Origin of the sequence: Breznakia pachnodae, from assembly GCF_030814225.1 — a bacterium.
In the GTDB taxonomy this organism is placed as follows: domain Bacteria; phylum Bacillota_I; class Bacilli_A; order Erysipelotrichales; family Erysipelotrichaceae; genus Breznakia; species Breznakia pachnodae.
The window spans coordinates 634,387-692,057 of record NZ_JAUSUR010000001.1; the positions used below are offsets into that span (position 1 = coordinate 634,387).

Consider the following 57,671-nt stretch of genomic DNA (forward strand, 5'->3'; position numbering starts at 1 on the left):
CTCCAGCGAAACTTAATCCACTAGTAAGTGCCCATACAGCCCAGTGAGTTGTTGTTTCACCACTGTATAATGCTGCTAGGTTAGCACTTTGAGCCATTACTTTATCGTCTAATAAACCATTTGCTACAGCTACACCAGTAACGATAACAAAGAAGATTACCATTGTAAGACCGATTGCAACTGTTGTATCTCTAAGGAAAGAAATACGTTGAGGAAAATTAACTTTTTCCGTTGATTTACTTCCTTTGAATAGTTTTCCAACTTGTGCCGCAAACCAATAACCAGCTCCACCAAAGTGTCCAAAAGCCAGTTCATCAGTTTTAACGATTTTACGCATTGTTGGCTGACAGATTGCCGGTGAGATAACCATGATCAATCCAAGCATTAGTCCACCTGAAATAATAAGTTCAATACCATCTAATCCACCAACATTTAAAATAACTGCTAACATACATGCCATATATAATGTGTGGTGACCTGTCAAGAAGATGTAATTCATTCTTGAGAATCTCGCCATTATGATATTAGCCACCATTCCAAAACACATAATATATGCAGTTTGACTAGCGAATTGTTCTAATCCTAATGAAACGATTGCTTCATTGTTTGGAACTACTCCTTGCATATTGAATGCATAGTTGAATAATTCACCGAATGCGTTTAGCGAGCCTGACTGCAAGAATGCAGCTCCAGCACTTAATACTAAGAATCCAACAATTGTTTTAACGGTACCTTTTACTACATCTTCAATCTTTTTACCTTGTAAGATAAGACCTAGTAAAGCCATAAGACCAACAAGTATTGCCGGAGTAGATAAAATATTAATAATAAATTCCATACTGTTTATTCCTCCCTTACATTAACCTATGTTCTATTCATTTACTGCAGAGATGAATTGTTCATAAATATCTTCAGCAGTTGGTGCATTTACAAGTGCGTCAATTCTCTTTTGATCAGAAAAGATATTTGAGATTGCTTGCATAGCTTCTAAATGTGATTCAGGATCACTTGCTGCCAGAGTAACCAATAAGCGGACATCGTACCCTTCTGGTTTAAATTTAACTGGGTTACGCAATGATGTAATCGCTAATTGTTTTTTTATGACTCCTTGTTCTGCACTCGCATGAAGTAAAGCTAAGTTCTCGCACAAAACGTAATATGGTCCAAATTTTTCAGTGTTCTTGATAATTTCATCGATATAGCGCGGTTCAACGAAACCAGTGTCCACAAGTGGTTGTACACCCACATGAATTGCTTCCACCCAATCTTTAACACCATCAATAATTTGAACGTTTTCTAGTTTAAGCATGTCTTTCATTCTTTATTCCCCCTAACATTACTTCGTACACCCATAGTGTAAGCGCTTTTACATTTTTAAAGAAGTCCAACTTGTTTCATTAGTTTGTGCAATGATTGTATGCACGTAAATAACAGTATGAATTTATTATTTATAAATATAGATTAGCACAAAGAAAAAAAACTCTCTACCTTAGTAGAAAGTTATGAAGATTTGTATTCTAAGTATTTTAGGAACATCATATTCGCAATCACAAAGAAATGTCCAGTGCTTGAATAAAAGGAATCATGATATCCAGTTTTAAAGGAAGATACTTTAAACTGAATACAAGTGTCACTATTACGAGATAAAAAATTATCGCCTTCCTTACATATTGAAATAACTGGGATTGATAATCGATTCAGAAACTTTACCAGATTGGTTGATGTTTCATTCTCACCTGATAACGAAATAATAATAAATACATCATCTTTACTTACTGAACGCAGTAGTGTATCAATCTCTACTCTACCATTAATGACATATAGAATCTTCTGACGATACGCAAACTCTCGTTTCATCTCAAATGCAGCGTTCTGTTGGACCACTCCAGTTCCATAGACAAATACTCGCTTTGCCTCGTCAATCTGCTTCATTGCCTTGCTTAAGTCCATATGACGCACACGATGCAATGTATCATCCAACTCTACAATTGTTTTATCTAACATCTGTTCATCAAACTTTGCTTCATCATCCAGTTCCCATTTCAGATGTACCTTTAATTCACTATATCCATCCATTCCCAATTTTTTAGTAAAATCTAAGATTCTGGTATGAGATAAATTACATACCTGTGATAATTCAAGAATTGTCATTTTCTGACATTGACGTTTATGATGCAGAATATACTGCCAGATATACAAATCAGTATCATTTAACTTATCGTGATTTTTATAAACTAGTTCTTCAAGTTTCATAATTCACCTCGATCTTCACAGTACTGCATATAACTTACGCTTAGATAATCAATTAATATATAGTAGCTTACTAAAGATTCAAATCGAGCACCCAGTGGATTATCTACATTTCCAACATCTACATACAAGCATTCATCTGCAACATGTGATAATGAATTATTCTTATTCGCAGTAATAGATACAATGGAAATATTATTGATTTTTAACTGACGTGCAAATTCAATCATACTTTGACTTTCACCCGAATAAGAAATAATAAATACTAGATCTTCTGGCGTAATAATATCCAGAAAGGCATCCTTCTCACTTACGGATGAAATATTAAAGAATAACTTGTTGACCATAAGAAAGGAACGTTTTAACTCCTCGGCTACACTGTCCTGTACTACACCAGTACTATGAACATATAGATTCTTTGCTTTATGGAGCTTATCTAATACAGAAGTAAAATCTACCGATTTTAAATAGTCCATATAAGAGCGATAGACATCAAAAATCAAATCTTGTCGGGTTTCTGGAGTTGGAAGTACTTTTCTTTCCATGGATAAAATTACTTTTAACTCGCTATATCCTTTAAGTCCAAGTTTCTTAGAAAACCGTAAAATCGTAGTTCTAGAAACATTACATCTTTTTGCCAATTCTTCAATTGATAAATTGGAGCACTCCTTCATATGGTTAGAAATGTACTCCCAGATATATAAATCATTATCATTTAGTTGTTTATAATTCTCATTCACCAGTTCATAAATTCGCATATATTACCTCTAATTTAACTGTATAATATTTCCCAGTCTTTGTCTATTTGAAAATAAAGCCTATGCGAACATAGACTTTACTTATAATCAATTAATACATCTTCCTGTGCTGTTACCAATCCAGTATGATAACCTTCAATCTTATAACCATTCAAATCAACAACTACAAGCATCGTAATATCATTAAGGTTATGGTCTTTGAAATACGCTTTATCATAACTGACCAGTGGCTGACCAACTGTTATCTGATCCTGTATCTTTACATGATGCTTAAATGCATCTGTCGACTCCATCGTATCCAGACCAATATGAATCAACATTTCTAATCCATCCTCATTCACAATACCAATCGCATGCTTTGTATTATCATTCAATAAAGTAATACGTCCATTGCATGGACTTACGATTGTCCCCTCAGATGGATAAATGGCAATTCCTTCACCCATCATCTTTTTAGAAAACACTTCATCAGGAACTTGTTCGATGGAAATAGCTTCTCCATCTGCAAATGCATGGATTGCACGTTTCTTTTTTTGAGAACAACATTATTTCAACTCAGGCCAGTATCCTTTGTTTGCTTCAATCATATCATCAAGAATTGATTTCGCAACACTAGCACTTGGTACTACTTTTGATAATGTCATTGCCTGCCATAACTTGTAGTAACTTCCTTCGATCCATGCCTCTACTGTTAGTTTTTCTACTGCAACTTGTTGTTCCATCAAACCTTTTTGGAAACGAGGAATTTCACCTTGAACGATTCTTTCATAACCATTGCTTCCAACAATACAAGGAATCTCTACCATTGCAGTTGAGTCAAAGTTCACAATCGCACCATCGTTAGGAACGATTAATAACATCTTTTCTTTTGTATTCTTCGCAATTGCACACGCCAAGTCTACGATATAAGATGCATGTGCATCTGCTTCAAACGGTGCACCTTCTGCCGTTCCTTTTTCAATAATTTCATTACACACCTTAAAGATATTCTTTTCACGGTGTTCCATTACTTCATTCGCTCTTGTATACTCTGGATTAGAATGTTCCACTACATAATCAGGGAAGAAGTAATATTTCAAATAGGTATTTGGAATTGTTGTTGGGTCTACTGCAAATACATCTTTTGCTTTTCTGAATGTATCTACCCAACTTGCTTCCACATGTTGATTTGTTTCACTAATTGCACCAGCAAATCCATTTTCAGCTACATGTTTCTTAATTTCTGGCATTAAGTCATTACCTTCTTTATCATAAATCTTATGCCACCATCCAAAGTGGTTTAACCCATAATATTGAACATCCATTTCTTTTCTTGATTTCAGTCCAACCATGTTTGCCATTTTCTCTTCAATATCAACTGGCATATCACAGATATTTAAAATCTTAGAATCTGGACGTAAGCGTTGTGTTGCTTCCGCTACGATTGCTGCTGGATTTGAATAATTCAACATCCATGCATTTGGTGAATACTCTTCCATATAATCAATTAGTTCAATAATTCCACCAATCGAACGCATTCCATACGCAATTCCACCAGGACCACATGTTTCCTGTCCAACTACTCCATACTTCAAAGGAATCTTTTCATCCTTTTCTCTCATCTCATATTTTCCAACACGAATATGTGCCATCACAAAGTCGATATCAGTAAACGCTTCTTTTGGATCAGTTGTATATGAGAACTCCACTTCTGGTGCATTCTCTTTAAAATAAATCTCACAAGCTTTTGCGATTACTTCCTGACGTTTTTCATCATTGTCATAAAACTTAATCTTACGAATTGGAAAACGATGTGATTGTTCTAATAACATTAATGCGATTCCTGGAGTGAAGGTACTTCCTCCACCTGCTACTACGATTGAATATTTTTTCATGTCTCTTTTCCTCCTTGATTTACATGATTTGTAAATTTGCAAATAAACATAAACCTGATAATGCAATTACTGCGAAACTACCAACGCCATATTTCATACCAGTTAGGAATGGTAAGTTTCCTAATGTATCTTTTAATGACACTTGATGAATACGAACTGTTTTAAATACTAAGAATACTAAGATTCCAGCAAAGAACAGATTTTCAAGCAGCAATTGTGCCATAATCAGTAACAATAAATTTATATATACATATCCATATTCATTACTATTCAAATGTTTCTTTATAATACGAATCTGATAAGCAATCATCGGATTGATCATTGCAATTAGAAAGGTAATGGCAATAGATGGGTTTTCACTCATCAAAGTCTGTAACGTATATGCACTATCACTCAATTGTAATGTGAGATATGCATAACAGATAACTGGTGTCGCTAAGAAGAATCCTTGCGCTACTGTATACCATTTATTTAGTCGTTGTAGTTTCTTTTCCATGTTTATGTTCCTCTCTTACAGCAAACTTTCAAAATCATCTCTTACATGTGCTACCTGTAATCCAATAATTACCTGCATTGCTTTTCCATTTGCAGATAATCCATGTGCTCCTATCGATTTAAAATATGGATCATCTTGTACTAAACTTTCATCTTTAACATTTACTCTTAAACGTGTCGCACAATTGGTCACATCTAAGATATTATCTTTACCACCTAATCCATCTAAGATAAGTACTGCGAAATCAGGTACTTCGCCTTCAATTCCTTTATTCTCATTTCTTTCTCTAAATTCTTTCTTTGAATAGAATTTCACTTCATCACTGTCAACTTCTCGTCCTGGTGTTTTAAAATCAAACTTTAGAATAAGTGTTCTAAACACAATGAAGTAAATTCCAGTAAAGGCAATACCGATTGCAAACTGAATCAGATAAGTACTCCAGTGACTTCCAAATAATGGAATCCAGTTTAATGCTGCTGATTCAATTGCACCTCCTGAGAAGATTCCTACAACTCCTGCCATATAAGATATGGTAGCTAATGTTGCAGCCAATACACAGTGCACAACATATAATGCAGGTGCAATAAATAAGAATGTAAACTCAATTGGTTCGGTTACCCCACAGACAATAGCTGTTAGCGTAATTGGAATTAACAGACCTGCAACTTGTTTCTTCTTTTCACTCTTTGCCGTTGCATAGAATGCTAAGGCAATACCTGGACAACCAAACATCTTTGATAAACCAGTTAGGGTAAATCCTGCTTCAGGAACTAATGATTTTAATGACTGTGTTGTGTTAGCTAATGTAGGTAACATATTTGCCCAGTGTGAATATAATCCACCAGCAACAACTGCTGAATCATAATAGAATGGTGAGTATAATAAGTGATGTAATCCAAATGGAATTAATAATCTTTCTAACAGAATGAATACCCATACTCCAAATGCTCCTGTTGTTACTATGAATCCTTGGAATGCTGATAAACCATTTTGAACTTGTGGCCAAAGAACTGCGGATAATATAGCAACTGGAATCATAACGAAGAATCCAATAATCACGACAAAACTTGATCCACTAAATGTTCCTAACCATTCAGGTAACTTTGTATCAAAGTAACGATTATGAATCATGATTACAATACCTGAGATTAGTAGTGCTCCAATCATTCCCATATCTAAGGTTTTGATATTGGCAACCATTGTTAATCCACTTGTTCCACCAACTTCTTGCGCGAAGTCTACCCCAAAGTTTGCTCCCCATTGAGATAGTATTGTACTTAAGAAGTAATGGAAAGTTAAGAATAAAACAATTGCTTCCATACAACATCTTGCATTTTGTTTCTTAGCTAATCCAATTGGTAGCCCTACTACAAACAGTAATGGTAATTGGTTGAATACGGTCCATCCACCTTGTAGGATGACATTCCAACATTGATACCAGAAACTATCTGTTGAAGCAAGGTTTCCCATGATTGCTTCAGTTGTGAATAATGTACCAACTCCGATACATATTCCTGCAAATGCGAATAATAGAACTGGAGGAAACATCGCTCCACCAAATCTTTGAATTTTTTGCATCATATCTAAGTACCCCCTTTTGTGTCTTATGCGATATCTTGCAATCACATCTTAACACCCTCAAAATTCTAGACAATACTTTGACCTGTTTTAGGAATGAATACGATGTTCTTATTATTTTTCATTTATGCTGTGAAATTTCACAAACGAAAAAAACGACCCATTTCTAGGCCGTTTCACTAACTATACACGAAATAAATCTTCATAAACCTTTTTCGCAAATCCATCGGTCATACCACAAATATAATCGATCGCGATTTTAATTTTATAATATACTTTTTCTTCTTCACTTAATCCTTTTGTTTCCATCTCATAACGCTGCAAAGCATTCTTAGGAATATATCCCCATAACTTCTTTTCATACTCATTCATTGATGATGGATACTTCAGTGACAATGGCACAAAGGTATCCAACAATGAATTAAGAATGTTGTATCCTATTATTTCTTGTTTGATGATGACATCATCTTCAAATATAAATTTGAAACAAAAATCTTTTAATTTAGAAAATAATATCAGTATATTTTCATCACCACTAAACAAATCAGTAGTAAATGTTCCTTCCATAATTTCATCATAATGATCTACAAAGTTCTGACTTACATATTTAAATGTTTGTTGTTGGGTCTTACGAATAAAGTCCTGCATCTGTTCTTCTTCACTCTTATCACCAGTAAACATTTCATCAATCAAACAATCTTTAAGATACTCTTTTAAATCCGCAATACTAAACATTCCAAATTTATAACCATCTTCTAAATCAGAAAATGTATAAGAAATATCATCTGAAGCTTCTAGCAGATAAACCATAGGATGACGTTTCCCTTGCGTACCTGTAGTTTCTTTTATCGATGCAAATACTTCATTCTCTGAATAGAAGTATCCAACTTTCTTATGCGTTAATACGCGTTTCTTTTTATCCTCATTTTTATCTAATTTATTTGATGCTGCTGTATATTTGATAACTGAGTCCAGTACTGAAGCAGTTAATCTCATTCCAACAGTTGAACTGCCATTATAGTCATGAAGCTTCGTTAATACTCGAATCGTTTGCGCATTCCCTTCAAACTCCAGATAATCATATCGTTGTTGTTCATTTAATGAATTCATTTCATTATAGTTATTCATATTATTTTCAAACCAGATACGAATTGCACTTTCACCAAAGTGTCCAAATGGAGGATTTCCAATATCATGAATCAATGCTGCACACTCTAATAAACGATGATAATCTTTTAATTCATCAACCGACATTGAACGCTTCTGCATTTCACGAATTACTTCATTTAAGATATCACGAGAAATCATTGCAACTTCTAAACTGTGCGTCAACCGTGTTCTCACAAAGTCATTTCTATCCAAAGGAAATACTTGTGTTTTATCTTGTAAGCGACGAAAAGATGAACTCTTAACAATACGACGATAATCACTCTCAAAAGCAAAGACTACATTACCATTTGTATCTTTATCCCAAGTTGGGATTCTGATTGAACTAACTAATTTATTCCACTCCATATTACTTCCTCCAAATCAATACCATTATTATAGCATAATCAATAAGAAAGTAATCTATCTCGACTTTATGATAAAAAAAACTCTACACCCTATATAAGTATATGATAGTAGAGTTTTAGAATATCTAATTTTTACTATAATTCTTTTTTCTTACATAATAACTTATGCACATTATGGATAATCCCATCATGAATACAAAAGTCATCACATTAGTTGAATCCCCTGTTTTTACAGTTTCCTTCTTTTCCGATTTCGCTGTTTTATCATTTTTAGGATTAATTGTTTTATTCGCAGAATCCTTACCATGATTACTATTTTCAGAATCCTGCTTTACATTACTTTGTGTATTTTTATTATCATCTGGTTTATTAGAAGTAGTATTGTCAGTAGTATTATCAGTTGTTGTATTATGATCATCAGGTTTATCATTGTTTAAATATATGATATCACTTGCTGTTGGAAGTACTGCTTCATATCCTGCAGCATGTCCTAATATGTTCAAATCATTTTCAAACTGTTCAAATGATTCAGCACTCGCATAACTTCCTTCTAAATTAGCATTCCAAGATTTTTCTGCCATAACACTCATTGGCTCATAAATACCATTCGCTACACTTTCTCTTGTTTCTTTGTCTGGATCATTACTCCACACTGAGAATGAAACACCTTTGTATTGATTATAATTTTCATCTTCAATCGTAAAGTATTGTAATTGTCGTTTTGGTGAAAATACACTTAAGTTCCATTCATTGAAAATAGCTGATGCGTTTGGATATTTATAATTATGTTGGTTTAAAACATAATAGAAGTAATTATCATTGAAATTAATAACATCATGTTGTTTATCTAAGATTGTATCTAGTGATGCCATCTTATCACTCCATCTTGTCCAATAATCAACTTGAACACTAGACTTTAAATCAAGTGTCTGTCCAGTATCACTTCGATAAACTCCATCACTCCATACTCTTGTTACAAATCCTTTTTCTTCTAATGATGATGCAATATCATTTAGATATGCAATATATACATCAATTGGTTTCTTAATTTCATTTGCTGGATCAGCATTCAGAGATGCATTATAAATATCTGGATAATTTGATTTTGTTATACTTCCAAAATCAATAAATTCATCTCCACCAATTTGAAAGTATTTACTATCCTTAAATAATTCTGCATATTCACCATAGATTTCTTTTATAAACGTAACAGCTTCTGGATTTGTAATATCAAGTGCTGCTTCTTCATATAAGCTGTTTGTCTTTTTCAATCGATATTCTGGATGTACATCTAAAATATGTGTCAAATGACCTGGTGCATCAAATGAAGGTATTACATCAATTCCATATAAGTTGGCAGTTGCAATAATTTCTTTTACTTCATCTTGAGTTAAATAACCTTTATTGTCACTATTTTGTTCATCGCTAGAACCTACCACATTATTTGTATCTGTAGATACTATTTCAGGATGAGTTTTAGATTCTATACGGAATCCTTCATTTTCTGAAAAATGCAACTGTAACGTATTTAACTTCATTGCAGACATTTCTTTAATTTCATTAATAATCCAATCTTTTGGATAATATTTTCTAGCAATATCTAAATGAAGAGATCGCTCTTCCATATCAGGATAATCAGTAATTGTACCATAAGGCATTTCACCTTTAATTTCCATATAGTTCATAATTGTGCGAAGTCCATACAATACTCCATCACCACTATTTGCTGTTAACTTAATCGTCTTACCTACATTAATTGTATATGCTTCATCACTAGCGAATCCACTTACTTCTCCTAATGTTATTACAATGTCACTATCTTTGATTTGATCTTCTTCACCACAAACAATTGACATCACTTTAGAAGATGGCACTTCTTTCGCCGCAAACTCAGAATCCATCAACTTCACAACATCATTAAAATGTTCGTCATTTTTATTATTATCATTTTTCAGAATGAATAATCTGGATGTGTTATCTACTTTCCAAGTATCATTTTGGGAAGTCACTTCATATTGTTGTACATTTGGATAAGTTTCATTTTCTATTAACGCAGTATTTTCTTCTGCATTAATTGAACTAGAAACTCCATGAAAAGCTAAGCCTGTAACAAAACAAGCTGTTAAAATTTTTAGAAATTTCATTTTTACCTCTTTTCTAATCTTTTTATAAATAGTCATTCCTTAATTTTACTTTTAACTATTTTGCTTTTCTCCCTACTACTACCTCCTCAAGAGTCGTCTTGATACTATTTATTCTGTCAGTAAAAATAAATTATATCATATTTATAAAATATAACAATATGTTTTTTTATTCTTGGTTTTAAAAAGAAATGAAGTCAAACTTTAGATGTCTGACTTCATTTCTTAGGTCCTTTTTTTCTCTGCAATGGATCTTTATACTCATCCACATAAATGTATGCATTTTCATGTAATGCATGTGACTTTATTTCTTTGAATATCTCTTTGAATTTCTTTTTTCGAAATTGAAATCCATCAATCATGATTGCATACATAGCTACATTACCATTGCTTACAAGGTTCTTTCTTACTGATGTAGACATCTCATCTTGATCTTGCAACACGACTGTAGATAAAATACCAATCTGTAAACTTGTGTTGTTGGATATAAGTTCAATACGACTGACATCTTTCCAGTGCAAAGTAAATCCATTTGTCTCTTTGGTATAATCACTAATTCCTTTATTATCAATTATGAATAAAGGATCACGTTCTCTCATCTTCTTTATCTTAGAGAAAATATTTGCACAAAGCAAAATTGTCACAACACCAATAAAGATACTTACTGCAATATGTGGTTGCCTGTCAATTACAATCCATAATAAGCCTGCTATAAATACTAGATTGGCTATTACTTCAACTATTTGCTTTATTTTATCTGTATATACGCTGTATTCTGCTTTCATGCACATACCTCTCTAATCTTCTAAATATTGTTTTACTTCAAATAAACTTTTAAACTCTTTAGTTGGAGTCTCTTCTTCCAATACAATTGGATTACGAATTTTAATCTTACCTTCATATATAGGTAAATCATAAATGTCATCACGAATCAGAAATACATTAATTCCTGCATTCTTTGATGCCTTTACACCTACAACTGAATCTTCCAACACAACTGCATCCTCTGAGGATACATTTAGTTCTTCACATGCTTTTAAGAATACCTCGGGAGCTGGTTTTCCTTGGGTTACCATATCTCCTGATATAATTGCATCAAACAAGCCTTCTAGTAATTCCAATTTTAAATAACGTTCAATCACTGCTTTATCCGAAGATGATGCAACAGCTATCAGAATATTATTTTCTTTTAAGTATTGAATCAATTCTACTAGACCAGGTTTCTTTCCCACCGTAGTCGCATGTGTCGTTACATAATTTCTCTCTTTGACGATTGCCTCTCTCCAGGCAATAACGTCATTCTCTTCTCCATACATCTCTTTCATACCTTCAATAATTGAGGCATTGGTTCTTCCTGTAAGAGCATAATACACATCATGAATCATTTCGAAATCATACTTCTTCGCATTCTTCAAATATGCATTATATGCAATTCTTCCAGTATCAAACATCAGCCCATCCATATCAAAGATCACTAACTTTAATTGCTTATGGTTTATGCTACTCTGCATATTACTTCTTTTCCTTGCACAACATTCTCAACATCTTCCACACACTTCTCCCCCATACCTTCTAAACATTCATCCGTATAAGCTGATGTATGTGGTGTAATTAAGACATTATCGTATTTGAAATAAGGGTGCGTGTTGTCTGCCGGTTCATGAACCATTACATCAGTTGCAAATCCTTTTACGATTCCATCATCCAAAGCTTTACACATCGCTCCCTCATCGATGAGAGCACCACGTGCTGTGTTGGTAATATAGACTCCTTTTTTCATTTTATTGAATTGTGGTGTAGACAATATTTTGTTTGATGTCTCATTCAAAGAAGCATGTAAACAGAAGATATCCGATTTGCTTATTAATGTTTCCAAATCTGTTTCCTTCATATTATGTTTCTTCATCCACTCTTTATCTACATCTGGATCATATACAAGAACTTCACATTGAAATCCATATTTCATAATTTCTGCTGTTCTAGTTCCAATATTTCCACATCCAATTAATCCAACTACTTTTCCTGATATATTGTTTCCTAAAAACTGAGCACGATCGGTCCAGCGATTCTCATCTGCTGCTTTCTTTGCACCTGGTAACTTACGCATAACTGCCATTAAGTTTGTAACTGCATTTTCCGCTACTGCATCTCGTTCAACTAATGGTGATACAATTGATACAATAGTACCTGCTGCTTTCGCTGCATCTGTATCCACATTGTTGTAACCAATTCCATGTCTTGATATTAGAATTACATCTTGTTTATGTTCGAAAAATTCCTGATCAAAGAATGGTGTAACACTGGAAATAATAATATTAAAGTCTTTTAGTTTATCTGCTAATGCTTTTCCATGAGCATCGCCAGCAACCTTTAAAAAGGTTACTGGTCCGATTGCTTCTAAACGTTTTAAATGTGATGAGTAATGTTTACCAAAACTACTGGAGTTAATAACTGCTATCCTATATTTTTGTGTACTCATTTCTTCCTCCAATTTATAGTTTCTTTATTGCATCTGCTAAGGATACTTTTGGTGTATCTGGAACAATTTGGAAATATACTTCAATTCCTTTATCTTCCACTTCTTTCAACAAGTCTGCATCATCTTTTGTAAGACCAACTGTTGAAATCACAAATGTTGAATTTGGTTTCTTTGCAATTCCACCAATATTTAATACTTCTATTGGTAATCCTGCATCAATCACTGCCTTTGCATTTTTGATGGTTTTAAATAATAGAATTGCTTTATCATTTCCAAACTGTGTTTTATTATATTCTTCAATTACTTCTGCTACACTATATACTTTGATGGCAAGGTTTGCAGATGAGTTGGTAGAAATATAGATTTCTTTCATAAAGTCATCAGCTGCTGTATCATCATCAATTACATATAATGCATTTGTTCCCATTCCTTTTGACCATTTTGTCATAACTTGTCCATGAATCAAACGATCATCTACTCTTAATAAATTAATTTTACCCATACGTTACTCCTCTCTTATGATTTCTTTTTCATAAAATCAATATCTAGAATATGTACTCCATCAATTGCTGTTTGTTTTACACTACTTAATAGTGATTCAATATCTTCTTCTAATTTATAAAATTGAAGCATTTCAATAAGCATTGGAAGACTTAGTCCAGTAAAGATGTGTTTCACTCCTCTAGATAACAGGTAAAGACCTACATTAGAAGGACTCCCTCCTAATAGATCACATAAGACAATTGTTTCCATTCCTTTTTCAGTATTTGCTTCTACCACTTTCACTGCTTCACCTCTTAAATCATCTACTGATTCACCTGGTTTTAATGCTAAAGCAGTTACGTCTTCTTGTGGTCCCATGATCATTTCAGCACTCTTTACGATTTCTATACCAAAATTTCCATGGGTAATTACTAATAACGCTCTGTTTATCATACATACTCCTTATATCTATAGTATACCAACTAATGCTAATACCACTAGTACAACTGTTAAATAAATCATTCCTCTGGTAATCTTTAATCCTTTTTTATCAAAATATAAGTATAATGCCAGTACGGTCGCTAATGGTAACAATCCTGGTAGAATCTTATCTAAGATTTCTTGGATAATAAATTCTTTCTGGTTAATTGTAAATGCCAATGAACTTGATACCTTAACATATTGACCTGCCATGATACCCATCATAAACAAACCAAGTACTCCCAGTGCATTGATGATTGACTTCATCTTTTCACCAGTCATAATTTCTTTTGCTGCGCTTCTACCTAAATTATATCCCATCTTCGTAAAGAAGAATCCATATATAAAGGTAACAGTTGAGAAGAATAAGAATGGTGCTACTGCCCCCAATCCACTTCCTGATTGTGCCCATGGCAAGAAGATTGCGATAAAGATGTATTGTACTGTTCCTGAGTCAATTGCATCTCCAATCCCTGCAAGAGGTCCCATCAGACCAACTTTGGTATTATTGATCATTGTTACATCTACTGCTTCTTCTACTCTGCCTTCATGTAATGCTTTTGCTCTTTCTTCTTCCAGAGATGAAGCAATACCAGTTAAAGTACCTCCACCCCAGACAGCTTGTGTATTAAAGAACATTAAGTGTCTTTGATATGCCTCTGCACGCATAACATCATCTTTATATAACTTCTTAAGAATTGGCATCATTCCAAACAAGAATGAAGGAGCCAACATACGGTCGTAAGTATGAGGGACTTCATTTGCCCACCACCAACGGAACCATGACTTCATTAAATCTTTATTCGTAATTTTATCTGGAGCATTTTCTGGTTTGGTCATTACTGATACATCAGCAGTAATCATTCCATCTTCGTCCATGTATTTTTTAAAATCTGTACTCATTTTGATTTCTCCTCCCTATTCCTATGAGCCTTCCTGTTTATTGGTAAACAGTAGGTAAAGTGCTGCAAAGATAATACCAAACGCTGCATAAGTAACCGTGTTGATTTCTAGTGGAGCGAATGACACACTCATAAAGTAAGCCAAGAAGAAGAATACAAGTAAACTCTTCTTACCAATAACATGCATAATAACCGCAATTCCAAGTGCTGCTAATCCTCCACCAACAACTTGTAATACGTGAATTAATGGTCCACCTTCTAAACTCTTAACTGCATCTGCAATTTGTGGTGCTCCATAATATAATGCGATAAATGTTAATGGAATAAATAATGCAAATGAAATAATTACTGGAATCCCCATGATCGCAAAGTTCAATCCGCGATCATCAGCTTTTGCTGCTGCGTTATCCATCCATTTTGTAAAGAATGTATTCAAGAAAAATCTAAACTGATATAAATAACTTCCTAATAATCCAACTGGTACCGCAATTGCTACTGCTGCTTCTGGAGTTAAATCTCCCAGCAATGCAACCGGTACGGCAATCGCTGCTGCAATTGCAGGTTCTGCAGGAAGCGTTCCTCCTGGTGCAACTACTCCCATATAAATTAACTGAATAGCAGCTGTTACGATCATTGCATTCTCAACATCTCCCATAACAACCCCTACTACAAACCCAGTCATAAGTGGGCTAAAGCGAAGCGTCAATGTTGCATATCCCAATGCTCTTGACTCTACCATCGCTACCCAAACGGCAATAATAAGTGCCTGTGTCACTGTAAGTGTACTCATTTGTTCTCTCCTTTTAATAAATAATTATTCTGATTCTACAAAACTGTGTCCGCCAAATCCATTTCTTAATGCGGCAACTACTTTTGCTGAGAAACTGTCATCCTCTTGTGAGCGATTTCTCATCATTAATGATAAAGCAATAACTGGTACTGCAACTTCCATATTAAGCGCTGTTTCCACTGTCCACTTTGCTTCACCAGATGCAGCAACAATTCCACGATAGTTTGCTAGTTTGGGACTTTGTTCAAATTGTGATTGTGCTAACTCCATTAACCAACCACGAATGACTGATCCATGATTCCAAATACTTGCAACATCTGGAAGATTAAAATCAAAGTCACTTTCTTCAACTAACTGAAATCCTTCTCCAATTGCTTGCATCATTCCATATTCAATCCCGTTATGAACCATTTTCAAGAAATGACCACTTCCATTTTCTCCTGCGTGCAGATAACCCTTTTCAATTGATATATCTTTGAAAACTGGTTCAAGAAACGCATAAGCTTCTTTATCTCCACCAATCATCAGACATGCACCATTACGTGCCCCTGAAGTCCCCCCAGATGTTCCCACATCTAAATACTTGATATCCTTTTCTTTTGCTTTTTGTGCTCTGCGTATAGAATCATTGAAATTTGAATTTCCTGCTTCTATTAGAATATCTCCAGCCTCTAACTTGTCGAGTAAGATATTTACTGTTTCTTCTGTAGGCTCCCCACTAGGAACCATTACCCATAACACTTTTCTCCCATCTAATTTGTTTATTAATGCATCCATTGAATCAACTGTATTAATTTTTTCTTCATCTGCTTTTGCTCGAGCTTCTTTCGATAAATCAAAACCAATTACATCATGATTATGGTCTTTTAAATTTAGTCCAAGATTTAAACCCATCTTGCCTAAACCCACCAATCCGATTTGCATTAAAACACCTCCGTTCTTGTTTACAATCACATTCTATCAACAAAATATTTTTTTGTAAATGTGTTTTAAATAAAAAATATTTTGTTGATATTTTCGATAATTTATTTTCTTGTAAGCGTTATCATAAAAATATTATAAAAATCCTTTATTTAAAGTGTTTATCGTATATACGGAGTGATTATGATTTTATTTCCATTATAAAAACATCAAAATGAAAGAATTTTACATTTTATATTTTTTACTATTTTCCGAATTTTTATAGTTATTATTTGTAATTATCGTGTTTACACCTTATTCTTTTTATGTTACTCTTTGCTTGTCAAATGATGATTTATTGAGTGGAGGTATTTTATGCAAACACAATCAATACGACTAAAGATTAAATCAATATATCGTGATCTAAGTAAAACGGAAAAATTAATTGCTGACTATGTCCTGGAGGATCCAGGTAAAACAGCTCGTTCTACCATCAATCAGATATCTAATGATTTGAATATTGCCGATTCTACTTTTTTTCAGTTTACCAGAACTCTTGGTTATTCTGGATTTAAAGACTTTAAGCTTGCATTGTTAATGGAAGAACATGATCCTGCAATATCAATTCATGAACACATTCAGAAAAGTGATGATGAAATGACAATGGCAGATAAGGTATTTGATTCTACAGTACAATCGATACTAGATACTAAAAAATTGCTTGATTCTGCATCTTTAAAGAAAGCAGCCACTTTCCTATCAAATGCAAATACAGTAAGTTTCTTTGGTATTGCTGGTTCTGGATTAGTTGCAGGTGATGCATATCATAAATTCTTACGTTCACCAATCAAAGGTCAACATAACTTTGATTATCATATTCAGTTAATGATGGCTTCTCTGCTAACAAAAGAAGACTGTGCATTACTAATATCTCATACGGGACTTACGAAAGAAGCAATTGAGATTGCAAAGATTGTAAAAGAACGTGGTGCCAAACTAATACTAATCACTAGTTACTCAAAATCGCCATTAGCCAAAATGGCAGATGTATTATTTATTTCCGCAGCAGAAGAAACAGAATATCGTTCTGAAGCACTAGCATCTAGAATCTCACAGATGGCAATTATCGATGCATTACTTGTTATTCTAATGTTTCAAAATGAAGATAAAGCAAACGCTTCATTAGATAAAGTTCGAAGTGTAATCAAAAAAGCAAAAGGAGCTTAACAAAAGCACCAACATCCTTCAATTTCTAGGATATTGGTGCTTTTCTTTATCTGCCAAATAATGATCTCTTCTTTTTATAAAAGGGATTTCGATTCTGCGTTGCATTTTTTCCAAAATCATCACTTAATGGAGCCATATCTAATAGTTCTCCCTTATCCAAATATTGTGGTGCAAGACTTCCAATCTTAGGAAAGTCAATATCAGGAGTATCTGTATCAACAATCATTAGATAACTTCCTTCCTCTCCCCTTACCATGTATAGTATATATGCACTTCTTACTGACTTCATTTTAGGAAAGAGTTCTTTTAATGCATCTACTAGTCTTGTAGGATACTTTGCTGGTTCTCCAATCTGTACTTCTGTTGCTTTCTCAATTTTAATCTTGTGTCCTAGCAATGTATTTAATTGCTGAGAGGAGAACATAATATTTTCACTATATGGATTAATCACTACACCACTATAGATTTCATTATTACTTACCATTTCTTTATAATCATTCATCCTTAGCATTAGTGTTTGAATCCCTTTTTCTTTACTCCATTTTCCAATTTCACTCCAATCTGTGAATAATGGTAAGAACGCTCTTCCATCATTATCAGTAAAATGAATAAATTGAATCTTTGTATCTTTCTCTAATGTTATTTTGTTTCCTTCGTTTTCTATTATATTATCTATTTTCACAGGTGATAAAAATACGGCATCTACTACTAGAGCCATAAAATCATTTTCATTTTGTTGATTTGGTTCTTTTAATAACCTTTGCATACTCTCCACCAGTTTTGGATTCTCAACTGGTTTATTTACATCGATTGTTTTATTGTCCATACGTCCCTCCAAGTTATATTTCATTGGTTTAATTATACCAAATTATCATACAACTTGTTTTCCTTAAAACAAAAAATCGAAGTTATTGAACTTCGACCTTGTTTATTTACGATTACGTATTTCAATCAACCCTAGAGCATCTTTTAAAATCTTTTTATTGGTAACATCAATAATCATCCATTTACCACCATTGAAGTAATCATATACCTTATAAACTTCTTTTACTTCATCTGTACAAAACTCTAAAAACAGTTCTGCTTCATCTTTTCTTATTTCAGGAATAACAACCAACAGTTTAAAGTAATCTTTATATGGATATATTGTACATAGATTTCTTCCACTCTTTTTATATTTAATATTCCACCCTTTTAATGAACATCCACTATATTCAAGCTTACGTTTTGTTTTAAACTCTTCTACCAAAGCCTTATCTACCTGATTCCACAAATCAGTATTTATATATTCTGATATTTGGCCCAGTGTTGGTTCATCACCTGGTGGATATGCTTCATACCATTCCATTGCATCACTCCTCATCTTTTACTGTAATCAAATGCTCTAAATATGCGACTTCTCCATCACGAGGACCATAAATACCTGCCGCAAATGGTCCTGTGGTAATTAACTTATGTTTCTTCTGCCATCTAGCTGTAAAATCATCTGCTTTGTATACAGCTGTATTTACCAGTTCATCAAAACTTTCAGCTTCAAATTCTGTAACCAGATATTCTTGTGCTGGTAATACAAAGGTTGTGAATCCAACTACTTCAATATTATCTTCCACCTCAATACCTGCCATATACATGCAGTTCCCTTCTCTTGCAGTTCCTAAGTAGATCGCATTGAATTCTTTTTTTCCCTCTGCTATATGAGGAATATCCTTCATTCTACTTCTTAACTCTTCCCATATGTAGTTAATAGAAGCAACCCCAGTTGCTTCAGAACTCATTAACTCTTCTATTGAAATTTCTTTTTCAATACCAACAAAGTATCGCTCTTCTTCAAACCTTCTTGTAATCTCAATAACAATACCATCAGTGATTAATGGTACGCCTTCATCCATCATTACATAATTTAATAGTAATTCAGGTTTCACAAAATGATTCAAAGGAATCTTATTTTTTCTACATTCATCAGGAGTAACTCCATAAACATCTTTGAACGCTCTTGAGTAATTTGCATGATTAGAAAATTGATATTTTAATGCAATATCAAGAATTCTCTGATTACTCTCCAGTACTTCTTTAGAAGATTGTGCCAGCCTTCTAAGTTTAATATAGTCATTTACTGAAGTCTTGACCAAACGCTTAAACAATCTTTGATAATAGAATGGTGATAGGGCTGCTAAACGAGCCAGTTCTTCTATCTTTATTGTCTCTTGTGTATGTTCTTCAATATAATCTACTGTTGTCTGTATCGCTTCCCATGCATGCATAGTATCACCATCCTTTCATATTTTGTATTGTATACTTATTGAATTGCAATTACCATTTCTGTTAGTAATTCTTCTGCTGGTCGATCTGGATCATTTAAATAATAATAGTAGATTGGTCCAGTTTCTTCATATTCACTTTTATTGACCCAATCCAATAATTCCATTAGGGTTGGATCTTGTTTCATGTAATCACCCTGATCAATTGTCATTACCATCTTTTGAGATGGAAGTTTATTTATCTTGATTGTATCACAATCATCTAATTTCGTCGCAATCTCATATCCCATTTCTATATCTAATGTTTCTAAATCTCGATTATGGAAACAAGTAAATGGTGGACTGCTAATAAACTCACCTTGTTCTTTAAGATACGCTTCAATTTTTTGTAAGGCATCAAGAAATTCGTCATTATACTCTTTCATAAAATCAATTGTTTTTCTAACTGATATTGTGTAATACTCAGCTTTTTGTATTACTGTAATCTTTGCTATTCTCATTGTTACTACCTCCTAACTACACATTACCATATATAAATTATGGAGGCTTATCACTGAATGCTCTATTTTGATAATAATTTTAATTCACCTATTTCTTTTGGCAAATGATCAATTCCTTTAAACTCTGCAACAGCAATTGCAACAATCTTTTCTTTTAGTTTTGGTTCAACTTTTGTGATACACATTTGCCATGCACCACCAATACTCTTACAGTCATCTTCAATCAAAATATTTGGTTGCAGTGACTCAATAATATTTTTATAAGTTTCACCTTTATCTCTAGCAATAAGATACACACCCGGAAAGCCATATCGATTTAATAAATCTGCCATGTGTTGGGCACTCTTATTTTTACGTGATGTACAATAAACAATATTTATATCTTGCTTCGACCAGAAGGTAATCAGTTCTACTGCATTTCCTATTGGAAGATAAGCATTATGATTGTACAAAGAAAATAACGATTTCGATTTTAAAATCGCTCCTTCTGCAAATATTAATACAGTTTCCTTGTCTTTCATATATTCTTGATTTAATGGAATTTTTTTCATAATACCTCAATTAAAAATAGTATAACACAAAAAAGGAAGACACTTATTAGTATCCTCCAGTACTCTTTTCACCTTCCATTAGTTTTACACCTGAGCTAGTTCCAATTCGATTGGCACCTGCTTCAACCATTTCATCTAAGTCTGCTTTAGAACGTACTCCACCAGCAGCTTTGATCAGTGCTTTATCACCAACAGTATCTTTCATTATTTTTACTACTCTTGGGTTTGCACCTGCTGTACTAAATCCTGTACTTGTCTTTACGAAATGTGCATGTGCTTCTACACATAGTTCACTTGCTTTCACAATTTCTTCATCACTCAATAGACAAGTTTCAATAATTACTTTTACGATATTTCCTTTTGCTGCTTCCACAACCATCGCAATATCATTTCTTACTGCATCATAATGTTTTGCTTTTAGTTCACCAATATTCATTACCATATCGATTTCTTTCGCACCATCTTCAATTGCATTTGCACATTCAAACGCTTTTGCTTTACTAGCCATTGCTCCTAGAGGGAATCCAACAACTGTACATACTTTTACGTCTGTTTCTTTCAACTGTTCTTTACAGAATGAAACCCAGTAAGAGTTTACACAAACACTAGCGAAGTCATATTGTTTTGCTTCTTTACATAGTGTTTCAATTTGATCTTGTGTTGCATCTGCTTTTAATAATGTATGATCAATTAATTTATTCATTTTCTCCATTATTTATTTCTCCTTATTTGCTATTTCATTATAACACTAATCAACCGTAAAAAAAGTCCAAGTTCTTGCAAATCAACTGCGCAAGCTTTGGACTATTCATTATTCCTCTACAAGTTCTTCAATATACTTTGTCATTTCTTCAAACGATGTTGCCTGTAAGATTGTCTGTTTGTATTTTGGTGTTGAGAAGATTGCCATAATATCTTTTAGAATCCTCAAGTGTTTCACCTGATCCTCAGCAGCTAATACTAGTATAAGCTTTGCACTTTTTTGTTTTGGAAATAAAATTTCTTTTTCAAAGACAGCCATTGAGAATGCAAGATAATTTACTCCATCTTCCGCTTTCGCATGAGCCAATACCACATCATCAGTAATAAACATGTATGGTCCTAGAAGACGTGTCTGTTGGATAATTTCATCAATATAGCGAGTCTCTATTGCCCCTTCATCAAGCAATGGTTGTGCGGCTACACGAATTGCCTGTTTCCAGTCCATATCATCATCAATAAAGATTAAATCCTCTTCATCCAAAGAATCAATAATTCCTTTACTGTTATCTTTTAACGGATGATATTGAATCGTATTTAAACTATCTACATAACGTTTGATATCTTCTCTTAAAGAAGGAAGTTTATTGTCATCTACATATTTCTTTACTACATCAAAAATATCATCTACACTAATTTGCGTTTTAATTGTTGTACGCATACATTTCTTTAAAATCATAATTCGATCCGCATCCGTTAAGATTGGATGAACCAATAAACTGTTTGGATGATTTTCAATCATTACTGTACTGATTACTACTGTATACTTATCTTTCATTTCTTCAAACTCACTTAAAGAAATTACATCGATTCGATCTGCATATGGAACTAATGCGCTTACTTCACCACGAAGCATATTCCCTGTTGATAATCCATTTGGACATACAATTAGAATATTCATTTCTTCAATGTTCTGGTTTGGTGTTATATAGGCACCAAAGTGTAAGGTAAGATAAGCAATTTCATTATCATTAATAGGAACACCTATTCTTTGTGTAATACATTCAACCGCTTTCTTAGTAATCTCAAACAATTCAGGATATTGAACTTTAATTTCATCAATCAATGGATTTCCCAATTGAATTCCATACCGATACCGATAGAGAGAAGACTTTAAGTGCACAAACAAACTACGTTCTATTTCTGCATTATTATCAAACTCCACACAAGCAATACGACTAAATTCACTAACTAAGTCTTTCGCTATTTCATAAGGTTCCTGATCTTCATCAACATTCATCAAATCAAATGGTAACGCCTGTAATCTTGATCCTAATAAATGTAACGTAAGGTATAGTTTCTCATTTGATCTTAAATGAGAAAACTTTCTATCCACTAACTTATATTCATACGAATCCGTAATTGTATTTTTATCCACATCACTAAAACTAAGTTCTTCTTCACTCTCTTCCATAATCGGAATAAAGTTTGCAAGTGCCTGTAATGTTTCTTCTACATATTTTGTATCTAATGTTTTTTCAATATAATCCAGTTTCTCTAAATTATCTATAATTTTAGATTCATAAGGAACTGGCAGTACTTTCTTACGATAAAACTCTGCTAGTTCAGGAAAGTATAAAAAGTACAATGCTCTACTACGTATTACATTTCCTAAAATCGCATAACCTGATTTTGTTTCGTAGTTTAGTTCTAAATCATATTCTACTAATTTTGAAGCAACTACTTTCAAGTCATTAATAATTGTATTTCTTGATACCTGACAAAAATTCATAAAATCTTCTATAAACAAAGGTCGATCACTTGTGATAATTCCACAAATAATAATCTTCGCTCTTTCACTTGGTGAAAAGAATACATCATTCTGTACGGGCATTTCTTTTAATATCTCACGAATCAAATCTTTCTGTTCCTGCGACAAGAAAATACCCTTGTTTCTTTCCAAGCGTACCTCTTCTATTTTATTTGCTTCTAAAAAATCATTTATCTTACATAAATCATAATATGCACTTCTTTTGGAAATGTTGTTTTCTTTTGCGACATCCGCAATTCTTATGTAGTCTTCACTCATCAATAGCTTGTTGAGTAATTCCTGACAACGCACCTCTAAGTCCATCATCATCTCACCTCTTTAGTTCTCTCTTTATCTCTATTATAAAAAATTGTCTCTTATGTTTTTATTGTAGCCAATGCCTTTTTGAATGTCAAACTATGATTATATTAATATTATTCCTGTATGTAATCGTTGTAGTTCATCATTCACTTCTGTTTTTGTTGGAATTGATAGTTGTCCACCAATTTTTCTAACCGATAGTGATGCAGCCATACTTGATATTTTTAATGTATCAACCAAGCAATATCCTTTATCTAGACAATAAGCAAAAGCTCCATGAAATACATCTCCTGCCCCTGTAGTATCAACTGCATCTGCTTTATATGCAGGCAAATGATAAATACAATTATTCTCTTCATAAAGTAATCCTTGTTCACCCAAAGTAACAACAATAATCCCATCACTAAGTTCTCTAAGTTTTTGAAACACTAATTCCCAAGAATTTTTATCCTTAATATCAACATCAACTTGTGCATATTGATATAAGAAATCCTGTGAGCAAACTAAGTAATCAATCTCTTTTGATAAGATTCTTGTCGCATCACGAAAGCTTCCAGCATCAATAATAGATATTGCATTTGGATACTTCTTTAGTGCCTGCAATGATGCTTCAAGTTCATGTCCATCAACTAAGATAACATTAGGTTCTCTTTGTGGTAATTTGAATTCAATCTCATTTAGTTTTCCTGGATAATTGAACAATGTACGACTACCATTGTTTGTGTTTGTTACAACCATACTTAATGGTGTTTGAAACTTTTCATCTACAACTACACTATCTGTATTTACATTATTATTCTCTAGTTGCTTACGGATTACTTCACCATAAGCATCATTACCTACACGTGCAACTAATGATGTATCTCCACCCCAAATCCCACACAAAGAAGCTGCATTAGTAGCAGGTGCACCAATACATTCAAATTTACTTTCTACTCGATATTTACGATTTTCTTTAATCTCTTCAGAGATTGGAAATGTAATATCATAAACTGCTTGTCCTATGCAATATATACTCATAATTTATCACCAAAATAATTATAGCATCAATCCACTTGTTTTCGATACATACTATTTTATAATCATTCATATAAAAATTTGGGATAACTTTCGTCAATCCCAAATCAATTCTTATTATCATTCTATATAATTTATAATCAATTATTTAACTTGTAAAATTATTTCTATATTTTTGCAAACTTTCAGTTCTCTTCTTTAATTGTTTAGCAAAGTTACTATCTGCTTCATAAACATCTGCAATTATTTTATTATATTTTTCATCTGTAATTGAATTTATTCTTAACATTTCAAAACAGTCGTTTGCAACCATTCTATGTGCATCTGTAACTCCAGTATTTGATAAAATATTAGCAACATAATCCCAACCACTGACTGAACCGATAGATAACATATCATTTGTTAGTTCATTAATCAAGCAATCATGCATTACTGCTTGTGCGTTACTGCTGAAATCTCTAACTATTTTTTTAGCAGCAGCAACTGACTTATATGCCTTATTATAGTTCAATAATAATTCATTCAATCGATTCTTAACTCCCTTGTTTTCAGACATAAAAGATGATACTACTTTATAACCTTTATACACTTGGATTGCTCCTACTAAGTATTTAAGTGCAGAATCATCAGGGATAAATATATTAATATTTTCTAACAACAACTCTATATCTTCTTCAGTCATTCCTAAGTCTATACCAAAGTTATAAATATGAGCAATCAAACGCCACCAAAATTCTTCTGGAATATCATCAAAACTATAATCAGGATCTCCACATCCATCCGTCTCCATTAAATGCATTACCATTGTAGAAAAAATTTCAAAATCATCTTCAGACATATTTTCCCTAAAGTATTCAACCACGTTACCTAAAAATATGGCTGTTGGATCTTGTTTCACGCCTTCAGTATTTCTCATTTCCAAAACACCATCTTTTAATTCAAACATTGTTAATGGTGAATGCTGACGCTTTAGAGTATTATAATCCCCATCCATTAACCAATCCAATAGATTTCCATCACTCTCTGTAAAAAAGATATTTCCTGCTATTGTAGTAAATAGTGGGTTTACATAGTCACTTTGATTTGAATAAGAAAAGATTTTATCCTTATTTTTTTCAATTTGATCCTGATATTGGATTAAGAATCCCTTCCCCATTCCTTGTCCATCAAAAGAATATCCTGCTGTAACATCATCACATAAAATAGTTACAACCTGTGCCTTATTTCCACCTTTTGAATGTCCACTCGCAAATAATTCTGAATCTGGATATACTTGAGCAATCATATTGGTGTAGTTAACAGCATTTTGTTGTTGAGGTGTTGTGATTGTCATCAACAACCCACCCATTGCATTATCATGCCATTCCAGTGATCCAGTACCTTTAAACACAATATACACTTCATTTGTACTGCTGTTAACAAAAGTTACATTCTTTTGAGCATCTTTAACACTTTCAATATCAGCAATTTTGATATTAGAAAAATAAGTTTCATTTTGTTTTACTGTTTTTAATAATGCATCCCACTCTTCTTGTGTTGCAATCATATCATCATTTGGTTTCACTAATAGACCATCATCCACCATCTCAAAAACACTAATATCTGAATTAGATTTATTAATTCCACTTGAATATACTAATGAGTTTAGTATCAACAATACCTCATGAATATTCATCGAACTCTCACTCCATCTTCCAAGTTGTTTGAGGTAAACCAGAAAGATCTTAATGGTTTTTCATCTATTCCATCATTATAAGTAAAATTAGCATTACTCACATCCATAGAATATAATTTTTTAAATTGCTGAATGAGTTGCTCATTTTCATAATACACATCAGTTTTACATATATAAATATTAATACTAAAGTGAACATCATTAGTTGTATTTGTTTTCAATTCCTCATATAAATTTACTATTTCATTTTCTATTTTACTATCTTCAACATCTCCTTCTTTCAGTAAAATTTTTGTAGATATAGTAATTTTATTCTCTTTAGCAATTTCTGACAAAGGAATGTCTTGTTCATATTTTTCTATAGGAACTCCGTCTCCCGTTATGATACTAAAAGCAGTATATTCATATTCACTAAAATTGTTTAGAATCATTGGATCCATCAATTTATTCACTTCGTCTTTATATAACAAATATGTATAATCATCAGTCAATAATTCCTTTTCATTTTCATAGAACCAATTCACAGTAATCTCGTTTTTTAGTTTATCATTTTTTGCAATTACTCGAGCATTTACCTCTTTTGATATTATTGAATTGTAACCTATATCTATCAACTCGAACTCCTGTCCATACTTATTCTCCATGTACTCTATAATTGATACCTCTACTTCATCTAATGTAAAACTTTTATCTTCATTCATGTATCTACATCCTCCTACTATAAATATGCTGAATACAATTATTATTTTCCATTTTTTCATTTCGTTTCCGCCTTTATTCTTATTGATAAACTCTTAATATATATTGTCCAACACTAACTAACGTTACATTCGTCTTGTATAGCAATCACAATGTTGGTTTAGTCAATCCGGTTTTTTGTACTAATTCATAGACATTGATATTTAAATTTTCTTTATTAATACCATTTGAGTAGAGTAATGAATTCAATATCAACAATACTTCCGCTTTACTCATCGTATTGTCACTCCTCTTTTTATATCATTCGTTGTAAAACTAAATGTTTTTAAAATCACCCTATCTGGTTTATTATACGTCAATGACGCATCTCTCCTATCTAAAGAAAACATTTTTTTATATTCTTCTACTAATGGTCGGTTTTCTTCAAAAGTAGTATTATCACATACCAATACACTTACTCCAAACTTCACATCAGAAGTTGTATCTTTTTTTATTTCTTCATATAATCTCAATATTTTTTGTTTTATTTCTTCTTCTTTTTCCAGAGAACTTTCATCTAGTAAAATTATTGTCCAAATATCAATATCATAATTTTTACTAATTTCAGAAAATGAAACTGTTTTATCATACTTTTCAATTGGGATGCTATCTGCTATATTGCTATATGTAATATAATTAACTTCATTAAATTGAATTTTTACCTGTTGATCCATAAAATCATTTAATTCTAACTTGTATATTAGACGGGTATAATTATCATCTATCAGTTCTTCACCATCTTCATAAAACCAATTTACACTAATCTCATTTTTTTGTTCATCACTTTTGTCAATTACACGTGCATTTACCTCTTTTGATATTATTGAATTATATCCAATATCAACCAATTCAAATTTCTGTCCATATTTGGTTTCCACATATTCTATAATTGATATCTCTACCTCGTCTAATGTGAAACTTTTATCTTCATCCATATATCTGCAACCATTAACCATAAGCACACACAATGCTAACATTAGTTTAATTTTCTTCATACATTTCAATTCTTACATTATAAATAATTTATTTTTTAGTATGACTTCTCAAACTAGATACCATCGTCTTATCTAATTCAATATGATCATTAATATAGTTTTCTATTGATTCTGTTAGCTCTGTCATATGATTATAGATTGTTGCTTTTAATGTATACATCTCTTGTACCATGGCTTTTAATTCATTTACTGAATCACCACTACTTTCCCTAAGTAAATCATTGCAGTCAAATTCGGTAATACTTGATACTGAATCTTGAATATTTTTCATTTTGCTTAATGTATCTGTACATATTTTTGTTTTTATTGCTAATTCTTTTCCCATGTTTCCCTCCTAATATAAGATTGAGTCAATTTCATCTATATCTGAAATAAAATCGTTCACTGATTTTCCTAAAAAACTTTTTCCACTTGTTACTTTTATTGATTCATGCCCTTGACTTTTACCACTAACTTTCACTTGTTTCTCAACTACATAAAAAGAACTTAATGGAGCTATCTTATTTTTAATCACTTCTATCATTTCACTATTCTTTAAACCTTCACTATGGATTACAGTTGCGTTACTATAATATTCTTCACAGTAACCAATCAATTCTTTCATGAATTGATTAATAAAATCTTCTGCTTGCTTTAGTTCACTATCCTTTATAATTAATTCACTCATTTTACCCCTCCTAATAGTTAGCTAAACATTTATTTAATTCCCATTGTAAATCATCATGTTGATAATTCAATGAACGTATACTACTCTCAATATCTAAAATCTGATTTTGTAATTGTTCTTTCTTTTTATTCATTCTCCAAATAACATCATCAATATTTTGAATGATTCGATTCCCTTTTTGTCCGTACAAAAAATTCTGCATATATTCAGAATAGTTTTTGGTACCTCCACCTTTTCTTAATGTGTCTTCGTAGTTTGAAATCATACTTCGTTTTCTTGTAATATCACTAACTATTGTATTTTTTCTATTTTCATAGTTAGTGATGAACTGTTGTAAGTCAGCTACTTTTTCCTGATTACTTCTTAATGATGAATAAGAATTATTCAACTGATTTTCAATTTGTGTTAATTGACTTCTAATCTGATATTCTTCCATTATTCCCTCCTAGTATTCTAAAATAAAAAACACCTAAGATAGGTGTTTAAATGGTTATATAATACTACCAAGCAAAACGAAAAATATCACTAAAAAAGTGTTCCCTATCTTCTTTCATTAGTTAAACTGACATTTAACCACTGCCCTGTAGTTTTAGTTGCCCCTCAGTCTGGTGTTTCCATTAATGATATTTTACCAAAAACCAAGTGAAATAACAAATTTTTCAGTTATTAATATGCTTATTTAGCTCATAATATTCGTCCTATTTCACTTTCAGTACAATTAATTACATCTTTTAGTGTTCCTTGAATAATTACTTCTCCACCATGTTGACCACCTGATGGACCCAAGTCGATAATCCAATCGCTGTTTCTTATGATATCTGTGTTATGTTCTACAATTACTACCGTATTTCCATTGCTTGTAAGTTTACGAAACATGGATAATAGATTTTGAATATCTTCAAAGTGAAGTCCGGTTGTTGGTTCATCAAATAAGAATAATGTATTAGATGCATCCTTCATACTTAATTGAACTGCTAGTTTGATTCGTTGCGATTCTCCCCCAGATAATGTGGAAGAACTTTGACCAAGTTTTAAATAACCTAAACCAACATCATTTAATAGAGTAAAGATAGTTTTTAGTTTCTTGTTATCGCTAAAGAATGGTAATGCTTCTTTTACACTCATTTTTAATACTTCATGAATATTCTTCCCTTTATACTTTATCTTCAGTACCGAATCATTGTATCCACTTCCCTTACACACTGGACATACCGTTGAGAAGTTAAAGAGGTCATTATCTGCCGTTTTAGTGCCTTCTCCTTTACATGTTCCACATTGTCCATCTTTACTGTTAAAACTAAAGTGACTACTGCTATATCCTGCTTGTTTCGCTTTATCTTGCTTCGCAAATAAACTACGTATTTCATCCATAGCTCCAGTATAAGTTGCAGGATTCGAACGTGATGATCTACCTATTGAACCTTGCGAAATCCATACCACTTGATCAAACTGTGTTCCAGTATTTAATACATCATGAATTCCATATTTCATTAACGTACTCTTTCCACTTCCACTAACTCCGCTAATGCATGTCAATGCTTCTTTTGGAAATCGAATGCTAATATTTTTTAAATTATGTTCATGGATTCCATCAATTGTAATCCACTCCAGATTATCTATATTTATTTTCGGTGAAGTAACTTGTTCTCTACCACTGAGGTAAGCACCACTTTTAGATTTCTTTGAATTCATAATTTCTTTTGGTGTTCCCTCAGCTACTACATACCCACCAGTTTCTCCTGCTGATGGACCTACATCAATGATATAGTCTGCACCTAAAATCATGTCTTTATTATGTTCTACCAGAATAACAGTATTTCCATTATCACGAAGTTCTTCAATAATCTGGATTAACTTCTTATAGTCACTTGCATGCAGTCCACTTGATGGTTCATCAAGAATATATAAGATATTAGATATTCCACTCCCTAACTGTGTTACCAAACGTAATCTCTGTAGTTCTCCTCCTGATAAAGTTGTGACACTACGATTCATTTTCAAATATCCCAATCCCACTTTTATATTGAGTGATATTTTCTTATGAATCTCTTTTAGTAGAGGCGTTGTTAATTCTCTTTCTAAACCCGTTAGCTGATTTCTTAATATATCAATCCAAGATAACAAAGACTCAAAACTCATGTTTTGTACTTCTGGATATCGAATTCCTGCGATTGAAACTAGTCTTGCTTCTTTTGATAATCTCTCTCCATGACAGGAAGGGCATTCCTGTTCACTCATATATTGCTCTGCAATCTTCATTGCCGTTTCTCTTGAACTCGATTTATATAAACGTTTAATAATATGATAAGCACCTTCTACTTTTCTTGATATATCTCCACTTCTTCCATTTTTATTTTCATAGTGAAATACTACTTCTTCATCTGTTCCATAAATTGCTTTCTTTTTGAAATCATCGCTTAGTTCATTCCATGGTTTTTCTAGATCTTCATTTAGTTTTAATGCTAAACCTAGTACTTCCCCTTTCATCCAGTTTGCATTTGGATTCTTAAGAAATTTACGTAAGTTACCCCAGAATGGTGATGCACCATCTAGAATAGATTTAGATGGATCACTAATAATTGATTCATTACTAATTTCAAACATCTTTCCACTACCATTACAGCGTGGACATGCACTTTCTGCATTATTGAAACTAAAGGTTGATGGTGTCATTTCAAAAAACATATGCTCACAGTGATGACACATTTGTGTTGTTTGAAAAGTAACTTCATCTGTATCATTAAATAAAATATTAATTGCACCTTTTGAATATGCTAATGCTTCTTTAGTTGTTTCTTTTATATTGTCTATAAATTTAATATAGGATTCATTCGATGGTTCTAGTATTATAAACTCACCAAATGATTTTTCCTTATCAAAAGAGAATATATTTATTTTTGTATCTGTTTTGCATTGTTTTATAATATCTACTATTTCTTCAAGTGTATTTGTTTTAACTTCATTACCACACACTGGACAATGACGAGTTCCGATGTTGCTGTAAAGTGTTCTTAATAATCCATCAAGATTACTTAATGTACCTACGGTAGAACGTGGATTTCGATTCTTGTTTTGTTGAGCAATTGCAATTGCTGGAGGTAATCCATATATATAATCTACATCAGGTCTACCTAATTGTTTTGTTCCTCGTTCCTGGAATGTCATATTCTCCAGAAAACGATGTTGGCTTTCTGCGAATATTGTATCAAAAGCAAGCGATGACTTCCCACTTCCACTCACACCAATAATTGCTGTTATTTTCTGATATGGAATATTTACATCAATTCCTTTCAAATTATTTTGCCTCGCCCCAATAATTTCTATCATGTCTTTTCTAACATGATTACCTACTGTTTCTTTATATTCATCATTCGTTACTTCAATTGTTTCATTTTGATAGTTAAGCAATGCCTCTCTACCTGATGATTTCATATCTACAAGAGTTTCACTAATATTCTCTCTAGTATCATCCAACCACATTGGCCAATGACTTAACCAATAAGGCACTTCAGGTTGGTCCACAAAATCATTTTCACTATTATAAATACCTAAGGTTAAAATCGGTGTCTTATCAAATGCATCTAATTTAGATACTTCAATTCGATTTTGATGTTCATCATAACCCAGTATCTTTGCAGTCGTTAGTGCTAATGGGTTGATTCGAACGGGTGATCGAGTGGCAAATATACCAGTACGTGGCGCATTCTCATATGGTGGTGTTCCTTCCAGGTTTCTTCGATAAATAGGTTTTTCAAATTTATGAAACCACCAATATATTTTCAGATGAGAACCTTGTTTAAGAAATTGGGTAATGCTAGCTAAATCTTCATTAAATCTAAGATAGCATCTACCTTCTTCTTTTTCTATCTTTCCAATAAATTGATCATTACGATAAATATCGTTTGTGCCATCACCAGTATAAACAGAATCCTTTACTCTGTCTTCGCAAGGAAAATAAGGTTTCATATCATAGATTGTGATATCTCTTTGAATTGTATGTTCTTCAATATAGATTTTACTATCTTCTTCATCTATCTCTTTTATTTGTAATACTGTAGATGATAAACTTTTATCAAATACATCAATATTTTCATCACCATAAAATACAATTATATGGGAGAATAATGATAGATATTTTAAACCCTTTTTATACTTATCCTCTAACTGAATATATTGATTATTTACTTCTAGTTCTCCGATTTTGATTAATTCATATACGTTATGCATAACTCACACCTCCACCTTGACCATAAACCCTCTCACCATGTGAGTGTCAATATCAAAATTAAAAAAATGAAACCTATCGTCTCATTCTTTTGAACTATTTAAATACTCTTTTATTTCTTCTTCATTCAACATACGAATTTGTATGCCTTCAAAATCTTTATACACTTCTTTTTGATAGAGAGGTTTTCCCGTACTACTTCTATCTTTATGTTGTTGTAAATAAGCATCTACATCAGCTTTTGATTGAAATATCTTATAGGATTTTCTTCCTTTGTCATTAACAATCTCATAAATCCCACAACTCGTTCTAGTTGTAACATCTGCAGTTCTCAAATATAGTTTTGCGATATCTAATGACTTAAATGGAAAGTTCCATCTTTGCAGTCCTCGTTTATCATCTTTCGCTATACAGATACATCTTCCACATGTACTACAAATATACTGTGTATGACTTTTTAAACAATCTTCTTTATTCAATAATGGTGTCGCACGATTATCTGTACTATAACACTCCTTACATTCACACATATAACCACATCCTTCTATTTGTATTATATAGGAAAAAGTTCAAAAACTAAACTTGCTTCTTTACTGGTATCTGTACTTCTGTAAGATAGTTATCAGGATCACTTTCATTATCCGGTCCTTTGTGCGAGATTTGTCTTGTGCATCCATCCATCTGATATTCAGGATGTTTATCCAACCAAAGGGCAAAACTATAGTATGCTTTTGAAATATTGCTGAACGGACCATATACCATTACACAAGCCATCAATTCTACTGGTTCACTGTCACGATATACAAACCCATCTTTGTCTTCTTTTTTCTTTTTTACTACAACTGCAATTTCAATATCATAATCTTTTTCTCGATATTCTGTATCATAATAAATAGAAAGATTATTGTATGCAGAGTTTACAACTTCTACATGTTCCTTCTGCATAAATTCAGCCATCTTTTGCCACATACTTCCTTCATCAAAATAACTAGGAACGATTGTACGATAAGAAAGGATTGGATAAGAAGGGATACTTTTAAATGTAACTTTGTAGTGATCAGAATAATGTTCACTGTTAACATCCTGTTTCATCCATTGAATCTTTTGTATTGTCTTTTGTTTTTGAGTAATTTCCTCTGCAATTTCTTTTTCCTTTTTATTCAGATAATCTACCATATCTTCTGCTTTATCCGTTGCCAATATCTGCTTGATTTCTGCTACCTGAAACTGTGCATCTCTCAACATTACAATCTTTTGTAATGTCTCAATCTGATTTACATCATATAAACGATATCCATTCTCATCAATTCTCGCTGGAGATAACAAACCTTGTTCATCATAGTAGCGAAGCATCCGAATAGATACCATTGTAAGTTTTGAAAATTCTCCTATTTTAAACATAAATGACCTCACTACTTCTAGTATATATCGACTATTTTTACACTTCAAGAAAAAAGAAGAAGCACTTATTCTTCCTCAGCTTCTTCTTCAGATTCTCTTTTTGAAATAATATGTTCTTCAATTGCTTTCAATCTTTGTTTCATCTGCTTTTTATTAGAATTTGATTTCAATTTATGAAATAAACTTGTAGTAGATTTACTACTATCTACTGTTTCTTCATAGGTAACTTCTATCTGTTCGTCAGATATTGGATTAATTGTATGTCCGATGTACTGGAAACCATCTGGAACTTCCATCTGTAAACGATACACTTTTCCATATTCAAACTCTACTATTTCTTTTTTAGAAACAAAATCTCCACTCTTAAGTTTATATGTTTGGCGATACTTTAAACCTTTCTTAATATCTGAGGGTTGGATTTTCTTCTTCATACTCTTTGGTAATTCATCAAGCAAATGTTCTGTAATGAAATCAAAGTATTCACTACTAGAAATATTCATTTTTACTTTAACAATCATTATGCTGCCTTATTGAACGCCAAACAAGCTGCACCAATCAAACCACTGTCTTCATTTAGGTTCGACTTAACTACACGTACATATGGATCCATTCCTGGATATACTTTTGCTTTTGTACGTTTTTCTACTTCTTCCACAAAGCCATCAATCTTTAATGCAACACTTCCACCTAAAATAAAGATTTCAGGATCCACTAGCGCAAAGATTGCTGCTAATGTATTTGCAAGATATTCTTTTGCATCATCCATAATTGCCTGTGCTTCACTACTACCTTTTAAAGCCAAGTCATTTACTTCACCTGCATGCTCTACTTCAAGTCCAGCAGCTTGCGCACGTTTCGTGATAGCTGTACCACTTGAAATCGCTTCAATTCCTCCAGGTGATAATTTCCCATGACTAGGTCCACCTTTCCACATAATCATATTTGCGATTTCATTCGCATAACCATGTGCACCTTGGTAGATTTTCTTATCAACTACAAACCCTGATCCAAGACCTGTAGATACTGTTAAGAACTGTACATAACGTAAATCTTTCCCCTGTCCAATTGTTGCTTCTGCTAGCGCTGCCAGATTTGCATCATTTTCTAAGAATGCTGGTAATCCAGTTACTTTAGATAACTCTTCAACGATTGGGAAGTTTGTCCATCCCCCATGTAGGTTTGGTGTGTTTAATACTACACCATGTAATAAATCTAATGGTCCAGGACATGATACTCCAATCCCTACAATTTCCTTATCAAATAAGTTAATCGCATCTTTAATTTTTTGTAATGTTACATGTGGATTATGAGCATCTGTATCAAATTGTACACGTTCTACTAAGTGATATTCTTCATCAATTAGTGCGACACGTGTATTCGTTCCACCAATATCAATTCCAATTGCATATTTCATCTTAATTCTCCTTTTCCAATGCCGTTACTTATATTAAACCATATATAAGAGATAATTGAAAAACTATTTTTACCACTTTATGGAAATAACCTTAATAATCGCAACTTTTTTGCTTAATCAATGATATGAATGTTCTTTATCTTGCGAATTTCTTTTGGTAATTCATCTGTATAAATTTCACATTCATCCATATCAAACGCTTTTCCTGCAAACACATTATAGAATTTGCTTTCATCTGCAATCACAACATAACGAAGTGACTGACGTTTGAGTTGACGTTCATAAATTGCCTGTTCGATCGTTGGGTACGTAATTCCATGTACCTTATCAATCCCTCCACATCCAACAAACGCAATATCAAAGTTCATTGTTTTGATCATTTCTTTGGCTAAAGAATCAAAACATGCAAGAGAAGTTTTGGTAATTGTACCTCCAATTTTTATTACATTATAATCAAAATCCTGAAATGGAGTGAAATTAACATAATTGGTAACAATCGTTACTTCCTTATTTATAAAGGGAATCATCTCCATAATCGTTGTTGATGAATCCAGATACACAACATCCCCATTCTTAATCATTGATGCTGCATACTTTGCAAGTCGAATTTTATTATCGATATTATGCATTTTCTTTGTCGCAAATACATCTTCATAACTACTACGTTTCAACATTACATCGCCACCATGAAACATAATAATTCTGTTTTCCGCTTCAAGAAACTTTAAGTCTCGTCGAATCGTTGATGCACTTACCTTAGGAAATACATTTAAAAACTGTTCTATTGTATAGACATCATTCTTTAATAAAATATCCAATATCTTCGCTTGTCTTTCGTACGCTAACATAACATTTCCTCCAAGTTATTAGAATCCGTTGTTTTCGCTCACCTGTTTATACCAGTATCCTGATTTTTTTATTGTTCGTTTCTGCGTTTCTAAATCAACAGCAATGAATCCATAACGATTCTTATAGGCATTGTTCCAAGACCAACAGTCATATCCAGTCCAAGCATGATAACCAAAACAATTACTTCCTTCTTCCATCGCCTTGTGTAGCCACTGTAAATGCTCTTTATAAAAATCAATTCGATAGTCATCATTGATCTTTCCATCTTTATCAATGTACTGTTCTTCGCCTTCAACACCCATTCCATTCTCAGAAATAAACCATGGTGTGTTCGGATACTTATCTCGCATTGATATTGCAATATCATACATTGCTTTAGGATAGATTTCCCATCCACGATATGGATTGATTCTCTTTTCAGACCAATCGTACTCTTCAAAGTAAATATCTGGCATCCATTGTTTTTGAAGTTCTTGAGGAAGTTTATCAGTTCTTGCTTTTACTCGTTTTGGATGATAGTAGTTTACACCAAGGAAATCAACTGTATTCTTCCTTATTAACTGTGCATCTCCTACTTCACTCTTCCACAAGACACCATCTTTTTCTAACACTTCCACAAGTTTTTTTGGAAACTCACCATTGATTGCTGTTTCCACAAAAACATTGTTGAAGAAGTCATCCACAAATTCACTTGCTTCTTTATCATCTTTGCTTTCTGTTGCTGGGTATGCAGGGGTAAGATTTAAGATTGTACAAATCTCTCCACCATTCTTTCCAACCTTGCTATTTCTAAATACTTCAATTGTCTTTGCCGTTGTTAGTACCTGATGATACATAATCTGTACTGCTTTTTCACCTTCACCAATACGATTTGGATAATGAAATCCATACATATAACCAGCTTCAGGTACTACCATTGGTTCATTGAATACTGCCCAGTACTTTACACGATCACCAAATAAATCAAAGGCAATCTGTGCATACTTTACAAACAAATCGACTACTTCTCTTGAACACCATCCATCATATTGTTGCTGAAGTTCAATTGGCATATCGAAATGATATAAATTGATGACTGGCTCAATACCTGCTTTTAGAAACTCATCAATAACATTATCATAAAACTTTTTTCCTTCTTTATCAATCTCTCCAGTATATAAATCTTTTATTAAGCGTGTCCACTGAATACTTGTACGAAAAGAATTCATTCCAACTTCTTTTAAAAGACGAATATCCTCTTTGTAAGTCTCATAAAAATTACTTGCAGTAAATGGTCCCACTCCACCAAAAAATTCTTCTTTTGATGTTTCATACCAGTAATCCATAATGTTTTTATGCGCTTTGTTATGAAACCCCTCACTTTGTGGTCCTGAAGTTGCTGCACCCCACCAAAAATTCTCTGGGAACTTATATTCTTTCATTTTCTTGTCTCCTATTTATCAATTAATGATTTATTAATATCCTCAAATTCAAATTCTCCGCTTTGAATCATGTCCTTATAAAAATATGCTGACTTCTTTAATTTACGTTGTCGATTATTTTCTAAATCAATTTCAATTAAGCCATAACGATTCTTAAATGCATTTAAAGGAGAACAGTTGTCCATTCCTGCAAATAACCAATATCCCTTACAGTTGCATCCTTCTTCTACCGCTTTTAATAACCATGCCAAATGTTCTTTGATATAGTTTATACGATAATCATCAACAATCATTCCTGCTTCATCACGATAGATTTCTTCATTTTCTACGCCCATCCCTGACTCTGCAACAACCCATTCAATATTTCCATATTCATCACGAATCCGTAAAGCAGCATCGTAAAGTGCCTTTGGATAAATTTCCCATCCACGATATGGATTCATTCGTTTCCCAGGCATATCCCATTCACTGTAGTATTTCTTTAAATGGAAGTTTTCACTATTCCACACATACTCTGCTTCCTTCACCCGAAGTGGCTGATAATAATTTAACCCAAGAATATCAATCGTGTTTTGTCTGATGATTTCAAAATCTGCTTCTTCATAATCAAACATACAATTTTCTTTCTTTAAAATATCTAGTAATAGTTTTGGATATTCGCCCTTGATAGCTGTATCCATAAAGGCACCCCAATATAGAGAATCTGCAATTTCTTTTGCTTTCTTATCTTGTGGGTTTGCATCACTACGTGCGTAGATGAATGCAGGGTTGATAATCATTCCAATCTTTCCATCCAGATTTAGTTCACGATAACATGCAATTGCCTTTGCACTCGCTACGATTTTCCCATGAATCCAATTCATTGCATGCTTTGTATCATTACCATATGGCCACCAGAATCCATCCATAAAACATAGTTGTGGAATTACAATTGGTTCATTGAACGTATAGAACTGCTTTACCATATGACCATAACGAGTAAATACTTCCTTTGCATACTTCACATACATATCTACTACTTTTCTAGATGCATAACCATCATAGTGTTCATAATAGTATGCTGGCAGTTCCCAGTGCTCTAAACAGATAATTGGTTCAATTCCATTATCTAAATAGCACTGAATAACATTATGATAGTGTGTCGCTTCTTCTTCATTCACCTCTCCAGTTTCAAAGTCTTTGATAAATCTTGACCAGTCTGGATTAAAACGGATTTGTTTACAACCTGTTTCTTTTAATAATTTAATATCTTCTTCATAACGCTCATAATGTTCGCACGCTTTGGTAGGTCCATAACCATTAAACCAGCGTTCTGGATATGCACGATACATTAAGTCTGGAAAGTGCAAATGTCCTTCCAGCTTATTACTTCCACCTTCTACCTGCCATGCAGGCATATTTGCTCCTATTTTAAAATCTTTTGGAATCTTATAATTCATTATTTCTCTCCTACTAATTTATACTGAACGCTTGTTTTATTCACAAGATCGTATAATGTTGATTTATTCATCAGCACCAATACTACATTGATAAACAGGATTATCCATAATCCATCTGAAATAATTGCTGCACTACCACCAATCAGTGATGCAATCAGATAAGAAACAACACCACATGGATTAATAATAATTAACTTTAGTAATCCTCTAACCAATACCGTTGATACGCGAAATGGTACAATTTCTGTCTTTAATATTTTCTTTGAAATACTCTGTCCACCAAAACAAAGAGGAATCAGCAATTCATATACAAGTAGTGCACCAATGTAAATCAGAAGAAATGATTGTTTCCCCATAATCTGGGTAAATATTTCACCATACGCACTAATGTCTCCACTAAATGCAGTATGCTTCTCTACCAAGAAGAAATACACCAAAATCATGACATACATTAATAAGTACCAAATCACATAGTCAATCACAAACCCAATTGCGCGTGTTGTCTTTATACTTCTCATAATTATTTCCTTTCATTCATCACTAACATAATATTGGCAAGGTCACGAACCGTAATTGCATTCATGAAGTGATCTTGTGCATGTACCATCAGGATACCTACATTGCCATCACTCTTTCCTTGCATTTCATCAAACAATAATCCTGTTTGAATTTCATGAGCTTTCCCAAGTTCTTTTCCTGCTTCTGCTATCTTTTCTTTTGCCTTTTCATAATCATTTGTTTCTAATACCTCATTCATCGCTTCAATGACCATTGCTTTTGCATTACCTGCATATAAGATAATCATCATTGCTTGCTCTGCTATTGTTTCATTCATTTCTAACTCCTTACTAAAATAGGATTAGGACCTTATATCCTAATCCTATAAATTATTTTATTATTCGCTTACAGTTCCTAACTGCTCCTGTTCATTTTTATATTGTGCATTTCCTGCCAATACGAATGGTATAAAAATAGCAACGTTAATTGCAATACATACTAGTTGATATACACCACCCATGATTGAACCAGTTCCTATCATCCCACCAAAGAATGCTGGCATTGTCCAAGGAACGACATAACGGAATACTGGCATTAAACCAATTTCAATAAATAACATCCCTATTACTGTATTTATTAATGGGTTTAATACGTATGGAATAAGTAATAATGGGTTCAACACAATTGGAACCCCAAATGCTAATGGTTCTTGAACATTAAAGATCATTGCTGGTAAACCAACTTTTGAAATTGCTCTCCAGTCATCTCTTTTCGAAGCGATGAAGATTGCAATTGGAAGTGCGATTACATGACATAACCCTGCTTCAAAGAATCCATTTGAGAAGATATATGATGCTTCTCCTGCCTGGTTAGCAAGTTGTGCTGGCATATATACTAAGTTTTGAATAACTGCAGTTACATTGTGACCATGAATTCCAAACCACCAGAAGAACCATACTAAGAATTGATAAATTAAGGAGAAACCAAGTCCTTGTGAGAATCCCATAAGTGGTGCTTGTAGTGCTGCATATAAAATGTCATTTAGTGCAGGTTCACCAATCCAAGTTAATATTGATTGGAATAGTGTAACTACAAATAAAACAATAATTACCGGAATCAATACAGCGAATGAATTCGCTACTGCTGGAGGTACACTCTCTGGCATTTTAATACGAATCTTTTCATTCTTTGTAAGTTTACAGTAGAACCAGACAACAAAGGTTGTTGCGATAATAGCAGTTAGTACTGCAGAACTACCAAAGTAAGATGTAGAGAATGCTCCAATTACATCTCCTGCTTCACCAGTAACTGATGCTGGTGTAATTAGTAAGTAAGCAACTAGTGCTAATGCTGCTGCAATAAATGGCTCTTGGTTCTTCCACATTTTTGCTAAACGATAACCAAATGTTAATACTAGCAATAATGAGAAAATCCCAAATGTTACTGTTACTACTGAATTACACATTGATTGTAAATTACGACAAACCTCAACGAATCCTGAATTCAGGTAGGCTTCACCTTCTAATCCTGTGAATACTTTACCTAAGTTTAATCCTAATTCACCTAAAATTGTTCCTTCTGGTTCAAAGACTACCCAGTTAAAGATTCCAAAGAATGAACCTCCAACGATAAATGGTATCAATGAACTAAAAGAGTCACGCATTGCCAATAGATATTTGTTACTTGAAACAATGTTTGCTAATGGCATCAATAATTTTTCTAGTTTATTAATAAATCCTTGCATTACTTTATCCCCCTATAATTTTAATTATTTATTAGATCTAATGCTTGTGTTAATACTGCTTCTCCGTTGATTGTTCCATAGTTTCTCATATCGATCAAAGCAACTGGACATACACCACTCGCCAACTTTTCAACATTCGGCATCATATGACGAATTTGTGGCCCAACGAGTATACAATCTACTTTTGAATTTTCTAAAGTTTCTTCAAGTACTTCAATCGAATATGCATCAATTTCAGCATCGATTCCTTTCGCTTCGGCACTCTTCAACATCTTTTGTACCAATACAGATGTAGACATACCTGCATTACACACCAATACAATTTTCATAAGTAGTTCTCCTTTCTGACTTCATGATAGCACTTACAAAGTTCATAAGTAAACAATATTTATTCAAATAATTTCATTTCTTATCATTTATTTCTAAATATCTCACAAACCCATTATTTATCGATTATTTTTGTATTTTAATTCTTTTTCAAAGCGGTTACAAAAGGAATTTTAGTCATAGAAAATGATTAATCATGAAAATATTTGAAAATATACATACCTCCCTCAAAACAAAACATTGCCTTTCTGATTCGCTCACTCCATAATGTAATTGAAATTGAAAAGGAGGTAATTTAGATGAATGAATTAAAATTCCCTGAAGGTTTCTTATGGGGTGGTGCTTCTTGGGCAACTGGGTTTGAAGGAGCACGAAATGAGGATGGAAAGTCTCCTGATGTTTGGGATGATTGGTTTAGTAAAGAACCTGAGCGTTTCTATGATCAGGTAGGACCTGATTCAACTCTGGATATGTATCATCGTTATAAGGAATATGTAAAACTGTTAAGTGATTTAAATATAAATTCTTTTCGCTTCAGTATTAGTTGGTCACGTTTTATTCCTGATGGAAAAGGTGAAGTTAATGAAAAAGCAGTTTTGTTTTACCAAAATTTAATTGATGAATTAAAGAAGTATCATATTGAACCAATTATCTGTTTGTGGCACTTTGACTTGCCTTTGTGCATGCAAGAGATTGGAGGATGGTTAAATCGTGATGTAGTAAATTACTTTGTAGATTATTGTGAAGCAGTATTCAATCGTTTTGGTAATCAACTAAACTACTTTGTTGTATTAAATGAAGTAGGAGTATTACCTCAAGGTGGTTACTTATATGATTTTCAACCACCAAACAGAATTAATTTTAAAGAATCGATTCAGGCTGGATATCACTTATTATTAGCGCAAGCGAAAGTAATTCAGTGTTATCATAAACATCATTATCCAGGTGAAATTGGAACCGTATTAAATCCTAATCCTGTTTATCCTCGCAGTGATGATCCAAAAGACTTAGAAGCCGCAAAGTTTGTAGATATGATTCGAGAACGTTTCTATTTAGATGTTTCAGTCAATGGTGAAATACCTAAAGATTTTTTAGAGTTTGCGGATGAATATGAACTTACTCCAGTAATAGAAGATGAGGATTATCAGATTCTAAAAGATAATACAGTTGATTTTCTTGGCGTAAATTATTATCAACCATGTAGGGTTCAGGCACCAGATGAAAACTGGGAAGATAGTAAGTTAAAGTTCTATCCTGAGAATTCACGACAAAAACAATCAGACAGATATCCTGAAAAAGGACAATTGATGCCTGAGAAGTTTTATAAGATATATGATAAACCAGATAAGAAGATGAACTTCTCACGTGGATGGGAAATTTATCCAAAAGGTATTTATGATACATTAATGCGTCTAAAAAATGACTATGGGAATATTAAATGTTACATTGGAGAAAATGGAATGGGTGTAGAGAATGAAGAAAACTTCATTGATGAACATGGCCAAGTAATTGATGATTATCGTATTGAGTTCTATCAAGAACACCTTATATGGCTACATAAAGCAATTGAAGAAGGAAGCAACTGTTTTGGTTATCATGTCTGGTCACCGTTTGATAACTGGTCACCAATCAATGCATTTAAAAACCGTTATGGATTCTATCGCTATGATTTAACTAACAAGACAATGACAGTTAAAAAATCAGGTTTATGGTTCAAAGAACTATGTGCCACAAACTCATTAAAAAAGTAGCATCCGCTACTTTTTTTGACCTTCCATTGTTACCATCCACTGCATTTCTCCATGTACGTCCAATTGATCCATTGTGCAAGGAACCAAGAAACTATCACCAAAGGTTAAGGAATGTCCATTCACCTTCCCTGTCCCTCTTACAACTGTGACAAGCATATACTCATCAACATTTATTGTACAATCATTTGTTATCTCATACTTTTCTATCTTAAAACTCTCATTATTAATATAGGTAGTTCGTTTATAACCATCGTACTCTTTCGATATTGATTGAGGTTGTGTTACATCATCAAAAAACTTAATACTTTCCATTGCTTCATTCATATGTAATTCACGTTTATTACCATCTGCATCCTTACGATCATAATCATAGAATCGGTAGGTAATATCAGTAGCTTCTTGCACTTCATAGGTAATAACACCTTTTTGCATTGCATGAAGCATTCCAGCAGGCACATAAACAAAATCATCCTTATGTACAGGAATTCGTTTTAGTAATTGATCCCATTTGTTATCTTGAACTAAAGTCGATAATTCATCTTTTGTATTTGCTGTTGTACCAAAGACTAAATCTGCAGTTGGATCAGCTTCAATAAAATACCAAGCTTCATTCTTACCAGACAACAACCCATGTTTTTTCGCATAAGCAGCATCTGGATGAACCTGAATACTTAAGTTATCTTCTGGTCCAACCAATCCAACAATAAAAGGAAAGTGATCACAGTTACTATTAAAATAGGTTGGATATTCATTCCAAACTTCTAACAATGTCTTACCCACATGCATTCCTTCAACAATAAGATTTGCGTTATTGACTTGCCCACTAAATGACCAAGATTGTCCAATTCCATTTGGAAACGAATCATAGTGAAAATACTTTTTCAATTTATCATGACCCCAGATTGCTTTTCTTGGAATCGGTTTTGTTATCATAATGTCCATATTACATCTCCCTCAACTGAGTAATCGCAGTTGTATAGTCAACATCTTTACCAAATAATGAACTTGTTCCCAAGATAAAGCCATCTGCCCCAAGCTCACTCATCTCTTTTATTTTTTCAGGTGACATTGCACCATCAATAATTATTTTAAAGTCGCGTTCTTTCTTCAACTCAACTAAACGTTTTATTTTATCACGCATAAAGTCAATAAATGGTTGTCCTGCAAATCCTGGGTTTACTGTCATTACCATTACATAATCAACAAGATTCAACATTTCATGAACTGTTTCAATACTTGTATCAGGATTAATCGCAATACCAGCTTGTACTCCTTTTGATTTGATATATGCCAATGTCTTAATCACATAGCGCTCTGCTTCTGGGTGAATATAAATAAGATCTACCCCAGCATCAATAAATAAATCTATCTTCGTAGATGGATTCTCAATCATTAAATGAGCATCTACTAACTTATCTGTATATTTTCGAATCGTTTTGATATCCATAATACCCATTGTCATATTAGGTACAAAACTACCATCCATCACATCACAGTGAAAGATATCTATTCCTGCTTTATCAAGAGCAATAATTTCATCTTTCAAATTACCATAATCAGCACACATCATACTTGGACATAAAATCTTTTTCATAAACCATCACCTCACACTCTTATATTATCATTATCATTTATATTATTCAAGCAATAAGTATATACCTTTTATATTTATAGATTAAATCTATGATTATAAACGTGCAAAACTATATAATGCATGATATACTATTAAAGAGGTGAAATCATGCCAAAATATTTAGATATCGTTGATGATTTAAGGAATAATATCCTTTATGGAAAATATAAGAATGCAGATAAAATAGATGATGAAAAAGCACTAGGGGTTACCTATAGTGCCAGTAAACTAACTATTAAGAAAGCTGTAGATATTCTAGTTCAAGAAGGACTATTAGTAAAAAAGCAAGGTTCTGGGACCTACATAAATTCAGTAGCGTCTAGTAACCCTTTATTAGATCCTAGTGATTTAACAAAACCTTCTTCTCTAACCCATGAATACGAAGATAAAACAGCAACTTCAAAAGTTCTCGAGTTTGAAATTATCAAAGCAAATGAATATATAGCAAAATCACTTTTACTAAAACCTGGAGATTTTGTTTATAAAGTCTATCGTGTTCGTTATATCGATAATGAAGCAAATAGTATTGAAGAAGTATATATGCCAATCAATGTAATTGCTGGTTTAGATCAGGATATTGTAAATCATTCAATTTATGATTACATCGTAGAAACACTAAAACTTAAGCCTAAGAGTTTCCACAAATACATCTACTCTCGCCCTTGTAATAGTGTAGAAGAAAAAGAACTAAAAATGAAAAAGCATGATCCAGTCACTATCGTTGAACAAATTGCATTTTTAGACGATGGGGTTCCATATGAATACTCATTAGTATCTCATTATTATAAAGATTTTAAATATAAAACAGTAGTTGTAATTTAGTTCCCCCTAAAACAAAGAACCGCTAATATTATCAAGCGGTTCTTTTCTATGCATAAAGATGATCATTCATAGTTGAGGGCGAGTCACTATAAATTTTACTATTTTTTTCCATAAGTTGAAGGGCGGAACATCTAGTTTTGTGCTCTTTATGCACACATTATTATTTAGTTTGTTTCTTTTCTTCTTCTAATAATCACTACTAATCCAAGAGGTGACATTGCCAACAATCCATACAGTATATTTACATTCGTTAAATCACCTGTATTTACAACACTTGCACTTGTTGTAGCACCACCAGTAACTGACAAGTTACCTGTAGGTGCTTTTGAAGGACTAGAGTCTTTCACATTCACAGTTAAAGAAACACTTACCTTTGCCCCACTAACGAATTCTACTTCTACATCATATGTCTTGTTTTCTAGTGTTAATAAGTAACTTTCTTTTAATGTAATCACTGTACTTCCACTTGTTACTTCATAGTTGCTCTTATCTAGTTCTTTTCCATTTACATAAACTTTTGAGAAGTTTTCTACTGGTGCATCTATCCTTGCACTTACGTTTCCTTTTCCAGTGAATACTGCAAAACTTTCTAAAATAATATAAGTTCTTTCATCAACCACTTTTTGAACTTCCTTAATTAGATTTAATAACTCATCTTTCAAATTTCCATCTGGTAAGTTATTTACTAAATCAAGCGCATCCTTAATGTCATCTTGAGTAATACCATCTTTGATTGATCCATCTGGATTAAATAAGTCATTTACTGCATCTTTTGCATCTAACATATCTTGTGCTTTATCAATCTCTTTTTGTAGTTCATTCTTCTTATCACCATTTGGTAACTTATCTACTGCTTTTTGTGCTTCATCGATTTCAGTTTGTCCTACACCTGTTGCTAAGTCAGTTTTATCTTCATTGAATAAATTATCCACCTTATCTTTAGCAGTTTGCTCCATTTCATCAAGCATATCTTGAGCTTTATCAATTTCTTTTTGTAGTTCTTCTTTCTTGTCACCATCTGGCAACTGATCTACTGCTTTTTGTGCTTCATCAATCTCTGTTTGACCAACTCCATCACCTAAGCCTGTTTTGTCTTCGTTGAATAAGTTATCTACTTTATCTTGAGCATCTTCATTTCTTTGATTAAGTGTTGTTTGTGCTTCTTCTACTTTATCTTTCAAGTTATCTTTAAACGTTCCATCAGGAAGTGCATTTACGATATCTTCTATCTCTTGAATCATTTCTTCAGTAACTGTAGATTTCAAGTTGCCATCTGCATCATACATATCATTCACTTCTTTTGATGCATCTAACATATCCTTTACAGTATTTACTATTTCTTCAAGTTGATCTTTTAGTTTTCCATCTGTAATTGAGTTTAATATCTCTTCAGCTTTACTCAGACTTTCTTCATCAACATCATCACCTAAGTTTGTACCATTTGTTTCGTCTTCTGTAATTAATCCACTAATTGGTATATATTCTGTTTTTCCTGTTGATGTATCAAAGACGATTTCTCCTGGATATACTGTATCTTCTCCATCAATTGTAACTACCATATCTTTTGGTATCGTCACCGTTCCATTTCCATTATCAACTACCGTCGTTCCATTAGGAACAGTAATATATGAACCAGATGAAATCGTACCATCACTATTCATTTCTATCTCATCAATTACATAGATAGTATCTCCATCTTTATTTGTAACTGTACTTCCTGCAGGATATGTAACTGCTTTTCCTGAATCATTTACATCAACAGTTATTTCACTTCCATTAGGTACTGTTATTGTAGTCGCTTCTCCACCAACAACAACTGTACCACCTTCATCTATTATATTTTTAGAATATGAATAATCTGCACCTGTTGTAATCTCTCCATCTTTGATTGTGAACTCTCCAGTAAACTCATATACACCATCCCCTGTAACAACAGTACCTGAATCAAGTGTTATCGATCCATCACTATCAACATTATCTAAAGTAGCACCAATAATTAGATTCCCCTCATCATCCATAAGTGCACCTTGTGATAGATCAATGTATGAACTTACAATCATTCCACTTAAACTATTATCTTCATCATATTTTGGCAAACCTATGGCATATTGAGCATTCATGTTAGAAGCAACAACATAATAATTTGTTGTACTGTTCCATGTAAATGCTCCTGCATTCGCAGTTAACCTAACCATAGGACTATATGCCACTTTACTTCCTGACACATAGAATGTAGTCAATTGCTTTAAATCTGCATTTGTTGCTTTTGTTACAGTCATACTCCCTGTTAATGCTGTAAAACCATCTAAATCAACATTTGCAATATTTGTATAATGATAAAATAATGATTTTATAGTTTTTTTTGATTTATCATCAATAACCAATTCATTCAAACTCGGATTATTATACACCCGTAAATCAGAAAGTTTAACTACATCAGTAATATTTAACTCAGTTAATTGATTATAGTAACAACCAAGTGTTACTAATTCTGATAATCCTGATAAATTCAATTTAGATATTTCATTTGTATGAATATACAGTGTTACTAATTCCGTCATGTGAGTTAAATCAAATTCCCCAGATAATTGATTATTACTAAGATATAAGGTTTTCATTTTATTCATATTTGATAAATTCAATTCTTCTAACCTATTGCTATCTAACCTTAAGTAAGTAATTTCCTTAAGATTCTCAGTGTCCAACATTTTTATTTGATTAACATGTGCTTGTAAATTCGTAATCGCAGTTGAACCAGTGATATTTAAAATCTCCAACTTATTTCCATAGCAATATAGAATTGTTAAACTTTTTAGACCTGACACATTCAATTCTATTAACGAGTTACTATATATTCTTATATCTGTGGCACTTTCCATATGAGATAAATCCCATGCACCACTTAATTGATTATTATACACATAAAAATGAACAATCTTTGTTAAATCACTTATATCTAAAGTAGTTAATTGATTATTATATGCTCGTAAGTTTGTAATCGATTTTGCTCCTGTGATATTTAAATTTATTAATTGATTTCCGTAACAGTATAACACCAATAGATTTTCTAAATTTGACACATTTAACTCAGTCAAACTGTTTGTATGAACTTGAACACTAGTTAAGTTCTTCAACATACTAACATCTAATATTCCAATTAATTGATTATTATTAGCATTTAAAGTGGTAATTGAATAAAAATGCTCTATACCATCTAATGAACTTATTCCTTTATTAGCTACACTAATTGCTGCAGTCCTTCCATTGATTTTGTTATCAATTTCTGTTTGAGTCATTGTTGCTGTTTTATGTATTTCATCAACATACGTTCCAACTCCATGCCCCAATGCAGTTTCATATACCCATGTTCTAAAATTCACATCAGGAAATGCTTCTTCCAAAGTCGTAGTCTCTGCAACAAGTGTTGATGTAGATAATGGTGCAACTTTTGATGTTGCCTTTGCTATTACATCTTGTTTCACTTCTTCATTAGCTGGTTCTTCAGCAACCTCTTCTACTTCTTCTGATTCTTCAACTACTTCTTCGCTCTCACTTGCATCATCAGTTTTTATTTCTTCTACTTCATCAATAACTGGTTCTTCGATTTCATCTCCACTTACTATAGATGGAGCTACTAATCCAATAATTAATGTTGTTATTGTTAAACTAGTCAATAGTTTTTTTAATGTAGTCTTTTTCATTTTACCTCCATTTATTAATTACCTATCCTGATAATCATATTTAATCAAAACTATAAGTATATTGGATATCAATACCTTCCAAATTAAATATAGTTATTTTTATTGTTCTATTAAACTCCCCATATACTTTTAAATCTTTCGGAATATCATAATTTTCATCTTGATATTCAATATATGACTTTGAATAATCTATTTGTTTTTGTTCATCATTGACTACTAGTTGTATGTAATCTTCATATCTCATAATCTCTACCAATTCAGGTGCATATTGATCAATATTGCTAATTTCAAATGATGTCTTATATTCTTTAGTAACAACAGTGTACATTCCGTTGCTTACAGTTTGTACATGTATACCTTTTTCATCTTGTTTAAAAGATAACTCTTCATCATTAAACAAAATTTGTATATCTTCATCTTTTAAATCTTTCTTTAATTTTATGGTTACATCCACTCCCGAACGCATTGGAAATGTAAGATAAGTAATATCTTCTATGTAAGGATGACCCTTTAACTTTTTAAATAGCCCTAAGTCCTTTATAACTGATTCATTAATATCAAGTTCCGTTATCTTATTATCTGTAGAATTTGATAATACATTAGCTACAACTGCAATTCCTATTACCGTTACACAGACAACTGATACGATTGCTAAAATCATCTTACTTGATAAAACCTGTACAAGATTTGTAGTTACCAAACTATTCCCTGAACTATATAACTTACTGTCATATTGAAGATTTTGATTACTGCTAATTTCTTCACTTCGTTCTTGAAGAATTGCTCCAAGTAGAGGTAAGACAATCGCTGAATATAGTCGTACATTATTTTTTATCTGATAATCACTTATTTGTGTTTCCAAGCTCTTTCTTCCTTTATGAAGAAGGGATCTTATTGTACTTAAATTACTTCCCAGAATATTAGCTATTTCTGTAGTTTTAAATTCTTCCAGATAATATAAAACAATTACTTCTTTTTGTTTGTTTGGAAGATCTTCCACAAACCCTCTAATCAGCTCTTTCGTTTCTTGTAAACTATAAGCTTCATCTGGTAAATTCTCCGTCTTTTCATCCTTAATTGTAGTTATCATGTTTTCGTTCACATCATCATAAAGATATTCAGAAGTACTTCCTTTCGCTTTTTGAAGATAATTCATACATGAATTTCTAACAAGTCGATACATCCATGAATTAAAATGTTCAGGATCTTGAAGTATATCTATTTTGTTGTAGATACGAATTATTGCTTCCTGTGTCATGTCTTTTGCCATTGCTTCATTGTTAGCAATTGTGAAACACCAGTAATACACTTTGTTTACTATTAGTGAATATAGTTGTTCGAACTTTCCCTTATCACTTTGAACAAGCCTTACAATCTGGGTAAGTTCCATTTTATTATTCATTGTTTCGCCCTCCTTATTTATTTCTCTACTACGCTTACCCTACATAATAAACAGTTCGAATTATCAAAACGTCCACTTTTTTATAAAAAAAGTTTTTATTTTTTTAAAAACTTATTGTTTCATAATTTATCCATCCAGATATTAGTCGAAATTTTTAGATGTTTCGTTCATTTTTTTAATACAAAATTTCATAAAAAAAGATTGACTCCAACAACTATGTGGAATCAATCCTCTAATTAAATATTCAATGCAGCTTTTACTTTTTCTGCAAGTATATCATAACCTTTTTCATTGATGTGTAATCCATCAATACTAACTTCTTTTTTTAATTGTCCTTCATCAAGGAAATCATCAAATACATCAATATAACTTACATTATCAAATTCATTAACAAAGTTTGAGAACTCTTTACCTAGCAATCTTAATCTCGCATTGTTACGTATATCTGTTTTCTTTTTTCTTTCATCAATTGGAAGTGGTGAAATAATATATACATGCTCAATACCATATTTTAAGTTCATGATTTCAATTAATTGAAATACCTGATAAACAACATCTAACATATCAAACTGGTGATGTCCATCCATTAGACGAGATTCATCTGTATGTCCCAAGTCGTTTGTTCCAATTAATAGAACTACTTGTTTAGGATGATATCTTCCAATTGCATCATCATGTAGTAACAGTAATTGTTCTGAAGTAGCTCCGTTCACCCCACAATTGTAAAATGATTGTTGTGGAAAGTATTTCTGCAAATCAAATGATTGAATTAAAGAATCACCAAAGAATACAGTTCCTTGTGGCTGCGCCTTTGCAGCATCCTCTATGATTTGTTTTACACGGTCTACCTGATAGTCATATAGTCTTTCAAAAACATCCATATAAGCCTCCTATCGTTCTCTCAGTGTTAATTGTACTTTATGCTTTTCTTCATCAATTTTAAACACCCATACTTTCAAGATATCACCTACGGCTACAACATCACTTGGATGTTTTACTCGCTTATCTGATAATTGAGAAATATGAATTAATCCATCTTCTTTTAATCCAATATCTACAAATGCTCCAAAGTCTACTACATTACGTACAACACCTTCTAGTTCATCCCCTTCATGAAGGTCTTCAAACGAAAGAATATCCTGACGTAAAATTGGTGCATCATATTTATCACGATAATCACGAAGTGGTAAACAGATTGCATCTAAAATATCGTTTAATGTATATTCATCACAGTCTACAGTTTGTTGCAACTCCTCCTTATTGATTTGTTCAACTACTACTTTCGCTTTTTCACTTCCCATATCTGATGTTGTTAAGTTTAATTCTTTTAAAATTTGTTTTGCGACTTTATAACTCTCCGGGTGAATCGCAGTACGATCAAGTGGTTCTTTACCATCTTCAATTCGTAAGAATCCTGCAGCCTGTTCATATGCCTTTGGACCAATCTTTGGTATCTTTTTAATTTCTGAGCGCGATGCTATTTCACCATTCGCTTCACGATAAGTCACAATGCTTTTAGCACTTGCTGCACTTAGTCCAGCAACATTCTGCAATAATGCAACACTAGCGAAGTTAATATTTACCCCAACTAAGTTTACTGCCTTTTCAACTACAAAGGATAAACGCTCTTTCAGTTTCGAAACTGGAAGGTCATGCTGATATTGCCCTACTCCAATTGACTGAGGATCAATTTTAATTAACTCCGATAACGGATCAAGTAATCTACGTGCGATTGAAATTGCACTTCTTTCCTCTACATGGAGTTTTGGGAATTCTTCAATCGCTAATTTAGAAGCACTATAAACCGAAGCTCCTGCTTCACTAACTAATGTATAAGCTACATTAAGATTATTTTCTTTAATTGTTTCTGATACAAATGCTTCACTTTCTCTACTAGCTGTACCATTTCCAATCGCAATAATATCAATTTTATAGTCTTGAATTAATTTCAATAGCATCTGCTTAGATTCTCTTACTTTTGCAACAGGTTTGTGAGGATAGATAACAGTTACCTTCTGCATCTTTCCTTGTTTATCTACAACTGCAAGTTTACATCCTGTACGATAAGCAGGATCAAAACCTAGAATCATTTTATTCTTCATTGGTGGTTGCAGTAATAATTTCTCTAAGTTAAATGAGAACACATCAATACTTGTTTCATGTGCTTTCTCACTTAGTTCACTACGAACCATACGTTCGATTGAAGGATAAGCAAGACGCTTTAACCCATCTAAAATCGCTTCCTCCACATAAATAGCAGTAGGTGAATTTTGAAATCTTATATAACGTTTCTTCACCCAGTTTGTCAGATACTCTTCATTGGTAACAATTGATACACTTACAACCTTTTCATTTTCTGCACGATCAATTGCCATTACACGATGAGGAGCCAAACTACTTACTCGTTCTTCATAGTCATAATACATTTTGTAAGTTTTATTTTCATCTTCATGATTCTTCTTTTCTGATGTTTTAATCTTTCCATAGTTCATCATAGAATCATAAATCTTATTTCTTACATCATTATCATCACTAATCATTTCTGCGATGATATCTTTCGCACCTTGAATTGCATCTTCAATAGATGTAATTGTTTCATTTAAGAATGGTGTTACTTCATTTTCATTGAAGGTTCTAGGAAACTTTAAAAAGATTTCTGATAATGGTTTTAGACCAGCTGCAACTGCAACACTGGCTCTTGTTTTTTTCTTTTGTTTGTATGGACGATAAATATCTTCAACCTGTGCAAGTTTCTCACAACGAGCAACTTGTTGACGGATTTCATCTGTCAGTTTTCCTTGTTCCTCAATTAAACGTAAAACATCTTCTTTACGTTTCTCCAGGTTTATCTGATATGTATATGTCTCATGAACCAAACGAATTTGTTCTTCATCCAGACCTTTTGTCATCTCTTTACGATAACGAGCAATAAAAGGAACGGTATTTCCTTCCTCTAATAACTTTAGAGTATTTTCTATTTGTACTTCTTCTACTTTTAGCTGTTGAGCTATTTCTTTAATTTCATTCATTAGTATTCTCCTAAATTCAATATTCTTATTATACCAAATATCTTAAGACTATTGTGAAAAAGATAGTTTAGTTTTATAATGGATAACATGAAAATAAAACAACCAAAATTTACCCAAGAGTTAAAAAAAATAAATATATTATCAGATAATGAAACTGAATTTTCAATGATTGATACAACTGAATTTGAAAACCTTAAGTTAAAACATTATAAACTAAATGAATGTCATTTTAAAAATGTTAGTTTTATTAACTGTTCATTCGCCAATGTTGACTGTATGGATGTAATATTTGAAAACTGTGATTTGTCAAACATCGACTTTAGTGAAGGTTTTTTGATTCGTACTATATTTAAAAATTGTCGTTTGATTGGTTCGGACTTTACAAACGCAAGAATACAACATACACAGTTCATTAATGATAAAGCAAATTACGCGAATCTATCTTTATCAAAATGTTCAAATGTAATATTCGATAATAGTGATTTTATGGAAACCAGTTTTAATGAAACTACATTTAAAGATGTTACTTTTGATAACTGCGTTCTAAGTAAATGTGAATTTCTTCATACATCACTAAAAGATATTGATATCAGTTCATGCGAGATCGGTGGAATGCTTCTTTCTTCAGATAGCCTGAAGGGAGTTATTGTAAGTCCGTTACAAGCAGTAGAATTATCTAAAATTCTGGGTCTAAAAATTAGAGAATAAGTCATACTGGAAGCAATCTCAAAATATTGCTTCTTTTTTTATAATTTAATATATCTTAGGTTAAATAATTTATACCACTGAATATATAGTTTGTATGCTTATAGTACCTATTTTTATTTTGTTATCTATGATATAGTTGAGGTATTCAACCGGAGGGAAATTATGAAAAGAAAAAGATTGAAAGTTTTTTTGTTATGTTTATTATGTTTGGGGATGGCAAGCCAAACAATTAGTGCTGCGTTACCTACCTATCAGGAACAATTTTCTGAAACAACAGCTTCACTAATTTCAAGAATGCAAAGTAAAAAGATCACAGATGAAATCGATCAATATCATATCGATAACACAAAAGATTTTATGTTTTTGTATAAAGGTTTAACCGATTTAGATGGAATTGAAATATTTGAGAATTTAGAAAGTATCATTTTATTTGGAAATAAACTTGAGAAATTCCCAGAAAATTTAAGTAGTTTATCAAATCTAAAAGAGTTAAGTATTGGTGGAGAGGACACTTTAACAGAAGCATTATTGCCTTCATCAATGGCAGGTTTTACTGCTTTAGAAAAATTTGGATTACCTAGTAATTTTAGACTTCATGAAATGCCAGCTGTAGTAAAAACCATTCCAAGCCTTAAGGAATTAAACCTTGCATACTGCTCAATAGATAATTTAAGTAAAGAAGATGAATTATATTTAAGAAGTCTTCCTGTTGCTAAATTAAATGACCAAGAAGTAAAAATGTTAACTTCTGGTGGTGTATCAATCGGAAACGACTTAACAATCAACAGTTTTCCAATCCTATCTCAAAGCAGAGACTATTCTGTAGCAGTAAATATCGTTTACACAATGACAAAACCTAATGGAGAAACAATTACTATCACACCTAGTTTTGATGCGGATGGCAATGTTGTTATTGATAAATCAGTATTCACTGAAGTTGGTTCTTATCAGTTTATTGCCGTTATTAATGACGCAACAGGAATGTTAGATCAATCAACATATAGTTATAAATTCTATGTAAGTGATACTCCATCTGCAAACCTTATAAATCTTGTATTGCATGGAAGTGCGAAAATGGAATTAACAGTTGGTGACAGTTTCAATGATCCTGGAGCAACTGCTACTGATTTTAACGGCCCATTACCTGTAACAGTAACTGGAAAAGTAGACACAAGTAGAGCTGGAACTTATATAATAACTTATAGTGCTGGCAATACTTATGAAACTAAGAGTATAACAAGAGAAGTAGTTGTTAAAGAAAAAGGAAGCTCTACAACACCTACAACACCAGGGACTTCTACACCTAATGGATCTGGTTCTACTACCAACAGCAACCCATCAACAAGTCCAGCGACTGGAGATAATAATACAACGCCATGGACAGCAATCGTTACGCTTTCTGGTCTTGTATCATTATATTTAATAGTTGATAGAAAAAGAAGATCACATAACTAATATTTAAAATTGTAGTTAAAAAGCCCGATTAAATTGATCGGGCTTTCATTTGCCAAAAGCAATAATTATTCTTTATTTCACTTTTTTCATAATTAGGATTTAGAATTAAGAAAAGACTATCCAATCAGATAGTCCTATTTTTCACTCTGTACCATCTCGAAGAATATCTAGGTAGTCTTTGTAGATAAATGTACGATTACGAGTGTTTTCATTCTCTTGAACTAATATTTTATTTTCTATTAGTTTCTTTACTGCACTGGATACTGAATTAAATGACATATTAATTGCTTTTGCCGTTTTACCAATTTCAATTATTGGATTTGCTTCGATATAATTGAATACTTCCATTACACTTTGTGCTGAACGTCCAAGCGTTAAAATTAGATTATGATTTTTATTATGCAAATCATTTAGTTGATGAATACGAGTAACTGCATCCTTTGCTGATTCATAGACTGCTTCTAAGAAAAATTGAACCCATTGCTCATAATTACCTTTCATACGAACTTCTGTCAATCTATCATAGTATTCAATACGATTTTGCTTCAAGTAATAGGAAATATACAATGCAGGTGTTAAAAGAACATCCTTATCCATTAAAAACAAATTAATCATCAAACGTCCTACACGACCGTTCCCATCTAAGAAAGGATGTATTGTTTCAAATTGATAATGTATGAGTGCAATTTTAATAAGTGAATCAATACCATCTTCTTCATGAATAAAGTTCTCTAAATCACTAATAGCAA

57 protein-coding genes (2 of these 57 only partly in view) are annotated in these 57,671 nt (G+C 32.6%); 5 read left to right on the forward strand and 52 right to left on the reverse strand.

Translation table 11 applies throughout. The annotated features are described in order from the left end of the window. From ulaA to gnd, 18 genes are all read right to left on the reverse strand, one after another. A protein-coding gene (gene ulaA, locus J2S15_RS02985; protein WP_307405342.1) for a PTS ascorbate transporter subunit IIC crosses the window boundary here: on the reverse strand, window positions 1–838 show its 5' portion. Its footprint begins 563 nt before the window's first position; the window shows 838 of its 1,401 coding nt (coding positions 1–838); the start codon lies at window positions 836–838; its stop codon lies beyond the left edge, outside the window. 33 nt (window positions 839–871) lie between these two features. After that, complete coding sequence (locus tag J2S15_RS02990; protein WP_307405344.1) at window positions 872–1,318, reverse strand: PTS sugar transporter subunit IIA; 447 nt, start codon at window positions 1,316–1,318, stop codon at window positions 872–874. 182 nt (window positions 1,319–1,500) lie between these two features. Continuing rightward, window positions 1,501–2,253 carry a MurR/RpiR family transcriptional regulator gene (locus J2S15_RS02995; protein ID WP_307405346.1) on the reverse strand — a complete coding sequence of 251 codons (753 nt, stop codon included), beginning with the start codon at window positions 2,251–2,253 and terminating at the stop codon, window positions 1,501–1,503. Continuing rightward, entirely contained in the window at window positions 2,250–3,008 is a 759-nt protein-coding gene (locus J2S15_RS03000) for a MurR/RpiR family transcriptional regulator (RefSeq protein WP_307405348.1), read from the reverse strand. The genes J2S15_RS02995 and J2S15_RS03000 overlap by 4 nt, the downstream gene beginning before the upstream one ends. 77 nt (window positions 3,009–3,085) lie before the next feature. Continuing rightward, window positions 3,086–3,526 carry a PTS sugar transporter subunit IIA gene (locus J2S15_RS03005; RefSeq protein WP_307406399.1) on the reverse strand — a complete coding sequence of 147 codons (441 nt, stop codon included), beginning with the start codon at window positions 3,524–3,526 and terminating at the stop codon, window positions 3,086–3,088. Window positions 3,527–3,553: 27 nt separating this feature from the next. Beyond that, window positions 3,554–4,882 carry a 6-phospho-alpha-glucosidase gene (locus J2S15_RS03010; RefSeq protein ID WP_307405350.1) on the reverse strand — a complete coding sequence of 443 codons (1,329 nt, stop codon included), beginning with the start codon at window positions 4,880–4,882 and terminating at the stop codon, window positions 3,554–3,556. A gap of 19 nt (window positions 4,883–4,901) precedes the next feature. Beyond that, window positions 4,902–5,378: a hypothetical protein gene (locus J2S15_RS03015; protein ID WP_307405352.1), complete on the reverse strand. Its 477-nt coding sequence runs from the start codon at window positions 5,376–5,378 to the stop codon at window positions 4,902–4,904. 15 nt (window positions 5,379–5,393) lie between these two features. Next, entirely contained in the window at window positions 5,394–6,959 is a 1,566-nt protein-coding gene (locus J2S15_RS03020) for an alpha-glucoside-specific PTS transporter subunit IIBC (RefSeq protein WP_307405354.1), read from the reverse strand. A gap of 180 nt (window positions 6,960–7,139) precedes the next feature. Continuing rightward, window positions 7,140–8,471, reverse strand: a complete 1,332-nt coding sequence (gene dgt, locus J2S15_RS03025; protein ID WP_307405356.1) for a dGTP triphosphohydrolase — start codon at window positions 8,469–8,471, stop codon at window positions 7,140–7,142. Window positions 8,472–8,595: 124 nt separating this feature from the next. Beyond that, on the reverse strand, window positions 8,596–10,614 hold the full coding sequence (locus J2S15_RS03030) for a beta-N-acetylhexosaminidase (protein WP_307405357.1): 2,019 nt from the start codon (window positions 10,612–10,614) through the stop codon (window positions 8,596–8,598). Between the two features lie 215 nt (window positions 10,615–10,829). Then, window positions 10,830–11,396 carry an STM3941 family protein gene (locus J2S15_RS03035; protein ID WP_307405358.1) on the reverse strand — a complete coding sequence of 189 codons (567 nt, stop codon included), beginning with the start codon at window positions 11,394–11,396 and terminating at the stop codon, window positions 10,830–10,832. 12 nt (window positions 11,397–11,408) lie between these two features. Continuing rightward, the gene (locus J2S15_RS03040; protein ID WP_307405359.1) at window positions 11,409–12,122 is read right to left on the reverse strand and encodes an HAD family hydrolase; all 714 of its coding nucleotides are present in this window, start codon (window positions 12,120–12,122) and stop codon (window positions 11,409–11,411) included. Next, the gene (locus J2S15_RS03045) at window positions 12,107–13,090 is read right to left on the reverse strand and encodes a D-isomer specific 2-hydroxyacid dehydrogenase family protein (RefSeq protein WP_307405361.1); all 984 of its coding nucleotides are present in this window, start codon (window positions 13,088–13,090) and stop codon (window positions 12,107–12,109) included. The genes J2S15_RS03040 and J2S15_RS03045 overlap by 16 nt, the downstream gene beginning before the upstream one ends. Before the next feature lie 13 nt (window positions 13,091–13,103). Continuing rightward, window positions 13,104–13,592 (reverse strand): PTS sugar transporter subunit IIB, encoded by a 489-nt coding sequence (locus tag J2S15_RS03050; RefSeq protein WP_307405363.1) that lies wholly within the window; start codon window positions 13,590–13,592, stop codon window positions 13,104–13,106. A gap of 14 nt (window positions 13,593–13,606) precedes the next feature. Next, window positions 13,607–14,026 carry a PTS sugar transporter subunit IIA gene (locus tag J2S15_RS03055; protein WP_307405365.1) on the reverse strand — a complete coding sequence of 140 codons (420 nt, stop codon included), beginning with the start codon at window positions 14,024–14,026 and terminating at the stop codon, window positions 13,607–13,609. A 15-nt stretch (window positions 14,027–14,041) separates the two neighbouring features. Then, window positions 14,042–14,956 (reverse strand): PTS system mannose/fructose/sorbose family transporter subunit IID, encoded by a 915-nt coding sequence (locus J2S15_RS03060; RefSeq protein ID WP_307405366.1) that lies wholly within the window; start codon window positions 14,954–14,956, stop codon window positions 14,042–14,044. A 21-nt stretch (window positions 14,957–14,977) separates the two neighbouring features. Next, complete coding sequence (locus J2S15_RS03065; RefSeq protein ID WP_307405367.1) at window positions 14,978–15,745, reverse strand: PTS mannose/fructose/sorbose/N-acetylgalactosamine transporter subunit IIC; 768 nt, start codon at window positions 15,743–15,745, stop codon at window positions 14,978–14,980. A gap of 24 nt (window positions 15,746–15,769) precedes the next feature. After that, window positions 15,770–16,669 (reverse strand): phosphogluconate dehydrogenase (NAD(+)-dependent, decarboxylating), encoded by a 900-nt coding sequence (gene gnd, locus J2S15_RS03070; protein WP_307405369.1) that lies wholly within the window; start codon window positions 16,667–16,669, stop codon window positions 15,770–15,772. A gap of 351 nt (window positions 16,670–17,020) precedes the next feature. Between gnd and J2S15_RS03075 the strand changes: the two genes are divergently transcribed. Then, the gene (locus J2S15_RS03075) at window positions 17,021–17,872 is read left to right on the forward strand and encodes a MurR/RpiR family transcriptional regulator (RefSeq protein ID WP_307405371.1); all 852 of its coding nucleotides are present in this window, start codon (window positions 17,021–17,023) and stop codon (window positions 17,870–17,872) included. A 46-nt stretch (window positions 17,873–17,918) separates the two neighbouring features. Here the strand turns inward: J2S15_RS03075 and J2S15_RS03080 are convergent, their stop codons facing one another. The 27 genes from J2S15_RS03080 to J2S15_RS03210 all read right to left on the reverse strand — a co-directional run bounded on the left by J2S15_RS03080 (window position 17,919) and on the right by J2S15_RS03210 (window position 42,423). Next, window positions 17,919–18,698: an enhanced serine sensitivity protein SseB gene (locus J2S15_RS03080; protein WP_307405372.1), complete on the reverse strand. Its 780-nt coding sequence runs from the start codon at window positions 18,696–18,698 to the stop codon at window positions 17,919–17,921. A gap of 102 nt (window positions 18,699–18,800) precedes the next feature. Beyond that, complete coding sequence (locus J2S15_RS03085) at window positions 18,801–19,220, reverse strand: DUF3788 domain-containing protein (RefSeq protein WP_307405373.1); 420 nt, start codon at window positions 19,218–19,220, stop codon at window positions 18,801–18,803. Between the two features lie 4 nt (window positions 19,221–19,224). Continuing rightward, window positions 19,225–20,133, reverse strand: coding sequence for an AraC family transcriptional regulator (locus tag J2S15_RS03090; RefSeq protein WP_307405374.1), 909 nt, complete (start codon window positions 20,131–20,133; stop codon window positions 19,225–19,227). 35 nt (window positions 20,134–20,168) lie between these two features. Then, window positions 20,169–20,630, reverse strand: coding sequence for a GyrI-like domain-containing protein (locus J2S15_RS03095; RefSeq protein WP_307405375.1), 462 nt, complete (start codon window positions 20,628–20,630; stop codon window positions 20,169–20,171). A 62-nt stretch (window positions 20,631–20,692) separates the two neighbouring features. Further along, complete coding sequence (locus J2S15_RS03100; protein WP_307405376.1) at window positions 20,693–21,181, reverse strand: hypothetical protein; 489 nt, start codon at window positions 21,179–21,181, stop codon at window positions 20,693–20,695. Window positions 21,182–21,227: 46 nt separating this feature from the next. After that, window positions 21,228–21,893 carry a deoxyribose-phosphate aldolase gene (deoC, locus tag J2S15_RS03105; protein WP_307405378.1) on the reverse strand — a complete coding sequence of 222 codons (666 nt, stop codon included), beginning with the start codon at window positions 21,891–21,893 and terminating at the stop codon, window positions 21,228–21,230. A gap of 99 nt (window positions 21,894–21,992) precedes the next feature. Then, entirely contained in the window at window positions 21,993–24,017 is a 2,025-nt protein-coding gene (locus J2S15_RS03110; protein WP_307405379.1) for a BglG family transcription antiterminator, read from the reverse strand. Between the two features lie 96 nt (window positions 24,018–24,113). Continuing rightward, window positions 24,114–25,031: a carbohydrate kinase family protein gene (locus J2S15_RS03115; RefSeq protein ID WP_307405380.1), complete on the reverse strand. Its 918-nt coding sequence runs from the start codon at window positions 25,029–25,031 to the stop codon at window positions 24,114–24,116. A gap of 145 nt (window positions 25,032–25,176) precedes the next feature. Next, window positions 25,177–26,703, reverse strand: a complete 1,527-nt coding sequence (locus tag J2S15_RS03120; protein ID WP_307405382.1) for an Mbeg1-like protein — start codon at window positions 26,701–26,703, stop codon at window positions 25,177–25,179. Then, on the reverse strand, window positions 26,700–27,464 hold the full coding sequence (locus J2S15_RS03125) for a hypothetical protein (protein ID WP_307405384.1): 765 nt from the start codon (window positions 27,462–27,464) through the stop codon (window positions 26,700–26,702). Before J2S15_RS03125 ends, J2S15_RS03120 begins: the two co-directional genes overlap by 4 nt. A gap of 85 nt (window positions 27,465–27,549) precedes the next feature. After that, window positions 27,550–27,678 (reverse strand): hypothetical protein, encoded by a 129-nt coding sequence (locus J2S15_RS03130; protein ID WP_307405387.1) that lies wholly within the window; start codon window positions 27,676–27,678, stop codon window positions 27,550–27,552. After that, complete coding sequence (locus J2S15_RS03135; RefSeq protein ID WP_307405389.1) at window positions 27,675–28,436, reverse strand: hypothetical protein; 762 nt, start codon at window positions 28,434–28,436, stop codon at window positions 27,675–27,677. The genes J2S15_RS03130 and J2S15_RS03135 overlap by 4 nt, the downstream gene beginning before the upstream one ends. 28 nt (window positions 28,437–28,464) lie before the next feature. Next, complete coding sequence (locus J2S15_RS03140; protein WP_307405391.1) at window positions 28,465–28,761, reverse strand: hypothetical protein; 297 nt, start codon at window positions 28,759–28,761, stop codon at window positions 28,465–28,467. A 9-nt stretch (window positions 28,762–28,770) separates the two neighbouring features. Continuing rightward, the gene (locus J2S15_RS03145; protein ID WP_307405393.1) at window positions 28,771–29,103 is read right to left on the reverse strand and encodes a hypothetical protein; all 333 of its coding nucleotides are present in this window, start codon (window positions 29,101–29,103) and stop codon (window positions 28,771–28,773) included. A gap of 10 nt (window positions 29,104–29,113) precedes the next feature. Beyond that, on the reverse strand, window positions 29,114–29,539 hold the full coding sequence (locus J2S15_RS03150; RefSeq protein ID WP_307405395.1) for a coiled-coil domain-containing protein: 426 nt from the start codon (window positions 29,537–29,539) through the stop codon (window positions 29,114–29,116). A gap of 248 nt (window positions 29,540–29,787) precedes the next feature. After that, the gene (gene uvrA / locus J2S15_RS03155; protein ID WP_307405397.1) at window positions 29,788–33,330 is read right to left on the reverse strand and encodes an excinuclease ABC subunit UvrA; all 3,543 of its coding nucleotides are present in this window, start codon (window positions 33,328–33,330) and stop codon (window positions 29,788–29,790) included. A gap of 81 nt (window positions 33,331–33,411) precedes the next feature. Beyond that, the gene (locus J2S15_RS03160) at window positions 33,412–33,858 is read right to left on the reverse strand and encodes a hypothetical protein (protein ID WP_307405398.1); all 447 of its coding nucleotides are present in this window, start codon (window positions 33,856–33,858) and stop codon (window positions 33,412–33,414) included. Between the two features lie 46 nt (window positions 33,859–33,904). Beyond that, on the reverse strand, window positions 33,905–34,729 hold the full coding sequence (locus J2S15_RS03165) for a MerR family transcriptional regulator (RefSeq protein WP_307405400.1): 825 nt from the start codon (window positions 34,727–34,729) through the stop codon (window positions 33,905–33,907). A 65-nt stretch (window positions 34,730–34,794) separates the two neighbouring features. Further along, window positions 34,795–35,247 (reverse strand): DUF3284 domain-containing protein, encoded by a 453-nt coding sequence (locus J2S15_RS03170; RefSeq protein WP_307405402.1) that lies wholly within the window; start codon window positions 35,245–35,247, stop codon window positions 34,795–34,797. After that, entirely contained in the window at window positions 35,247–36,143 is an 897-nt protein-coding gene (locus tag J2S15_RS03175) for an ROK family protein (RefSeq protein ID WP_307405405.1), read from the reverse strand. Before J2S15_RS03175 ends, J2S15_RS03170 begins: the two co-directional genes overlap by 1 nt. A 113-nt stretch (window positions 36,144–36,256) precedes the next feature. Then, the gene (locus J2S15_RS03180) at window positions 36,257–36,991 is read right to left on the reverse strand and encodes a DeoR/GlpR family DNA-binding transcription regulator (RefSeq protein WP_307405407.1); all 735 of its coding nucleotides are present in this window, start codon (window positions 36,989–36,991) and stop codon (window positions 36,257–36,259) included. Window positions 36,992–37,009: 18 nt separating this feature from the next. Next, on the reverse strand, window positions 37,010–38,413 hold the full coding sequence (locus J2S15_RS03185) for a glycoside hydrolase family 1 protein (RefSeq protein WP_307405409.1): 1,404 nt from the start codon (window positions 38,411–38,413) through the stop codon (window positions 37,010–37,012). 11 nt (window positions 38,414–38,424) lie between these two features. Beyond that, on the reverse strand, window positions 38,425–39,852 hold the full coding sequence (locus J2S15_RS03190) for a glycoside hydrolase family 1 protein (RefSeq protein WP_307405411.1): 1,428 nt from the start codon (window positions 39,850–39,852) through the stop codon (window positions 38,425–38,427). Then, window positions 39,852–40,370, reverse strand: a complete 519-nt coding sequence (locus J2S15_RS03195; RefSeq protein ID WP_307405413.1) for an RDD family protein — start codon at window positions 40,368–40,370, stop codon at window positions 39,852–39,854. The genes J2S15_RS03190 and J2S15_RS03195 overlap by 1 nt, the downstream gene beginning before the upstream one ends. Window positions 40,371–40,372: 2 nt before the next feature. Beyond that, window positions 40,373–40,687 carry a PTS lactose/cellobiose transporter subunit IIA gene (locus J2S15_RS03200; protein ID WP_307405414.1) on the reverse strand — a complete coding sequence of 105 codons (315 nt, stop codon included), beginning with the start codon at window positions 40,685–40,687 and terminating at the stop codon, window positions 40,373–40,375. A 60-nt stretch (window positions 40,688–40,747) separates the two neighbouring features. Next, a complete protein-coding gene (locus tag J2S15_RS03205) occupies window positions 40,748–42,094 on the reverse strand; it encodes a PTS sugar transporter subunit IIC (RefSeq protein ID WP_307405416.1) in 1,347 nt (448 codons plus the stop codon). A gap of 20 nt (window positions 42,095–42,114) precedes the next feature. Continuing rightward, window positions 42,115–42,423, reverse strand: coding sequence for a PTS sugar transporter subunit IIB (locus J2S15_RS03210; RefSeq protein WP_307405418.1), 309 nt, complete (start codon window positions 42,421–42,423; stop codon window positions 42,115–42,117). A gap of 297 nt (window positions 42,424–42,720) precedes the next feature. Here J2S15_RS03210 and J2S15_RS03215 point away from each other — a divergent pair, with 297 nt between their 5' ends. Continuing rightward, window positions 42,721–44,172, forward strand: coding sequence for a glycoside hydrolase family 1 protein (locus tag J2S15_RS03215; RefSeq protein WP_307405420.1), 1,452 nt, complete (start codon window positions 42,721–42,723; stop codon window positions 44,170–44,172). 6 nt (window positions 44,173–44,178) lie between these two features. Here the strand turns inward: J2S15_RS03215 and J2S15_RS03220 are convergent, their stop codons facing one another. Next, on the reverse strand, window positions 44,179–45,114 hold the full coding sequence (locus J2S15_RS03220; protein WP_307405422.1) for a class I mannose-6-phosphate isomerase: 936 nt from the start codon (window positions 45,112–45,114) through the stop codon (window positions 44,179–44,181). A gap of 1 nt (window position 45,115) precedes the next feature. Next, window positions 45,116–45,766 carry a ribulose-phosphate 3-epimerase gene (gene rpe / locus J2S15_RS03225; RefSeq protein ID WP_307405424.1) on the reverse strand — a complete coding sequence of 217 codons (651 nt, stop codon included), beginning with the start codon at window positions 45,764–45,766 and terminating at the stop codon, window positions 45,116–45,118. 147 nt (window positions 45,767–45,913) lie between these two features. On the opposite strand from rpe, the gene J2S15_RS03230 reads away from it, so the two are divergent. Further along, a complete protein-coding gene (locus J2S15_RS03230; RefSeq protein WP_307405426.1) occupies window positions 45,914–46,627 on the forward strand; it encodes a GntR family transcriptional regulator in 714 nt (237 codons plus the stop codon). A 164-nt stretch (window positions 46,628–46,791) separates the two neighbouring features. Here the strand turns inward: J2S15_RS03230 and J2S15_RS03235 are convergent, their stop codons facing one another. The 4 genes from J2S15_RS03235 to J2S15_RS03250 all read right to left on the reverse strand — a co-directional run bounded on the left by J2S15_RS03235 (window position 46,792) and on the right by J2S15_RS03250 (window position 54,759). Then, on the reverse strand, window positions 46,792–50,328 hold the full coding sequence (locus J2S15_RS03235) for a toxin Cry1Ac domain D-VI-related protein (protein WP_307405428.1): 3,537 nt from the start codon (window positions 50,326–50,328) through the stop codon (window positions 46,792–46,794). 40 nt (window positions 50,329–50,368) lie between these two features. Further along, a complete protein-coding gene (locus tag J2S15_RS03240; RefSeq protein ID WP_307405430.1) occupies window positions 50,369–51,730 on the reverse strand; it encodes an RNA polymerase sigma factor in 1,362 nt (453 codons plus the stop codon). A gap of 236 nt (window positions 51,731–51,966) precedes the next feature. After that, window positions 51,967–52,611 (reverse strand): SGNH/GDSL hydrolase family protein, encoded by a 645-nt coding sequence (locus J2S15_RS03245; protein WP_307405432.1) that lies wholly within the window; start codon window positions 52,609–52,611, stop codon window positions 51,967–51,969. A gap of 9 nt (window positions 52,612–52,620) precedes the next feature. Continuing rightward, entirely contained in the window at window positions 52,621–54,759 is a 2,139-nt protein-coding gene (locus tag J2S15_RS03250; protein WP_307405434.1) for a Tex family protein, read from the reverse strand. Between the two features lie 87 nt (window positions 54,760–54,846). Between J2S15_RS03250 and J2S15_RS03255 the strand changes: the two genes are divergently transcribed. Together J2S15_RS03255 and J2S15_RS03260 are read left to right on the forward strand one after the other, a co-directional pair. Then, window positions 54,847–55,467 (forward strand): pentapeptide repeat-containing protein, encoded by a 621-nt coding sequence (locus J2S15_RS03255; RefSeq protein WP_307405437.1) that lies wholly within the window; start codon window positions 54,847–54,849, stop codon window positions 55,465–55,467. A 162-nt stretch (window positions 55,468–55,629) separates the two neighbouring features. Beyond that, window positions 55,630–56,922 carry a DUF5011 domain-containing protein gene (locus J2S15_RS03260; RefSeq protein ID WP_307405439.1) on the forward strand — a complete coding sequence of 431 codons (1,293 nt, stop codon included), beginning with the start codon at window positions 55,630–55,632 and terminating at the stop codon, window positions 56,920–56,922. A gap of 141 nt (window positions 56,923–57,063) precedes the next feature. Here the strand turns inward: J2S15_RS03260 and J2S15_RS03265 are convergent, their stop codons facing one another. After that, window positions 57,064–57,671 carry the 3' portion of a Fic family protein gene (locus tag J2S15_RS03265; protein ID WP_307405441.1) on the reverse strand. The gene runs 538 nt beyond the window's last position, so only the last 608 of its 1,146 coding nucleotides appear in the window; its start codon lies off the right edge, out of view; its stop codon occupies window positions 57,064–57,066.

What these genes read in the sequence shown, in the direction of transcription:
- J2S15_RS02990 (WP_307405344.1), bottom strand. Translation starts at nt 1,318, where the DNA reads ATGAAAGACATGCTTAAACTAGAAAACGTTCAAATTATTGATGGTGTT.
- J2S15_RS02995 (WP_307405346.1), bottom strand. Translation starts at nt 2,253, where the DNA reads ATGAAACTTGAAGAACTAGTTTATAAAAATCACGATAAGTTAAATGAT.
- J2S15_RS03000 (WP_307405348.1), bottom strand. Translation starts at nt 3,008, where the DNA reads ATGCGAATTTATGAACTGGTGAATGAGAATTATAAACAACTAAATGAT.
- J2S15_RS03010 (WP_307405350.1), bottom strand. Translation starts at nt 4,882, where the DNA reads ATGAAAAAATATTCAATCGTAGTAGCAGGTGGAGGAAGTACCTTCACT.
- J2S15_RS03015 (WP_307405352.1), bottom strand. Translation starts at nt 5,378, where the DNA reads ATGGAAAAGAAACTACAACGACTAAATAAATGGTATACAGTAGCGCAA.
- J2S15_RS03020 (WP_307405354.1), bottom strand. Translation starts at nt 6,959, where the DNA reads ATGATGCAAAAAATTCAAAGATTTGGTGGAGCGATGTTTCCTCCAGTT.
- dgt (WP_307405356.1), bottom strand. Translation starts at nt 8,471, where the DNA reads ATGGAGTGGAATAAATTAGTTAGTTCAATCAGAATCCCAACTTGGGAT.
- J2S15_RS03030 (WP_307405357.1), bottom strand. Translation starts at nt 10,614, where the DNA reads ATGAAATTTCTAAAAATTTTAACAGCTTGTTTTGTTACAGGCTTAGCT.
- J2S15_RS03035 (WP_307405358.1), bottom strand. Translation starts at nt 11,396, where the DNA reads ATGAAAGCAGAATACAGCGTATATACAGATAAAATAAAGCAAATAGTT.
- J2S15_RS03040 (WP_307405359.1), bottom strand. Translation starts at nt 12,122, where the DNA reads ATGCAGAGTAGCATAAACCATAAGCAATTAAAGTTAGTGATCTTTGAT.
- J2S15_RS03045 (WP_307405361.1), bottom strand. Translation starts at nt 13,090, where the DNA reads ATGAGTACACAAAAATATAGGATAGCAGTTATTAACTCCAGTAGTTTT.
- J2S15_RS03050 (WP_307405363.1), bottom strand. Translation starts at nt 13,592, where the DNA reads ATGGGTAAAATTAATTTATTAAGAGTAGATGATCGTTTGATTCATGGA.
- J2S15_RS03055 (WP_307405365.1), bottom strand. Translation starts at nt 14,026, where the DNA reads ATGATAAACAGAGCGTTATTAGTAATTACCCATGGAAATTTTGGTATA.
- J2S15_RS03060 (WP_307405366.1), bottom strand. Translation starts at nt 14,956, where the DNA reads ATGAGTACAGATTTTAAAAAATACATGGACGAAGATGGAATGATTACT.
- J2S15_RS03065 (WP_307405367.1), bottom strand. Translation starts at nt 15,745, where the DNA reads ATGAGTACACTTACAGTGACACAGGCACTTATTATTGCCGTTTGGGTA.
- gnd (WP_307405369.1), bottom strand. Translation starts at nt 16,669, where the DNA reads ATGCAAATCGGATTGGTGGGTTTAGGCAAGATGGGTTTAAATCTTGGA.
- J2S15_RS03075 (WP_307405371.1), top strand. Translation starts at nt 17,021, where the DNA reads ATGCAAACACAATCAATACGACTAAAGATTAAATCAATATATCGTGAT.
- J2S15_RS03080 (WP_307405372.1), bottom strand. Translation starts at nt 18,698, where the DNA reads ATGGACAATAAAACAATCGATGTAAATAAACCAGTTGAGAATCCAAAA.
- J2S15_RS03085 (WP_307405373.1), bottom strand. Translation starts at nt 19,220, where the DNA reads ATGGAATGGTATGAAGCATATCCACCAGGTGATGAACCAACACTGGGC.
- J2S15_RS03090 (WP_307405374.1), bottom strand. Translation starts at nt 20,133, where the DNA reads ATGCATGCATGGGAAGCGATACAGACAACAGTAGATTATATTGAAGAA.
- J2S15_RS03095 (WP_307405375.1), bottom strand. Translation starts at nt 20,630, where the DNA reads ATGAGAATAGCAAAGATTACAGTAATACAAAAAGCTGAGTATTACACA.
- J2S15_RS03100 (WP_307405376.1), bottom strand. Translation starts at nt 21,181, where the DNA reads ATGAAAAAAATTCCATTAAATCAAGAATATATGAAAGACAAGGAAACT.
- deoC (WP_307405378.1), bottom strand. Translation starts at nt 21,893, where the DNA reads ATGGAGAAAATGAATAAATTAATTGATCATACATTATTAAAAGCAGAT.
- J2S15_RS03110 (WP_307405379.1), bottom strand. Translation starts at nt 24,017, where the DNA reads ATGATGGACTTAGAGGTGCGTTGTCAGGAATTACTCAACAAGCTATTG.
- J2S15_RS03115 (WP_307405380.1), bottom strand. Translation starts at nt 25,031, where the DNA reads ATGAGTATATATTGCATAGGACAAGCAGTTTATGATATTACATTTCCA.
- J2S15_RS03120 (WP_307405382.1), bottom strand. Translation starts at nt 26,703, where the DNA reads ATGAATATTCATGAGGTATTGTTGATACTAAACTCATTAGTATATTCA.
- J2S15_RS03125 (WP_307405384.1), bottom strand. Translation starts at nt 27,464, where the DNA reads ATGAAAAAATGGAAAATAATAATTGTATTCAGCATATTTATAGTAGGA.
- J2S15_RS03130 (WP_307405387.1), bottom strand. Translation starts at nt 27,678, where the DNA reads ATGAGTAAAGCGGAAGTATTGTTGATATTGAATTCATTACTCTACTCA.
- J2S15_RS03135 (WP_307405389.1), bottom strand. Translation starts at nt 28,436, where the DNA reads ATGAAGAAAATTAAACTAATGTTAGCATTGTGTGTGCTTATGGTTAAT.
- J2S15_RS03140 (WP_307405391.1), bottom strand. Translation starts at nt 28,761, where the DNA reads ATGGGAAAAGAATTAGCAATAAAAACAAAAATATGTACAGATACATTA.
- J2S15_RS03145 (WP_307405393.1), bottom strand. Translation starts at nt 29,103, where the DNA reads ATGAGTGAATTAATTATAAAGGATAGTGAACTAAAGCAAGCAGAAGAT.
- J2S15_RS03150 (WP_307405395.1), bottom strand. Translation starts at nt 29,539, where the DNA reads ATGGAAGAATATCAGATTAGAAGTCAATTAACACAAATTGAAAATCAG.
- uvrA (WP_307405397.1), bottom strand. Translation starts at nt 33,330, where the DNA reads ATGCATAACGTATATGAATTAATCAAAATCGGAGAACTAGAAGTAAAT.
- J2S15_RS03160 (WP_307405398.1), bottom strand. Translation starts at nt 33,858, where the DNA reads ATGTGTGAATGTAAGGAGTGTTATAGTACAGATAATCGTGCGACACCA.
- J2S15_RS03165 (WP_307405400.1), bottom strand. Translation starts at nt 34,729, where the DNA reads ATGTTTAAAATAGGAGAATTTTCAAAACTTACAATGGTATCTATTCGG.
- J2S15_RS03170 (WP_307405402.1), bottom strand. Translation starts at nt 35,247, where the DNA reads ATGATTGTTAAAGTAAAAATGAATATTTCTAGTAGTGAATACTTTGAT.
- J2S15_RS03175 (WP_307405405.1), bottom strand. Translation starts at nt 36,143, where the DNA reads ATGAAATATGCAATTGGAATTGATATTGGTGGAACGAATACACGTGTC.
- J2S15_RS03180 (WP_307405407.1), bottom strand. Translation starts at nt 36,991, where the DNA reads ATGTTAGCGTACGAAAGACAAGCGAAGATATTGGATATTTTATTAAAG.
- J2S15_RS03185 (WP_307405409.1), bottom strand. Translation starts at nt 38,413, where the DNA reads ATGAAAGAATATAAGTTCCCAGAGAATTTTTGGTGGGGTGCAGCAACT.
- J2S15_RS03190 (WP_307405411.1), bottom strand. Translation starts at nt 39,852, where the DNA reads ATGAATTATAAGATTCCAAAAGATTTTAAAATAGGAGCAAATATGCCT.
- J2S15_RS03195 (WP_307405413.1), bottom strand. Translation starts at nt 40,370, where the DNA reads ATGAGAAGTATAAAGACAACACGCGCAATTGGGTTTGTGATTGACTAT.
- J2S15_RS03200 (WP_307405414.1), bottom strand. Translation starts at nt 40,687, where the DNA reads ATGAATGAAACAATAGCAGAGCAAGCAATGATGATTATCTTATATGCA.
- J2S15_RS03205 (WP_307405416.1), bottom strand. Translation starts at nt 42,094, where the DNA reads ATGCAAGGATTTATTAATAAACTAGAAAAATTATTGATGCCATTAGCA.
- J2S15_RS03210 (WP_307405418.1), bottom strand. Translation starts at nt 42,423, where the DNA reads ATGAAAATTGTATTGGTGTGTAATGCAGGTATGTCTACATCTGTATTG.
- J2S15_RS03215 (WP_307405420.1), top strand. Translation starts at nt 42,721, where the DNA reads ATGAATGAATTAAAATTCCCTGAAGGTTTCTTATGGGGTGGTGCTTCT.
- J2S15_RS03220 (WP_307405422.1), bottom strand. Translation starts at nt 45,114, where the DNA reads ATGGACATTATGATAACAAAACCGATTCCAAGAAAAGCAATCTGGGGT.
- rpe (WP_307405424.1), bottom strand. Translation starts at nt 45,766, where the DNA reads ATGAAAAAGATTTTATGTCCAAGTATGATGTGTGCTGATTATGGTAAT.
- J2S15_RS03230 (WP_307405426.1), top strand. Translation starts at nt 45,914, where the DNA reads ATGCCAAAATATTTAGATATCGTTGATGATTTAAGGAATAATATCCTT.
- J2S15_RS03235 (WP_307405428.1), bottom strand. Translation starts at nt 50,328, where the DNA reads ATGAAAAAGACTACATTAAAAAAACTATTGACTAGTTTAACAATAACA.
- J2S15_RS03240 (WP_307405430.1), bottom strand. Translation starts at nt 51,730, where the DNA reads ATGAATAATAAAATGGAACTTACCCAGATTGTAAGGCTTGTTCAAAGT.
- J2S15_RS03245 (WP_307405432.1), bottom strand. Translation starts at nt 52,611, where the DNA reads ATGGATGTTTTTGAAAGACTATATGACTATCAGGTAGACCGTGTAAAA.
- J2S15_RS03250 (WP_307405434.1), bottom strand. Translation starts at nt 54,759, where the DNA reads ATGAATGAAATTAAAGAAATAGCTCAACAGCTAAAAGTAGAAGAAGTA.
- J2S15_RS03255 (WP_307405437.1), top strand. Translation starts at nt 54,847, where the DNA reads ATGAAAATAAAACAACCAAAATTTACCCAAGAGTTAAAAAAAATAAAT.
- J2S15_RS03260 (WP_307405439.1), top strand. Translation starts at nt 55,630, where the DNA reads ATGAAAAGAAAAAGATTGAAAGTTTTTTTGTTATGTTTATTATGTTTG.